Annotated in this window: 46 protein-coding genes (1 of these 46 running past the window's edge); 13 read left to right on the top strand and 33 right to left on the bottom strand. The window is 64.0% G+C overall.

Annotated elements, in window-relative coordinates:
- Positions 1-714 carry the 3' portion of a 6-phosphogluconolactonase gene (gene pgl, locus QMG25_RS18100; RefSeq protein ID WP_283462460.1) on the top strand. 90 nt of this gene lie to the left of the window's left edge, so 714 of the gene's 804 nt are visible here — the last part of the coding sequence; the start codon falls outside the window, past its left edge; it ends in the stop codon at positions 712-714.
- A gap of 94 nt (positions 715-808) precedes the next feature.
- On the opposite strand, the gene secG is transcribed toward pgl, so the two are convergent.
- The 17 genes from secG to QMG25_RS18015 form a co-directional block, all read right to left on the bottom strand.
- The gene (gene secG, locus QMG25_RS18095; RefSeq protein WP_283462459.1) at positions 809-1,060 is read right to left on the bottom strand and encodes a preprotein translocase subunit SecG; all 252 of its coding nucleotides are present in this window, start codon (positions 1,058-1,060) and stop codon (positions 809-811) included.
- A gap of 120 nt (positions 1,061-1,180) precedes the next feature.
- Complete coding sequence (tpiA, locus tag QMG25_RS18090) at positions 1,181-1,996, bottom strand: triose-phosphate isomerase (RefSeq protein WP_283462458.1); 816 nt, start codon at positions 1,994-1,996, stop codon at positions 1,181-1,183.
- Positions 1,997-2,117: 121 nt separating this feature from the next.
- Positions 2,118-3,356, bottom strand: a complete 1,239-nt coding sequence (locus QMG25_RS18085) for a phosphoglycerate kinase (protein ID WP_283462457.1) — start codon at positions 3,354-3,356, stop codon at positions 2,118-2,120.
- Positions 3,353-4,372, bottom strand: a complete 1,020-nt coding sequence (gene gap, locus QMG25_RS18080) for a type I glyceraldehyde-3-phosphate dehydrogenase (protein ID WP_283462456.1) — start codon at positions 4,370-4,372, stop codon at positions 3,353-3,355. Before gap ends, QMG25_RS18085 begins: the two co-directional genes overlap by 4 nt.
- A 228-nt stretch (positions 4,373-4,600) precedes the next feature.
- On the bottom strand, positions 4,601-5,224 hold the full coding sequence (locus tag QMG25_RS18075) for a superoxide dismutase (protein ID WP_283462455.1): 624 nt from the start codon (positions 5,222-5,224) through the stop codon (positions 4,601-4,603).
- Between the two features lie 108 nt (positions 5,225-5,332).
- On the bottom strand, positions 5,333-6,313 hold the full coding sequence (gene whiA / locus QMG25_RS18070; RefSeq protein WP_283462454.1) for a DNA-binding protein WhiA: 981 nt from the start codon (positions 6,311-6,313) through the stop codon (positions 5,333-5,335).
- Positions 6,314-6,341: 28 nt separating this feature from the next.
- A complete protein-coding gene (locus QMG25_RS18065; protein WP_502866442.1) occupies positions 6,342-7,337 on the bottom strand; it encodes a gluconeogenesis factor YvcK family protein in 996 nt (331 codons plus the stop codon).
- A 2-nt stretch (positions 7,338-7,339) separates the two neighbouring features.
- Entirely contained in the window at positions 7,340-8,260 is a 921-nt protein-coding gene (gene rapZ, locus QMG25_RS18060) for an RNase adapter RapZ (RefSeq protein ID WP_283462453.1), read from the bottom strand.
- Positions 8,261-8,326: 66 nt separating this feature from the next.
- A complete protein-coding gene (uvrC, locus tag QMG25_RS18055; protein WP_283462452.1) occupies positions 8,327-10,369 on the bottom strand; it encodes an excinuclease ABC subunit UvrC in 2,043 nt (680 codons plus the stop codon).
- A gap of 3 nt (positions 10,370-10,372) precedes the next feature.
- Positions 10,373-11,041 carry a lysophospholipid acyltransferase family protein gene (locus QMG25_RS18050; protein ID WP_283462451.1) on the bottom strand — a complete coding sequence of 223 codons (669 nt, stop codon included), beginning with the start codon at positions 11,039-11,041 and terminating at the stop codon, positions 10,373-10,375.
- The gene (locus tag QMG25_RS18045; protein WP_283462450.1) at positions 11,028-11,771 is read right to left on the bottom strand and encodes an HAD hydrolase-like protein; all 744 of its coding nucleotides are present in this window, start codon (positions 11,769-11,771) and stop codon (positions 11,028-11,030) included. Before QMG25_RS18045 ends, QMG25_RS18050 begins: the two co-directional genes overlap by 14 nt.
- Before the next feature lie 197 nt (positions 11,772-11,968).
- Complete coding sequence (gene uvrA / locus QMG25_RS18040; RefSeq protein ID WP_283462449.1) at positions 11,969-14,857, bottom strand: excinuclease ABC subunit UvrA; 2,889 nt, start codon at positions 14,855-14,857, stop codon at positions 11,969-11,971.
- Between the two features lie 142 nt (positions 14,858-14,999).
- A complete protein-coding gene (locus tag QMG25_RS18035) occupies positions 15,000-15,383 on the bottom strand; it encodes a GntR family transcriptional regulator (protein WP_283462448.1) in 384 nt (127 codons plus the stop codon).
- Complete coding sequence (locus QMG25_RS18030) at positions 15,380-17,314, bottom strand: ABC transporter ATP-binding protein (RefSeq protein ID WP_283462447.1); 1,935 nt, start codon at positions 17,312-17,314, stop codon at positions 15,380-15,382. Before QMG25_RS18030 ends, QMG25_RS18035 begins: the two co-directional genes overlap by 4 nt.
- Positions 17,311-19,095, bottom strand: coding sequence for an ABC transporter ATP-binding protein (locus tag QMG25_RS18025; RefSeq protein WP_283462446.1), 1,785 nt, complete (start codon positions 19,093-19,095; stop codon positions 17,311-17,313). The genes QMG25_RS18030 and QMG25_RS18025 overlap by 4 nt, the downstream gene beginning before the upstream one ends.
- A gap of 162 nt (positions 19,096-19,257) precedes the next feature.
- Positions 19,258-19,956 (bottom strand): PIG-L deacetylase family protein, encoded by a 699-nt coding sequence (locus QMG25_RS18020; protein WP_283462445.1) that lies wholly within the window; start codon positions 19,954-19,956, stop codon positions 19,258-19,260.
- Positions 19,953-20,786 (bottom strand): trans-aconitate 2-methyltransferase, encoded by an 834-nt coding sequence (locus tag QMG25_RS18015; protein WP_283462444.1) that lies wholly within the window; start codon positions 20,784-20,786, stop codon positions 19,953-19,955. Before QMG25_RS18015 ends, QMG25_RS18020 begins: the two co-directional genes overlap by 4 nt.
- 44 nt (positions 20,787-20,830) lie before the next feature.
- Between QMG25_RS18015 and QMG25_RS18010 the strand changes: the two genes are divergently transcribed.
- Genes QMG25_RS18010 through QMG25_RS18000 form a run of 3 tightly spaced genes read left to right on the top strand, consistent with a single transcriptional unit; the run spans position 20,831 to position 25,240 of the window.
- Positions 20,831-23,368 (top strand): DEAD/DEAH box helicase, encoded by a 2,538-nt coding sequence (locus QMG25_RS18010; RefSeq protein ID WP_283462443.1) that lies wholly within the window; start codon positions 20,831-20,833, stop codon positions 23,366-23,368.
- Positions 23,369-23,408: 40 nt separating this feature from the next.
- Positions 23,409-23,915, top strand: coding sequence for a GNAT family N-acetyltransferase (locus tag QMG25_RS18005; protein ID WP_283462442.1), 507 nt, complete (start codon positions 23,409-23,411; stop codon positions 23,913-23,915).
- A complete protein-coding gene (locus QMG25_RS18000; RefSeq protein WP_283462441.1) occupies positions 23,912-25,240 on the top strand; it encodes an alpha/beta fold hydrolase in 1,329 nt (442 codons plus the stop codon). Before QMG25_RS18005 ends, QMG25_RS18000 begins: the two co-directional genes overlap by 4 nt.
- Positions 25,241-25,493: 253 nt before the next feature.
- Here the strand turns inward: QMG25_RS18000 and uvrB are convergent, their stop codons facing one another.
- A complete protein-coding gene (gene uvrB, locus QMG25_RS17995; RefSeq protein ID WP_283462440.1) occupies positions 25,494-27,575 on the bottom strand; it encodes an excinuclease ABC subunit UvrB in 2,082 nt (693 codons plus the stop codon).
- Positions 27,576-27,780: 205 nt separating this feature from the next.
- Between uvrB and QMG25_RS17990 the strand changes: the two genes are divergently transcribed.
- On the top strand, positions 27,781-28,158 hold the full coding sequence (locus QMG25_RS17990) for a DUF4190 domain-containing protein (RefSeq protein ID WP_283462439.1): 378 nt from the start codon (positions 27,781-27,783) through the stop codon (positions 28,156-28,158).
- A gap of 88 nt (positions 28,159-28,246) precedes the next feature.
- Here the strand turns inward: QMG25_RS17990 and coaE are convergent, their stop codons facing one another.
- The 3 genes from coaE to QMG25_RS17975 form a co-directional block, all read right to left on the bottom strand.
- Positions 28,247-29,449 (bottom strand): dephospho-CoA kinase, encoded by a 1,203-nt coding sequence (gene coaE, locus QMG25_RS17985; protein ID WP_283462438.1) that lies wholly within the window; start codon positions 29,447-29,449, stop codon positions 28,247-28,249.
- A 79-nt stretch (positions 29,450-29,528) separates the two neighbouring features.
- On the bottom strand, positions 29,529-30,944 hold the full coding sequence (locus QMG25_RS17980; protein ID WP_283462437.1) for an FAD-binding oxidoreductase: 1,416 nt from the start codon (positions 30,942-30,944) through the stop codon (positions 29,529-29,531).
- A gap of 52 nt (positions 30,945-30,996) precedes the next feature.
- Positions 30,997-34,161: an ATP-binding protein gene (locus QMG25_RS17975; RefSeq protein WP_283462436.1), complete on the bottom strand. Its 3,165-nt coding sequence runs from the start codon at positions 34,159-34,161 to the stop codon at positions 30,997-30,999.
- A gap of 109 nt (positions 34,162-34,270) precedes the next feature.
- On the opposite strand from QMG25_RS17975, the gene QMG25_RS17970 reads away from it, so the two are divergent.
- Positions 34,271-35,002, top strand: coding sequence for an IMPACT family protein (locus QMG25_RS17970; RefSeq protein WP_283462435.1), 732 nt, complete (start codon positions 34,271-34,273; stop codon positions 35,000-35,002).
- Here QMG25_RS17970 and QMG25_RS17965 read toward each other — a convergent pair whose 3' ends face one another.
- The gene (locus tag QMG25_RS17965; protein ID WP_283462434.1) at positions 35,003-35,497 is read right to left on the bottom strand and encodes a DUF805 domain-containing protein; all 495 of its coding nucleotides are present in this window, start codon (positions 35,495-35,497) and stop codon (positions 35,003-35,005) included.
- A gap of 421 nt (positions 35,498-35,918) precedes the next feature.
- Positions 35,919-37,397 (bottom strand): 30S ribosomal protein S1, encoded by a 1,479-nt coding sequence (gene rpsA / locus QMG25_RS17960; protein WP_283462433.1) that lies wholly within the window; start codon positions 37,395-37,397, stop codon positions 35,919-35,921.
- Between the two features lie 246 nt (positions 37,398-37,643).
- Here rpsA and QMG25_RS17955 point away from each other — a divergent pair, with 246 nt between their 5' ends.
- Positions 37,644-38,393 carry an ABC transporter permease gene (locus QMG25_RS17955; protein ID WP_283462432.1) on the top strand — a complete coding sequence of 250 codons (750 nt, stop codon included), beginning with the start codon at positions 37,644-37,646 and terminating at the stop codon, positions 38,391-38,393.
- Positions 38,394-38,471: 78 nt separating this feature from the next.
- Here the strand turns inward: QMG25_RS17955 and QMG25_RS17950 are convergent, their stop codons facing one another.
- The 3 genes from QMG25_RS17950 to polA form a co-directional block, all read right to left on the bottom strand.
- Positions 38,472-39,464: a hypothetical protein gene (locus QMG25_RS17950; RefSeq protein ID WP_283462431.1), complete on the bottom strand. Its 993-nt coding sequence runs from the start codon at positions 39,462-39,464 to the stop codon at positions 38,472-38,474.
- Positions 39,465-39,756: 292 nt separating this feature from the next.
- Positions 39,757-41,103 carry a GNAT family N-acetyltransferase gene (locus QMG25_RS17945; protein ID WP_283462430.1) on the bottom strand — a complete coding sequence of 449 codons (1,347 nt, stop codon included), beginning with the start codon at positions 41,101-41,103 and terminating at the stop codon, positions 39,757-39,759.
- Between the two features lie 30 nt (positions 41,104-41,133).
- On the bottom strand, positions 41,134-43,920 hold the full coding sequence (gene polA, locus QMG25_RS17940) for a DNA polymerase I (protein ID WP_502866443.1): 2,787 nt from the start codon (positions 43,918-43,920) through the stop codon (positions 41,134-41,136).
- A gap of 1 nt (position 43,921) precedes the next feature.
- Here polA and QMG25_RS17935 point away from each other — a divergent pair, with 1 nt between their 5' ends.
- On the top strand, positions 43,922-44,380 hold the full coding sequence (locus QMG25_RS17935) for a hotdog fold thioesterase (protein ID WP_283462429.1): 459 nt from the start codon (positions 43,922-43,924) through the stop codon (positions 44,378-44,380).
- A gap of 137 nt (positions 44,381-44,517) precedes the next feature.
- Here the strand turns inward: QMG25_RS17935 and QMG25_RS17930 are convergent, their stop codons facing one another.
- The 4 genes from QMG25_RS17930 to QMG25_RS17915 form a co-directional block, all read right to left on the bottom strand.
- Positions 44,518-44,772: a hypothetical protein gene (locus QMG25_RS17930; RefSeq protein WP_283462428.1), complete on the bottom strand. Its 255-nt coding sequence runs from the start codon at positions 44,770-44,772 to the stop codon at positions 44,518-44,520.
- Complete coding sequence (locus QMG25_RS17925; protein ID WP_283462427.1) at positions 44,769-46,283, bottom strand: inorganic phosphate transporter; 1,515 nt, start codon at positions 46,281-46,283, stop codon at positions 44,769-44,771. The genes QMG25_RS17930 and QMG25_RS17925 overlap by 4 nt, the downstream gene beginning before the upstream one ends.
- A 386-nt stretch (positions 46,284-46,669) precedes the next feature.
- Positions 46,670-47,923 (bottom strand): pyridoxal phosphate-dependent aminotransferase, encoded by a 1,254-nt coding sequence (locus tag QMG25_RS17920; protein WP_283462426.1) that lies wholly within the window; start codon positions 47,921-47,923, stop codon positions 46,670-46,672.
- 75 nt (positions 47,924-47,998) lie between these two features.
- Positions 47,999-49,717 carry a long-chain-fatty-acid--CoA ligase gene (locus tag QMG25_RS17915; RefSeq protein WP_283462425.1) on the bottom strand — a complete coding sequence of 573 codons (1,719 nt, stop codon included), beginning with the start codon at positions 49,715-49,717 and terminating at the stop codon, positions 47,999-48,001.
- A gap of 256 nt (positions 49,718-49,973) precedes the next feature.
- Here QMG25_RS17915 and QMG25_RS17910 point away from each other — a divergent pair, with 256 nt between their 5' ends.
- Positions 49,974-50,609 carry a uracil-DNA glycosylase family protein gene (locus QMG25_RS17910; RefSeq protein ID WP_283462424.1) on the top strand — a complete coding sequence of 212 codons (636 nt, stop codon included), beginning with the start codon at positions 49,974-49,976 and terminating at the stop codon, positions 50,607-50,609.
- 151 nt (positions 50,610-50,760) lie between these two features.
- Entirely contained in the window at positions 50,761-51,897 is a 1,137-nt protein-coding gene (locus QMG25_RS17905) for a PQQ-dependent sugar dehydrogenase (RefSeq protein ID WP_283462423.1), read from the top strand.
- A gap of 37 nt (positions 51,898-51,934) precedes the next feature.
- Here QMG25_RS17905 and QMG25_RS17900 read toward each other — a convergent pair whose 3' ends face one another.
- From QMG25_RS17900 to QMG25_RS17890, 3 genes are read right to left on the bottom strand one after another with little or no spacing between them, the layout of a single operon-like run.
- The gene (locus QMG25_RS17900; protein ID WP_283462422.1) at positions 51,935-52,831 is read right to left on the bottom strand and encodes a sugar phosphate isomerase/epimerase family protein; all 897 of its coding nucleotides are present in this window, start codon (positions 52,829-52,831) and stop codon (positions 51,935-51,937) included.
- Positions 52,828-54,084 carry a dihydrodipicolinate synthase family protein gene (locus QMG25_RS17895; protein ID WP_283462421.1) on the bottom strand — a complete coding sequence of 419 codons (1,257 nt, stop codon included), beginning with the start codon at positions 54,082-54,084 and terminating at the stop codon, positions 52,828-52,830. The genes QMG25_RS17900 and QMG25_RS17895 overlap by 4 nt, the downstream gene beginning before the upstream one ends.
- A 2-nt stretch (positions 54,085-54,086) precedes the next feature.
- On the bottom strand, positions 54,087-55,220 hold the full coding sequence (locus QMG25_RS17890; protein WP_283462462.1) for a Gfo/Idh/MocA family protein: 1,134 nt from the start codon (positions 55,218-55,220) through the stop codon (positions 54,087-54,089).
- A 286-nt stretch (positions 55,221-55,506) separates the two neighbouring features.
- Between QMG25_RS17890 and QMG25_RS17885 the strand changes: the two genes are divergently transcribed.
- The 3 genes from QMG25_RS17885 (at position 55,507) to QMG25_RS20640 (ending at position 57,286) form a co-directional block, all read left to right on the top strand.
- Positions 55,507-56,595: a LacI family DNA-binding transcriptional regulator gene (locus QMG25_RS17885; protein ID WP_283462420.1), complete on the top strand. Its 1,089-nt coding sequence runs from the start codon at positions 55,507-55,509 to the stop codon at positions 56,593-56,595.
- A 100-nt stretch (positions 56,596-56,695) separates the two neighbouring features.
- Entirely contained in the window at positions 56,696-57,118 is a 423-nt protein-coding gene (locus tag QMG25_RS17880; protein ID WP_283462419.1) for a pyridoxamine 5'-phosphate oxidase family protein, read from the top strand.
- A 57-nt stretch (positions 57,119-57,175) separates the two neighbouring features.
- A complete protein-coding gene (locus QMG25_RS20640; protein ID WP_502866441.1) occupies positions 57,176-57,286 on the top strand; it encodes a hypothetical protein in 111 nt (36 codons plus the stop codon).
- Positions 57,287-57,671 lie beyond the last annotated feature (385 nt).

The following is a 57,671-nucleotide window of genomic DNA, read 5'->3' as shown; positions in this document are numbered from 1 at the left end:
GTGCAGAGCGAACGCGGCGAGGCCACGCTCGTGTTGACCGGCGGCAGTGTTGGCATTGCCACGCTGCGCGCGGTGGCCCAATCGCCGGCCCACTTGGCTGTTGACTGGGCCAAGGTGAACTTCTGGTTCGGCGACGACAGGTTTGTGCCAGCCGATTCCCCCGATCGAAATTGCGGCCAAGCCGCAGAGGCGCTGCTGGACCACATTCGGGTGGATCCTGCCCGCGTCCACACCATGGCAGCCTCGGACACGGTCGACCGGCTTGACGAGGCCGTTGCACAGTATGCCGCCGAGCTGGCAAGCGCCGCCCGGGCGGAGTGGGAGAACGACGACGCGTCCCCGGCCGAGGCGCCCCCCTTCCCCCGCTTCGACGTGCTGCTGCTGGGCCTTGGCCCCGACGCACACGTCGCCTCGCTCTTCCCGGAGATGGCGGGCATCCGCGCGAAGGGTGTTCCGGTGGTGGGAGTGCAGAACTCACCTAAGCCTCCGCCGTTGCGTGTCTCCCTGACCCTTGAAACCATCAACTCGGCCCAGGAGATTTGGATTGTGGCTGCGGGCGCGGACAAGGCTGCGGCCGTCGGTCTTGGCTTGGCCGGCGCCAATGAAGTCCAGGTGCCGGCTTCCGGTGCACGGGGCAGGAACAAGACCATGTGGCTGTTGGACCAGGCTGCTGCGGCGAAGGTTCCCGCAGCGCTCATGCGCGGCGACAGCTAGCGTTCAAGCTCAACGGGGAACAAGCCCAACAAAAAAGTTCCCGTCCGGCATGTGCCGGACGGGACCTTTTTCGTGGTACGCGTGGATTGTGCCTCTAGTTGAGGTTTCCATAGGACATGACAAGGCCCAGTCCGATGATGACAGCACCCCAGACAATCCCCAAGATCACGGTGAAGCGGTTCAGGTTGCGCTCAGCCACGCCGGAGGAACCGAGGTTTGAGCTCATGCCGCCGCCAAACATGTCCGACAAGCCGCCGCCACGGCCCTTGTGCAGCAGGATCAACAGGGTCAGCAGCAAGCTGGTGACGCCCAGGAGAATCTGCAGGGCAATTTGTAGTGTTTGCACGTGAGGCCTTTCAGCATGTTAACGATTTGTCTAAAGTCTAGCCGTGTCCACCGGCACTTTCCCAATGCACACGCAGCGTGACGGTATGAAAACTGCAATCTTGAAACTGCAGCGTTGGTGCTACTTGGTGACGAGGTGGCTTTCAAAGCGGGCGATGCTGGCGAACTCGCCGGCATCCAAGCTTGCCCCGCCCACCAGGACGCCATCGACGTCGCGCTCGGCCATGATGTCGCCCACGTTGGCTGCCTTGACCGAACCTCCGTACAGCAGCCGCGTCTTGGCCGCCGTCGCTGCGTCGAAGAGTTCGCTCAGTTCGGCGCGAATGGCAGCACACATTTCCTGCGCGTCGCCCGGTCCCGCCACTTCGCCGGTGCCAATGGCCCAGACCGGTTCGTAGGCGACGACGAGTTCCGCGGCCTGCTCGGCGCTCAGGCCGGAGACGCCGCCACGGACCTGGGCCAAAGTGTGCTCCACGTGTGTGCCGGCCTGGCGGATCTCCAAGCCTTCACCGGCACAAAGCACGGGGGTCACTTCGTTGCGGAACGCGGCCTTGACCTTGGCGTTGAGCAGCTCGTCGCCCTCGCCGTGGATGCTGCGACGTTCGCTGTGGCCAACCAGCACATAGGTGCAGCCGAGCTTGTTCAGGAAGGCACCGGAGATGTCGCCGGTGTAGGCGCCGGAGTCCTGCTCGGAAAGGTCCTGACCGCCGTAGGCCAGCTTCAGCTTGTCGCCCTGCACGAGGGTCTGGACGCCACGCAGGTCGGTGAACGGGGGAAAGACGGCAACTTCCACCCGGCCAAAGTCGTGGCGGGCATCGGAGAGGGTCCAGGCCAGTTTCTGCAGCAGGGTGATGCCCTGGACGTGGTCCATGTTCATCTTCCAGTTGCCGGCGATCAGCGGTGTCCGGTCGAAGGAGCCATTGGTTGAAGTTGTCATCGTTTTCTCGTTTCTTGCTTCACTTAAAGTACAACTGTGTCAGTTCTGTGGGGAAGTTCTGTGCCGAAAGCCGGTTCCGGCAACAAGTGGCGGCAGCGAAACCCTGCCGCCACCAGTGGTCCTAGCGGTCCAGCGCGAGCAGGCCCGGAAGTTCCTTGCCTTCAAGGTATTCCAAGCTGGCACCTCCCCCTGTGGAGATATGCCCGAAGGCCTCGTCGGCAAAGCCCAGCGAACGAACTGCCGAAGCAGAGTCGCCGCCACCCACCACGGTGAAGCCGCCGTTGCTGCTGTTCTCGCTCAGCGCCCCTGCAACTGCACGGGTCCCTTCGGCGAAGGCGGGGAATTCGAAAACGCCCATGGGGCCGTTCCAGAACACCGTCTTGGCCTGGCCAATGGCGGCGGCAAATGCGTCACCGGAGTCGGGGCCGATGTCCAAGCCAAGACCGCTTGCACCGAAAGCACTGGCTTCCATGGCGTCCGCTGCAACCACTTCATGGGCTGCATCGGCGGCGAAACCCGCTGCTACAACAACATCCGTGGGAAGCACGAAACTGGTGCCGGCTGCTTCCGCCCGCTCCAGATAATCCTTGACAACGGGGATCTGGTCAACCTCCAACAGCGAGGCGCCCACTTTGTGACCCTGAGCTGCCAGGAACGTGAACAACATGCCTCCGCCGACAAGGATGGAGTCAGCCTTGCCAATGAGGTTGTCGATGACAGCGAGCTTGTCCGAAACCTTGGAGCCGCCCAGAACCACCACGTAGGGCCGTTCCGACTCGGTGGTGAGCTTGCGCAGCACCTGAAGTTCGGTCCGCACCAGGTCGCCCTGGTAGGAAGGCATCGCCTTGGCGATGTCGTACACGCTGGCGTGCTTGCGGTGGACTGCACCAAAGGCGTCATCCACGTACGCACCGTTGGCGCCCGTGAGGGCGGCGAGCTCGGCAGCGAAAGCCGCGCGTTCGCCGTCGTCCTTGGACGTTTCGCGAGCGTCAAAACGCACATTTTCCAGCACCAGCACGGAGCCGTCGGGCAAGGCCGCAGCCGCAGCCTGCGCGGCGGGGCCCGTGGTGTCGCCGGCGAGCGTTGCCTGCAATGCGGGCGCCAATTCGGCCAGCCGCGCGACGGCCGGAGCCAGCGAGTATTTGGCTTCGGGGGCGCCCTTGGGCCGGCCCAGGTGGGCGGCAACCAGCACACGGGCACCGGCGTTGGCCAGTGCCGTGATGACGGGCAGGGACGCCTTGATGCGTCCATCGTCACTGACGATCGAGCCGTCAAGGGGCACGTTCAGATCGCTTCGGACCAGCACGTACCGCCCGCGGACACCTTCATCGATGAGTTCGCCGAGGGTGTGGAGAGTCATGCGTTTCCTTGGAGTTTGGAGGCCACGAGCTCGGTCAGGTCGACCAAGCGGTTGGAGTAGCCCCACTCGTTGTCATACCAGGAGACAACCTTGACCTGGTTGCCGATGACCTTTGTCAGGCCGGAGTCGAAGATGGACGACGCCGGGTCCCCGACGATGTCGGAGGAGACGATCGGGTCTTCGGTGTAGTTCAGGTAGTCGGCAAGCTGGCCTTCAGCAGCGGCAGCCTTGTAGGCGGCGTTGACTTCCTCAACGGTGACCTCGCGGCTGACGGTGGCGGTGAGGTCGGTGGCTGAACCGGTGGGGACGGGCACGCGGATGGCGAAGCCATCGAGCTTGCCCTTGAGCTCCGGCAGGACCAGGCCGATGGCCTTGGCAGCACCAGTGGAGGTGGGGATCATGTTGATGGCTGCTGCCCGTGCACGCCGGAGGTCGTTGTGCGGGCCGTCCTGCAGGTTCTGGTCGGCAGTGTAGGCATGGATGGTGGTCATCAGGCCACGCTCCAGGCCGAAGTTGTCGTTCAGCACCTTCGCCAGCGGGCCGAGGCAGTTGGTGGTGCAGGAGGCGTTGGAGATGATGTGGTGCGTTGCGGGGTCGTACACGTCGTCGTTGACGCCCATCACAATGGTGACGTCTTCGTTCGAGGCGGGAGCAGAGATGAGGACCTTCTTGGCGCCGGCATCGATGTGTTTCCGCGCGTCGGCAGCCTTGGTGAAGAAGCCTGTGGATTCGATGACAATGTCCACATTGAGCTTGCCCCAAGGCAGGTTCGCGGGGTCGCGCTCGGCGAGCACCGTGATGGTCTTGCCGTCAACAACCAGGTGGCCGTCGACAACTTCCACCGAAACGGGCAGGCGCCCTTGGACGGAGTCGTATTTGAGCAGGTGGGCAAGCGTCTCGGGGCTGGTCAAGTCATTGACTGCAACAATTTCAATGTCTGCACCTTGCGCCAAGGCTGCGCGGAAGTAGTTGCGGCCAATGCGGCCGAACCCGTTGATACCAATGCGAGTAGTCACGATAGTTCTCTCCTTGGTGCCCATGCGAGCACGCGTAGTGAGGTTGAAGGTCACCTTCAACCATTGTTTCCCGCACGACGTTGGGCAGAGACTTTCTTGTGTGGCGCATTGCTAAGCACGCGCCGTGATCCATATTACGTTCCAAGGAGCCCGCCCCGGAAATCTTACGGAGCGGGCGTCCATATATTGGTCATCCCAGCTGTCTCCCGACAGCCGAGCGGCACCAGCTTACGGCAGGATCAAGCCGGTGGCGTTCTTGCTGGCAGCGGCAAAGCGCTTGGATACATCCGCCCAGTTGACGATGTTCCAGAAGGCCTTGACGTAGTCGGCCTTCACGTTGACGTAGTCAAGGTAGAAGGCGTGCTCCCACATGTCCAGCATCAGCAGCGGGGTCGTGGCCACAGGTACGTTGCCCTGCTGATCGAACAACTGCTCGATCAGGAGGTTCCCGCCGAGACCTTCGAAGGACAGCAGGGCCCAGCCGGAACCCTGGATGCCCATGGCTGCGGCCGTGAAGTGTGCGCGGAAGGCGTCAAAGGAACCAAACGCGTCGTCAATGGCTGCAGCCAATTCACCCTCTGGCTTGTCGCCGCCCTCGGGGGAAAGGTTGTTCCAGAAGATGGAGTGGTTGGTGTGCCCACCCAAGTTGAACGCCAAATCCTTGGAGTACTTGGCCACGTTGGCGAAGTTGTTGCTTTCACGTGCTTCAGCGAGCTGATCCAGGGCGGTGTTTGCGCCGGCCACGTACGCGGCGTGGTGCTTGCTGTGGTGCAATTCCATGATGCGGGCGGAAATGTTGGGTTCCAGGGCAGCGTAGTCATAGCTGAGTTCCGGAAGTGTGTACTTAGTCACGGTTCCTCCATTGCGATTTTTTCTGTTGGGGTGCCGGGATCAAGCCCCGGCTGCAGAGCCGCCAGTTTCAGGCGGTTCATGTATCTCTACTCTTTCATACTAGGTGCCTTAGCCATCGAGCATGTCAAAAGTGACGTTGGACTCAGTGCCGGGAATGCCCGCATCCTTCGCTTTTTTATCAGCCATGGCCAGCAGCCGGCGGATCCGCCCGGCAATGGCATCCTTCGTCAGCGGCGGGTCGGCGAGCCGGCCCAGCTCGTCAAGGCTTGCCTGCTTGTGGGCCACCCGCAGGGCCCCGGCGTACTTCAGGTGGTCCGGGACGTCGTCGCCCAGGATTTCCAGTGCTCGCTCAACGCGTGCACCGGCGGCGACGGCGGCCTGGGCCGAACGGCGCAAATTGGCGTCGTCAAAGTTGGCCAATCTGTTGGCGGTGGCCCGCACTTCCTTGCGCATGCGCCGCTCCTCCCAAACCAGGAAGGTGTCGTGGGCGCCCATGCGCACCAGCAGGGCCGCAATGGTGTCTCCGTCGCGGATGACAACCCTGTCCACGCCTCGCACATCTCGAGCCTTGGCGGAAATGTCCAGGCGCCGTGCAGCGCCCACCAGGGCCAGCGCCGCCTCGGGCCCTGGACAGGTCACTTCAAGTGCCGAGGAGCGTCCCGGTTCAGTCAGCGACCCATGGGCCAGGAACGCACCGCGCCACACAGCCTCGGCGTCGGCGGTGGAACCATTGACGACGGCGGACGGGAGTCCGCGGACGGGCCGGCCCCTCCCGTCAAGCAAACCGCTTTGCCGGGCCAGTGCTTCACCGTCGCGGACCACGCGGATGACATAGCGGCTCCCGCGGCGCAGGCCGCCGCCGGAGACGACGACGATTTCGCTTTGGTGCCCGTACATTTCGGCAATGGCCGCACGCAGGCGCCGAGCCGTGGCCGCCGTGTCCACTTCGGCTTCAATGACAATGCGTCCGGAGACGATGTGAAGTCCCCCGGCAAAGCGCAGCAGTGCCGACACTTCCGCCTTGCGCACCGAGGACTTCTTGACGTCAAGCCGGGACAATTCCTCTTTTACCGCCGCTGTCAGCGCCATGATGGTTCAGCCTTCACTTTCACGAGCATTAGTGTTCCCCAAAAATATCGCGGTAAGCCGCTGCCAGGCGCAGGGGGTCGTGGACGGCGTTGCCGCCGGAACTTCCCACCTGGCTGAAGGCAACTTCGGCCCCGAGCATGGCAGCCGCTTCCCTGAATTCGGTCAAGTCCCCGATGGACTGCGGATCAGCCAAGACAACATCAACACTGAAGTTGGGGGCGTAGCGGGAGATCACGTGCAAGTGGTCGGCCGCGTTCATGCCGGCCGCCTCTGCATCGTTGACGTCAAGGTTCATGGTGAGCAGGCGCTTGGCCCCGGTGCTGCACAGTGCGTCGCGCATTTGCGGCAGGAGCAGGTGCGGCAGCACCGAGGTGTACCAGGAGCCTGGTCCCAGCACCACCCAGTCGGCATTGTGGATGGCCGCCACGGCTTCTGCACAGGCCGGTGCGTCCTGGGGCATGAGCTGCACATTTTCCACTTCACCGGCCTTCGCCAGCAGCGACTGGCCGCGAATCAACTCCCCCGGAGTGCCATTGCCGCGCACGTGGCCTTCAATGGTCAACGGCACGCTGGCCATGGGCAGCACTTCCCCGCGGGCACCCAGCAGGGCGCCGGCCCACCGCAGTCCGGCCACGGTGTCGCCCAACAATTCCCACAAGGTCACAATGAGCAGGTTGCCGAGGGCGTGGTTGTCAAGTGAACCGGAGACGCCTTCGCGGGAATTGAAGCGGTGCTGCATGACGTCGCGCCAGGTGCGGCCCCAGTCGGTGTCGTCGCACAGGGCCGCCAGGGCCATGCGCAGGTCCCCCGGCGGAAGGACGCCCAACTCTTCACGCAGGCGGCCGGAGGAGCCGCCGTCGTCCGCCACCGTCACCACGGCGGTGATGTTCCCCGTCAGCAGGCGCAGGGCGGACAGGGACGCGGACAGGCCGTGCCCGCCGCCCAAGGCGGCGACGCGCACGCCCGCCTCGGGGCTCGGCAATTTGTTGGCCGCGGGGATGATCGGCAGGATTCCCGTGTACACGCCTACTCCCGGCCCAAGTCGCGGTGCCGGATGCTGGTGGTCACGCGCGGCAGCTGGCTCAGGCGTTTGGCCAGTTCAATGGCCACCGCGACCGAGCGGTGCTTGCCGCCGGTGCAGCCGACGGCAATGGTGGCGTAGTGCTTGTTTTCGCGGCGGTAGCCCTCAAGCACGGGCTCCAGGGCGTGGACGTAGCGGTCCACAAAGTCCGCCGCCCCGTTGTCGTTGAGCACAAAGTTGCTCACGGCCTCGTCCTGGCCCGTCAGCGGGCGCAGCTTCGGGATCCAGTGCGGGTTGGGGATGAAGCGCACGTCGGCCACATAGTTCGCGTCCACGGGCAGGCCGTACTTGAAACCAAAACTCATGACTGTCAGGGTCAACACCACCGGGCCCGATTCGGAAAATAGCTCCGTGACGGCGGTGCCGAGCTGGTGGACATTCATGACGGAGGTGTCAAGGACCATTTCCGCCTGCGACTTCATTTCCGCCAGCAGCACCCGTTCCGCGGCAATCCCGTCAAGGATGCGGCCGTCCTGTTGCAGTGGATGCGGGCGACGGCCCTGCTCGAAACGACGGACCAGGGTTTCGTCGCTGGCATCGAGGAACAACACGCGGTAGGCCACCCCGGCGGCGGAGAGCGCGTTCAAGGACTCGCGAATGTCGGCAAAGAGCGCCTTGCCGCGGACATCGACGACGACGGCCAGCTTGGGCAGCGCCGCCGGCATGCGGGCCACCAGCTCCGACAAGGTGCCGAGCATCTGCGGGGGCAGGTTCTCAATGACGTACCAGCCGTGGTCCTCCAAGGCGTTGGCAGCGGTGCTGCGCCCGGCCCCGGACATGCCGGTGACCACCAGCAGCTCCGATTCAACAGGCTTCACGGACGTCAGTTCCCCGTCGACGGCGGACGTGTCTTGCTGTTCGGTCATTGCTCTTCCCTGTCGGTTGTTTGCCTGCGCGAGGCAGGCGTTGCGGGCCGGTGCCACCCTGCCAGCCTAGTCAAGAATCTCACCGGTGGTCATATTCACTGCGGGAGCGGCTTCGACGCCCGTGCCTGCCGCGGCTCCTGCGGCCGCTCCTGCCGGATTGACGCAATCATGGATGGCCTGGGCCAGGACCGGTCCCACGCCCTTTGCTGCGGCAAGCTCCGCCACCGTGGCAGAGCGTACTTTTTTCAGCGAACCAAAGTGCGCGAGCAGGCTTTTTTGCTTGGCGGCGCCCATGCCGGGAACCGTGTCAAGGATCGACGCCGTCATGGCCTTGCCCCGCTTGGCCCGGTGGAACGTGATGGCAAACCGGTGGGCCTCGTCGCGGATCCGCTGGAGCAGGTAAAGGCCTTCGGAGGATCGCGGCAGGATCACCGGGAAGTCGCTGCCCGGCACCCACACCTCTTCAAGGCGCTTGGCCAGGCCCACCACGGCAACGTCGTCAATGCCCAGCTCCGTGAGGGCCCGGGCGGCCGCATTGACCTGGGGCACGCCGCCGTCGACCACCACCAGGTTGGGCGGATAGGCAAACTTGGAACGCGGCAGTGTGCCGCTCTCCCCCGGCAGGGCCCCATCTGACGGCTGTCCGGCACCAGCCGGCTGTACGGCAGCTATTTCGCCGCTGACCGACACCAGCTGTGCACGCTCGGCTTTTTCGGCCAGATAGTTCTTGAAGCGCCGGGTGATGACGTCGTGCATGGAGGCAGTGTCGTCGATGGCGGCGTCGCCGGTGATGGCGAACTTGCGGTACTCACTTTTCTTGGCCAAACCGTCTTCGACCACCACCATGGACGCGACCACATTGGTGCCCTGGACATGGGAAATGTCGTAGCACTCGATGCGCAACAGGGGCATGGGCAATTCAAGGGCTTCCTGCAATTCCTGCAGGGCCAGGGACCGGCTGGTGAGGTCCCCCGCGCGGCGGGACTTGTGCAGGACCATCGCTTGGCGCGCGTTTGCCTGGACCGTGTCCATGAGGGCCGCCTTGTCACCGCGTTGGGGCACCTTGATGGAGACCTTGCCTTGACGCAGTCCGCCCAGCCAGAGTTCCAGTTCCTCGTGGTTGGAGGGCATTTCCGGCACCAGGATTTGGCGCGGCATCGACTCCGGTTGTGCCGCCTCCACGCCGTAGACCTGCTGCATGAGGTGCTCCCACAGTTCGGCAGCTGTTGCGTCCTCCACCTTTTCCACAACCCAGCCGCGCTGCCCCTTGATCCGGCCGCCGCGGACATAGAACACTTGGACGGCCGCTTCGAGTTCGTCTTGTTCCACGGCGAAAATATCCACATTGGTGTCTTCGGACAGCACCACGGCGTTGCGTTCAAAGACCTTGCGCAGGGCGATGACGTCGTCGCGCAGCCGAGCCGCTTTTTCGTAGTCGAGTTCGGCGACTGCTGCGCGCATTTCCTTTTCGAGGCCAACTATGAACCGTTTGGCCTCTCCGCCCATGAAGTCGCAGAAATCCTGGGCCAGGGCCTTGTGCTCGGCAACGCTGACACGCCCCACGCAGGGGGCTGCACATTTGTCGATGTAGCCCAGCAGGCAGGGCCGTCCGCTGCGTTCGGCCCGGCGCAGCACCCCCGGGCTGCAACTGCGCACGGGGAACACCCGCAGCAACGTGTCCATGGTTTCGCGGATGGCACCGGCAGTGTAGGGGCCAAAGTACTTGGTGCCCTTGCGCCGCTCCCCGCGCATGACCTGCACCCGCGGGAACTTTTCGTCCATGGAAAGAGCCAGGTAGGGATAGCTTTTGTCGTCCCTGAACACCAGGTTGTAGCGGGGGGTGAATTCCTTGATCCACGTGTATTCCAGCTGCAGCGCTTCAAGTTCGCTTCCCACAATGGTCCATTGCACGCTGGTGGCGTGGTGGACCATGGCATGGGTCTTGGGCAGCAGGGTGGCGGGGTTGGCAAAGTACGAGTTCAGGCGCGAGCGGAGGTTTTTGGCCTTGCCCACGTAGATGATGCGCCCGTTCTCGTCCCGGAAGCGGTAGACGCCCGGGTCGGTGGGAATTTCGCCCGGCTTGGGCCGGTAGCTCTCTGGATTTGCCATGGGTTATTCGATGCTCGGGCTTTGGTTGTACTTGGGGCTGCGCTGCTGCCCTGTCAGCTCCGCGATGGCATCCATGATGCTGTCCGTGACGTGGCGGCGGGCCGGCAGGGAATGGTCGGGTCCCGTCTTGTCAAAGTACAGCGGCTTGCCGAAACGCAGGGTGAACTTGGCCGGCCTGAACGTGTTTTTCCCGGCGGGTTGCAGTTTTTCAGTGCCGACAATGCCCACCGGGACCACGGGGGCCCCCGTGGTGAGTGCCAGCCACCCCACGCCTGTCCGGCCGCGGTACAGGATGCCGTCGCGGGAGCGGGTGCCCTCGGGGTAGATGCCCACCCCGTCGCCGTGCCCAAGGATGTCCAGCAGCGTTTTCAGCGCCTGGACGCTGGCGGCCTGTTCGCCGCGTTCCACCGGAATCGAGTGCACGGCCTCAAAGAACGTCTTCATGGCCTTGCCCTTGAGGCCTTTGCCGGTGAAGTATTCGGCCTTGGCAAAGAACGAGACCGGCCTCGGGGTCAGCGCCTGCACAATGACGGAATCAAAAAAGGACAGGTGGTTGGGTGCCACGATGAAGGGCCCGTCGACGGGCACGTTCGCCAGGCCTTCCACGGTGGGCCTGCACAGCGTGGCAATGGTGCCGCGGGTCAACACGCGGGTCATGTCATACAGCGCCATGGTTGCCCTTCCCCGCTCGCAAGGCCAGTTCGCTTGCCAGCTCTTGCGTTGAGTGCACCACCGTGTCAACGCCGGCCGCCGCCAGCTCGCCGTCGGCGGCAAATCCCCAGCCAACGCCAATGCAGGGCAGGCCGTTGCTGCGGGCTCCCTCCGCATCCTGGTGCCTGTCCCCCACCATCACGGCCGGCTGTGATCCGTCGGGACGTTCGGCCAGGGCCTGCAGCGCGGCGGCGATGATCTCGGACTTGCCGGGGCGGTAGCCTTCGTCCCCCGGCATGAGCGACTCGTCGGCATGTGAACCGCGAATCACGAAAAAGAAGTCTGCCAGGCCGTGGTGCGCCAAAAGCTTTTTCGCCAACGGCTCGGGCTTTTGGGTGGCAACGGCCAGGCTCACGCCGTCCTGCGCCAACTGTGCCAGCAATTCCCGCACTCCCGGATACACCAGCGACATGGCCATGCCATGGTCGCGGTACCACTGCCGGTAGACGGCGATGACACCTTCCACGTCCGCTCCGGGCACGCCGGCAAGGCGCACCAGGGCATCGGCCAGTTTGGGACCTATCAGGCTGTTGAGCACGGCATCATCGGGGACCGGCAGCGACATGCTGCGCAGCGCATGTTCAATGCCCCCTGTAATCCCTCCTGCCGGGTCCACAAGGGTGCCGTCGAGGTCAAAAATGACGGCTGTGCGGGCAGCGGAGATGTTGATGGCGGGGGAGGGCGTAGTCACGTCCATAGTTTCTCACGAGACGGCACCGGCAGGCCCCATCCATGCCCGTGATGGCATATTTAGGCCCGCCTGCCCTTCCTCGCAGACCTTGAATGCGCGCTACTTTCGGGACGAAAGATCGCCGAGATGCCACTTGTGGCTACCAAAAACGTGTTTTGGGCACCATAGGTGGCATCTCGTGCATCGTTGCGGGCCCGTCAAGGTGCCAGGACCTCGCGAAGGAACGTCGCCGTGTAGCTGTCGGCGCTTTTCGCCACTTTCTCCGGCGTGCCGGCGGCAACGAGGCGTCCGCCGCCGGTACCGCCGTCGGGGCCCAGGTCCACGACCCAGTCGGCGCTCTTGATCACATCCAGGTTGTGCTCAATGACGATGACAGTGTTGCCCTTGTCCACGAGCCCCTGCAACACGAGCAGCAGCTTGCGAATGTCCTCAAAGTGCAGGCCCGTGGTGGGCTCGTCAAGAACGTAAATGCTGCGGCCGTTGGAGCGTTTTTGCAGTTCCGCAGCCAGCTTCACGCGCTGTGCCTCGCCGCCGGAGAGCGTGGTGGAGGCTTGTCCCAGGCGCACGTAGCCAAGTCCGACGTCGACAAGCGTGCGCAGGTGCCGGGCGATGGGAGTGAACGCGGCAAAGAACTCCGCGCCTTCCTCGATGGGCATGTTCAACACGTCCGCAATCGACTTGCCCTTGTAGTGCACTTCAAGTGTTTCGCGGTTGTAGCGCGCCCCGTGGCAGACCTCGCAGGGGACGTACACGTCCGGCAGGAAGTTCATTTCGATCTTCAGCGTGCCGTCGCCGGTGCACGCTTCGCAGCGTCCGCCCTTGACATTGAAGGAGAATCGGCCGGGCTGGTAGCCGCGCATCTTGGACTCGTTGGTCTCGGCAAACAATTTGCGGATGTTGTCAAAGACGCCCGTGTACGTGGCCGGGTTGGAACGCGGGGTGCGGCCGATGGGGCTTTGGTCCACGTGCACCACCTTGTCGAGGTGCTCCAACCCGTCGACGCGCAGGTGGCGGCCGGGAACTTGTTTGGCACCGTTGAGCTTGGTGGCAAGAACCTTGTACAGGATCTCGTTGACCAGCGTTGACTTGCCCGATCCGCTGACGCCTGTCACTGCCGTCAGGACACCGAGCGGGAATTTCACGTCGATGTTCAGCAGGTTGTTTTCCTTGGCTCCAACCACCGTGAGTTCACGCTTTTTGTCATACTTGCGGCGCTTGGCGGGCAGCGGGATGCTCCTGCGACCGGAGAGGTAGTCGCCGGTGAGCGAGCGGGTGTTCGCCAGCAGTCCCTCCAAGGAGCCGGAGTGCACCACTTCCCCGCCGTGTTCGCCGGCGCCGGGGCCAATGTCAACGATCCAGTCGGCTTCCTTGATGGTGTCCTCGTCGTGCTCGACCACAATGAGGGTGTTGCCCAAGTCGCGCAGGCGGGACAGGGTTTCAATGAGCCTGCGGTTGTCCCGCTGGTGCAGGCCGATCGATGGCTCGTCGAGGACGTAGAGCACCCCGACAAGGCCGGAGCCGATCTGCGTGGCCAGCCGAATGCGCTGGGCCTCCCCGCCCGAGAGCGTGGCGGAGGCACGTTCCAGGTTGAGATATTCCAGGCCGACGTCGAGCAGGAACCTCAACCGGGCCTGGATTTCCTTCAGCACCTGGCTGGCGATTGTGGCTTCGCGTCCGGTCAGCACCAGGTTGGTGAGGAAGTCGTAGCAGTCGTGCATGGACAGCGCGCACACTTCGGCGATCGACTTGCCGTTGATCAGCACCGACAACGATGCCGGGTTCAGCCGTGCGCCCCCGCAGGACGGGCACGGGATCTGGCGCATGTACTCTTCATAGCGGTCGCGGGCCGAATCCGACTCGGTTTCGACGTGCTTGCGCTGGATATATTGCACGGCACCTTCAAAGCCGGTGCTGTACTTGCGTTCGCGGCCGAAACGGTTCTTGTACTGCACCACCACCTTGTGGTCCTTGCCGTACAGGATGGCGGTGCGGGCGGCGTCGTCGAGCTTGTTCCAGGGCGTCTCCAGTGCAAAGCCCAGGTCCGCGGACAGGCCATCCAGCAGCCTGTTCCAGTACTCGGTGGTGGCCGTGCCCAGCGACCACGGGGCGATGGCACCCTCACGCAGCGAGAGGAAGGGGTTGGGGACCACAAGTTCCTCGTCAACTTCAAGCTTGCTGCCAATGCCGCTGCAGGCGGTGCAGGCGCCGAAGGGGTTGTTGAAGGAGAAGGAACGCGGCTCAATTTCGTCGATGGCCAGCGGGTGCTCATTGGGGCAGGCAAGGTTTTCGGAGAAGGAACGCACGCGGGCGGGGTCGGCCTCGTCCAGATCCACCAGATCTGCCAGCACCCGGCCGTCGGCCAGTCCCAACGCCGTTTCCACGGAGTCAGTCAAGCGCTGTTGGATGCCGTCCTTGACCACGAGGCGGTCAACCACCACCTCGATGGTGTGCTTGTACGTCTTCTTCAGCTTGGGCGGATCGTTGAGCTGGATCTGTTCGCCGTCCACCCTGGCACGGGAATAGCCCTTGGCGGTGAGCTCCTTGAACAGGTCCACAAATTCGCCCTTGCGGTCCCGCACCACGGGGGCCAGGATCTGGAAGCGGGTGCCCTCGGGCATTTCGAGCAGCTGGTCCACTATTTGCTGCGGAGTCTGCTTCGCGATCGGTTCCCCGCACACGGGGCAGTGCGGGGTGCCAACCCTGGCCCAGAGCAGGCGCATGTAGTCGTAAATTTCGGTGATGGTGCCCACCGTGGAGCGGGGGTTCTTGCTGGTGGACTTTTGGTCGATCGAGACGGCCGGGGACAGGCCCTCGATGAAGTCGACGTCGGGTTTGTCCACCTGGCCCAGGAACTGCCGGGCGTAGGCGGAGAGGGACTCCACGTAGCGGCGCTGGCCCTCGGCGAAGATCGTGTCAAAAGCCAGCGAGGACTTGCCGGAGCCGGACAGCCCCGTGAACACGATCATGGCGTCGCGGGGCAGGTCGAGGTCGACGTTGCGCAGGTTGTGCTCCCGCGCTCCCTTGACCACCAGACGCGAGAGGTCGGGGCGTTTTTGCACACTTGCAGGGGTTGAAGACTGGGCCATTGTTTCCTTCACATCACTGTCCACGGCGGGGCCGCGGCACGGCCGGCAGTCCGCCGCGCATTGCGTTCATTCGCTGCATTCATTCACGATTGCATTCATCCATTAGTGTAATCGAAAGTTCGTTCGAGGTGGTGCCCGGGGGCTAGTGGTGCTCGAGAGCTGCCGACACGATGCGCAGTGCCTGTGCCTGCGACACTCCCAATTCACGCACGACGCCGGCAAAGGCGTCCGCGGCAGCCGCCACCTGGGCGGCAATCTTGTCCCCGCCGGAGGCAATGGCGGTGCCGCTGCGCCCGGCAGTGACCACAATGCCTGCCTGTTCCAGCTCGCGATAGGCCCTGGCCACGGTGTTCGCCGCCACGCCCAGCTGGGCCGCAAGTGCCCGCACCGATGGCAGCCGGCTGCCCACCGCCAGCCCGCCCGAGGAGGCCAGGTCAAGGATGCGCAACCGGATTTGTTCAAAGGGCGGCACTGTTGACTCCGTGTCAAGGTGCCAACGGCGCACTAGGACATCCATCGAATTCATGCCTGCACCTCTTCTTCCACCATTGGATCACCGAATTGACTCATGTAGAGATCGTAGTAGAAACCCTTGCGGGCCAACAGCTCTTCATGGCTGCCTTGTTCAATGATCTCACCATGGTCCATGACGAGGATGAGATCTGCATCGCGGATTGTGGAGAGCCTGTGGGCAATGACGAAGCTGGTCCGGTTGGCGCGCAACCTGTTCATGGCCTGGCGGATCATGACTTCGGTGCGGGTGTCAACGGAGCTGGTGGCCTCGTCGAGGATCAAGATGCCGGGGTTGGATATCCACGCGCGTGCAATGGTCATGAGCTGGCGCTGCCCCTGGCTGAGCCCGCCGCCGTCGTCGGTGAGGACGGTGTCATAGCCCTCGGGAAGGGAGCGCACAAAGTGGTCCACGTGGGTGGCCTTGGCCGCGGCGAGGATTTCATCCCCGGTGGCGTCCAGCTTGCCGTAGGCCAGGTTGTCCCGAATAGTCCCAATGAACAGCCAGGCGTCCTGCAGGACCATGCCGAACTGGCTGCGCAGATCCTCGCGGGTGAGCTTGGCCGTGTCGACGCCATCAATGCTGATGGTGCCCGAATCAATTTCATAGAACCGCATGAGCAGGTTCACCAGCGTGGTCTTGCCCGCGCCGGTGGGTCCCACAATGGCCACCGTCTCACCCGGCTCGGCGACGAAAGACAAGTCCTTGATCAGCGGCTCCTCGGGCGTGTAACCGAAGTTGACGTGCTCAAACACCACCCGTCCGGCGGGCTCGGCCAGCTCGGCGGCCGGGCTGTGGTCTGGGCGCTGCTCCTGCGCATCAAGCAATTCAAAGACGCGTTCGGCCGATGCCACACCGGATTGGAGCAGGTTGATCATGCTGGCCAGTTGGGACATGGGCTGGCTGAACTGGCGCGAGTACTGGATGAACGCCTGCACGCTGCCGATGGTGAGGACGCCCTGCGCCACCTGGATGCCGCCAAGCACAGCGATCACCACGTAGTTCAGGTTGGCGACGAAGTTGGTGCTGGGCATGATGATTCCGGAAATGAACTGCGCCTTGGAGCTTGATTCAAACAAGTAGTCGTTGGAAACCTTGAACTTCTCGATGGCGGCCTGCTGCTGGCCAAAGGCCTTCACGATCTCATGGCCGGTGAACATCTCCTCCACGTGGCCGTTCAGGTCCCCCGTGCTCTTCCACTGCGCCGCAAACTGCACCTGCGACCGCTTGGCGATCACCACCGTCAGCCCGGCAACAATGGGCAACGTCAGCAAGGAGATGCCTGCCAGCAGCGGGGAGATGGAGAACATCATCCCCAGCACCCCGCAGACCGTGAGCACGGCAATGAGGATCTGGGTCAGGGTCTGGTTGAGGGTTTGGCCGAAGTTGTCGATGTCGTTCGTGACGCGGGAGAGCAGGTCGCCGCGGGACTCCTGCTGAAAGTGCGCCATGGGCAGCCTGTCGAGCTTGTCCTCAATGCCCTGGCGCAGCCTGTACATGGCCCGTTGGACTATGCCTGTTGTCATGTAGCCCTGCGTCCAGTTGAAGAAGAACGCCGCGACATAGAGCCCCAGCACCACAAGCAGCACAGCGCCCAGTGCCCCCAGGTCAAGGCCCTGCCCGGGCACCACGTTCATGGCGGCCAGCATGTCCGCCATTTGCCCTTGCCCACTGGCTCGCAACGCCGCCACTGCCTGGTCCTTCGTGGTGCCGGCCGGGAACTGTTTGAGCATTCGGCCCACCACCCCGTCAAAGATGATGTCCGTCGCGTTGCCCAACACCTTGGGCGCCACCACCGACAAACCCACCGAAATGGAGGCCATGACAAGCACCACGGCGATGCGCACCTTGTCGGGGGCCATCAGCCGCAGAATCCGCTTGAGGCTGGGCCCGAAGTTGAGTGCCTTTTGCTGCGGCGGGGCGCCGCGCCCCCTCATCATGCTCATGCCGGGCTCTGCTGGTCTGCTGCGTCGAACGGAGAGTCTTCCGCATTCAGGGCAGGGTCCTCGGCACTGAGTTGCGAGGTGACAATTTCTTGGTAGGTGGGGCACGAGTCGAGCAGCTCCGCGTGGGTTCCCTGGCCCACAAGGCGCCCTTCGTTGAGCACCAGAATATTGTCGGCATCCTTGATGCTGCCCACACGCTGGGCCACCACCAGCACGGCAGCCTCGCGGGTGACAGGCTTCAGGGCGGCCCGCAGCTTGGCGTCGGTGGCATAGTCAAGGGCGGAGAAACTGTCGTCGAACAAGTAGATCGACGGCGCTGCCATGATGGCCCGGGCAATGCACAGGCGCTGGCGCTGGCCACCGGAGACGTTGGACCCGCCTTGCCCGATGGGGGCCTGTAGTTCCCCTGGCATCCGGTGCACGAAGTCGGCGGCCTGGGCCGTCGCCAGGGCCTCCCACAGCTGGTCGTCGGTGGCATCGGGGTTGCCCATCCGCAGGTTGCTGGCCACGGTGCCGGTGAACAGGTAGGCCTTTTGTGGAACCAGGCCGATTGAAGTGCGCAGTCCCGCCAGGGTGATTGCCCTGATGTTGTGCCCGCCCAGCTCAATGTCCCCCTTCGTGGCATCCAACAGCCGGGGTATGAGATTCAGCAGCGTCGACTTGCCGCTGCCGGTGGAGCCGATGATCGCCGTCGTGGTTCCCGGGCCTGCACTGAAGCTGACGCCGGACAGGACGGGGTCCTTCGCTCCGGGGTAGCGGAAGGCTGCGTCGCGAACCTCCAGGACGCCGTCAAGGCGGCCCACGGAGAGCGCGTCCTCGGCGTCCACCACGCTCGATTCGGTGGTGAGGACTTCGGTGATGCGTTCGGCACACACGGCTGCGCGCGGAATCATCATGAACATGAACATGGCCATCATGACGGCCATGAGAATTTGCATGATGTAGCTCAGGAACGCCGTGAGCGCGCCAATTTGCATGTCTCCGGCGTCGATGCGCTGCCCGCCAAACCACAACACGCCCACACTGGTGACATTGACCACGAAGAAGATGGTGGGGAACATCAGCGCCGTGAGCCGCCCCGCCCGCAGTTGGGATGCTGTGAGCGCGCCGTTGGCCGTGGCGAAACGTTCGGCCTCGTAGTTCCTGCGGCCAAAAGCGCGGATGACGCTGATCCCGGTGATTTGCTCGCGAAGCACGCCGTTGATGTCATCGAGCTGGCGCTGAACCTTCCGGAAAGTGGGGACAAGCACCCGCACAATGAGACCGATGGCCACGATCAACACCGGCAGGATCACCAGGAGCAGTCCGGACAGCGGAACGTCCTGCCCCATGGCCAGAATGACCCCGCCAATGCTCATGATGGGGGCCGTGACCATCAGCGTGAACGACATCAGGGTGAGCATCTGCACCTGTTGGACGTCGTTGGTGGTGCGGGTGATCAGCGACGGTGCACCAATGGTCCCGACTTCCTGGGCAGAGAACGTCTCGACCTTGTTGAAGAGGTCGCGGCGGATCGCCCGCCCCACGCCCATGGCCAGCCGGGCACTGAGGTACGTTGCGGTGATGGCACACACGACCTGCCCTGCCGTGATCACCAGCATCCACCGGCCCAGGCTCCAAATCACGTCGATATTGCCCTTGACCACCCCGTCGTCAATGATGTCGGCGTTGAGCGTGGGCAGGTACAACGTTGCCAGCGTGGAGAGGAATTGCAGCACCACGATGGCAATCAGCGGCACCTTGTGTGGCGCCAGGTTGCGGGCAACAAGCTTGAACAGCACACGTCCTCCTGGGGTGGCACCGAATCATCAGTTCACACTGGCAATAAACACTGGCAATCGTTTATGTTGACAACAATTTACTCCTGGCTGCTGACAATGCCGACGGGCTGCCTTCGCCACTTGCGGTACAGCAGTCAGTGGCCGCATCAGCCATGGGGTTCATCACCCATAGAGTTCAAAGGCAACGGAACCGCCGTCCGTGACCATCTCCACTTGGCGGCGGGCCTGAACTTCCACGGAGTCGTCGCTTAGCGCGCGCAGGTACTCGCTGTGTTCGGCCAGCGAGGCCACGGCCTTCTCGATGCTCCCCGCACCGACGGCTTGTGCGTGTGTTGGCTGGGGGGAGCTCACGGCCACCCAGCGGACCTTGTGCCTGGGGAGTCCTTCCTCCAGCAGTTCGGGGAAGATCCAGTCGTTGTCGGCGTCGGAGACGGCATCCAGGACAGTGCGGCCCACGGCCCTGTGGTCGGCGCTGTTCCAGCGACCCGGGCCCCACTGGTCCCGGTGGTTGAGCGTCAGCACCAGATCCGGCTGCACGCGGCGAATGTGCCGGGCAAAGTCCAGCCGCAGGGCCGGCCCCTCCTGAATCCTGCCGTCGGGGTGGTGGAGCATGGTCAGCTCGGTGACTCCCACCCGTTCGCAGGCCCGGCGTTGTTCAGCGGCCCGCAGCGGCCCGGAAATCTCCGGCTTCATGCCGGCGATGCCCGCCTCGCCATGGGAGGCGAGCAGGTAATGGACTTCGCGCCCCTGCGCAATCCACTCGGCCACGGCGGCAGCCTGCCCATATTCGGGGTCGTCGGGGTGGGCCACGATCACCAGGGCCCGCTGCCAGTCCTGCGGAAATTTCTGAAGTTCACTCATTGTTTTTCTCCCACCATGAAAATGCGCCTAAACGGAAAAATGGTGCCATGCGGCCCCAACGGATATGCCTGCGCAGCAAGCGCCGCATATTCCTTCTCAAACTTTTCGCCCTCTGCGGGTCCCAGCGCTGCCAGCACGGGACGCAGGCCGGTGCCCCGCACCCAATCGAGCACGGGATCACTGCCCTGCAACAGGTGCAGGTACGTGGTTTCCCACACCTCCACCCGTGCACCTGCAGCCAGGAACAGTTCGTGATACTCAGCCGGCTCCCCCACCGCATCATCGTGGCGCAACACGCCGTCGAGCTGTTTGCACCACCGCGCGCCTGCGGCCAGTTCGCGCATGATCACGTGCGAAGGAGCCGTGAAGTTCCCGGGCACCTGCACGCCCAGCCAGGCGCCCGGGTGCAGGGCCGCCAACCAGCCCGTCATCAGGTCACGGTGCCCCGGCACCCATTGCAGCGCAGCATTGGACACGACGACGTCTGGGGCAGTTCGGTCCGGGGCAGTGCCGAACGGGTCCACGCCGGGGACCCAATCGGCAATGTCGGCCACACCGAAATGGAGCCCCGGGCCGCCGGGGCCGTGCGATCCGTGCGTTTCCCGGGCCGCTGCGATCATCTCCGTTGAACTGTCCAGCCCGACTAAGTGGGCGGCAGGCCAGCGCCGGGCCAAGGTGGCGGTGAGATTCCCGGGCCCGCATCCCAGATCCACCACGCGGGCGGGGGTCGCCGCCCCGATGCGGGCCGTCAGGTCAAAGAATGGACGCTCGCGAAAATCATTGAAGTGCAGGTATGTCCCCGGTTCCCAGGGAAAGGCTTGATCACCCATGCCGTTATCCTGCCACAGCCCTTTCCGCCTAAGCTGGGAAGACCATGAATCTTCTTGAACAGCTTTCCACCCTGAACCGCCAAACCTCCTCCGACGACGACGTGTTGGACGCGTTTCTGGAGTGGACCCTCGACCGGGGGCTGGAATTGTATCCTGCTCAGGAGGAAGCCGCGCTTGAGCTTGTCGGCGGGAACAATGTCATCCTGTCCACGCCCACCGGTTCGGGCAAGTCCCTGGTGGCCATCGCCGCACATTTCAACGCCATGGCCAGGGGCGCCGCAAGCTACTACACGGCTCCCATCAAGGCGCTGGTGTCGGAAAAGTTTTTTGCGCTGTGCGAGATCTTTGGGGCTGAAAACGTCGGCATGATCACCGGCGACTCCTCCGTGAACCAGGACGCGCCCATCATTTGCTGCACGGCCGAGATCCTTGCCAACATCGCCCTGCGAGAAGGCGAAGACGCTGATGTGGGCGTTGTCATCATGGATGAGTTCCACTACTACGCCGACCCGCAGCGCGGCTGGGCCTGGCAATTGCCGTTGCTGGAGCTGCCGCAGTCGCAGTTCCTGCTCATGAGCGCCACGCTGGGCGACGTCAGCCGTTTTGAACGCGAGCTGACGGAGCTGACAAACCGGGACACCACCACTGTTTCCTCCAGTGAGCGGCCCATCCCACTGCACTACTACTATGTGCAGACCGGGGTGCATGAGTCGCTTGAGGAGCTGCTCGCCACCAAGCAGGTCCCCGTCTATGTGGTCCACTTCAGCCAGGCCGAGGCCATCGACCGCGCCCAGACCCTCATGAGCATCAATGTGTGCACCCGCGAGGAGAAGGACAAGATTGGCGAACTCATTGCCGGTTTCCGTTTCTCCGCCGGTTTCGGCAAGACCCTGAACCGGCTGGTGCGCCACGGCATTGGCGTTCACCACGCCGGCATGCTGCCCAAGTACCGGCGCCTCGTGGAGCAGCTGGCCCAGGCCGGCCTGCTGAAGGTCATCTGCGGCACGGACACGCTCGGCGTGGGCATCAACGTGCCCATCCGCACCGTCCTCATGACGGCCCTGAGCAAGTACGACGGCGTCAAAACCCGCGTTTTGCAGGTGCGCGAGTTCCAACAGATTGCCGGCCGGGCCGGGCGGGCCGGCTATGACACGGCCGGCACGGTCATTGTGCAGGCCCCGGACCACGTCATAGAAAACACGAAGGCCATGGCGAAAGCCGTGGCAAAGTTCGGCGACGATGCGAAGAAGCTGCGCCAAGTGGTCAAGAAAAAGCCCATCAGCGGCTTTGTCAGCTGGGGCGAACCCACGTTCAAGCGCCTGACCGAATCCGTGCCCGAACCGCTGACGTCCAGCTTCACGGTCACCCACGCCATGCTGTTGAACCTGCTTGAGCGCCCCGGCGACCCGTTCCAGGCGGCGAAGACGCTGTTGACGGAAAACCACGAATCACCGTCGAAGCAGCGCATCCTCATGCGCAAGGCCCTGGGCATGTACCGCGAACTGCTCGGCGCCGGCGTGGTGGAGCGCATTCCCGAGGATGAGCTGGAGTCAGACGGCCGCACGGTGCGCCTGACGGTGCACCTACAGATGAACTTCGCGCTCAACCAGCCGCTTTCCCCCTTCGCGCTGGCCGCCCTTGACCTGTTGGATCCGGAGTCGCCCAGCTACGCCCTGGATGTCATCTCCGTCATTGAATCGACGTTGGAAAAGCCGCGCCAGATCCTGTCCGCCCAGCTCAAGCGTGAACGCACCGAGAAGGTGGCGGCCATGAAGAGCGAGGGCATCGAATACGACGAGCGCATGGCCATCCTCGACGAGGTGACCTACCCCATGCCGTTGGCGGACATGCTCTTTGAGGCGTTCGAGGTGTACCGCAGGGCCTCCCCGTGGATGGGCGACTTTGAGCTCAGCCCCAAGTCGATCATCCGCGACATGTATGAGCGCGCCATGAACTTTGGCGAGTACGTCCAGTACTACTCGCTGGCCCGCTCCGAGGGCATTGTGCTGCGCTACCTCACCGACGCCTACAAGGCGCTGCGCCAGACGGTGCCCCAGGACGCACTGCGCGAAGACCTGGAGGACCTCATCTCCTGGCTGGGCGAGCTGGTACGCCAAGTGGACTCCAGCCTGCTCGACGAGTGGGAAAAGATGACCTCCGGGGACACTGCCGATCTTGTGGAGGAGACGTCGCTCCCCCCGGCCCCGCCCAAGCTCACCGACAACTCCCGGGCGTTTCGGGTCATGGTCCGCAACGAGATGTTCCGTCGCGTGGAGTTGGCAGCCGACGACGACTACGCGGCACTGGGCGCGCTCGACGGCGACCACGGCTGGGATGCCGATCGCTGGGCCGACGCCTTGGACGACTATTGGGACGAGCACGAGTTCATCGAGTCCGGCCCTGCTGCCCGCGGACCGGCGCTGCTGCACATCACTCCCTCGGCCGAGGCGTGGACGGTGCGCCAGACCATCGCCGACCCGGCAGGCAACCACGACTGGTCCATGACGGCCACCGTGGATCTTGAGGCGTCGAACGAGGCGGGTGCCGCCGTCGTGCGCTTCGTGGACTTCAGCTGCATGTAACCGACTTCGGTGGCACAGCGGAGCGCGATAAACTCGGATCATGAGTTTGCTTCGCACCGCCGTGCCCACCGATGTCCCCGCCATTCTTGGCATGATCCACGACCTGGCTGTTTATGAAAAGGAGCCCGACGCCGTCAAGAATACGGTTGAGCTGCTGCACGCCAACCTTTTCGGCCCCAACCCGCAGATTTACGCCCACGTGATGGACTCCTCGGTTGATGGCGAGCCCATTGTGGGTTTCGCGCTGTGGTTCCTGAATTACTCCACGTGGGAGGGCACGCACGGGATCTACCTTGAGGACCTGTACGTGCGGCCCGAATCGCGCGGCGGCGGCCACGGCAAGGCGCTGCTGCGTGAACTGGCCCGTATCGCCGTGGAACGCGGCTATGCGCGGGTGGAGTGGAGCGTTCTTGACTGGAACGAGCCCTCCATCAACTTCTATGGTTCGCTCGGTGCCGGAGCCATGGACGGCTGGCACGTGTTCCGCCTGGACGGGGCGGAGCTGGGCGCCTTTGGCGCGCCGGCGGTCGTGGACGCGCACGCATGAGCGCGCCCGCTCCGCTGACCACAGCCGCGGACACCAGCGCGCCCTACACCGTCCGCGGGCTTCGGGTCCAGGACCACTACTTCCAGGCACCGCTGGACCATGCGAACCCAACGGGGAAGAGCATCACCTTGTTCGCCCGGGAACTCAGCGATGCCCTGCTTGAAGGCACCCAACTGCCTTGGCTGCTGTTCCTGCAGGGAGGACCCGGCGGCAAGGGCAACCGGCCCACTGGGTTGAACGGCTGGCTGGCCGAGGCCGCCAAACACTTCCGCATCCTGATGCTCGACCAGCGGGGAACCGGCCTTTCCACCCCGGCCAACCGGCAGACCCTGCCCCTGCACGGCGATGTAGCCGCCCAAGCCGAGTACCTCTCGCATTTTCGGGCGACAGACATTGTGGCCGACGCAGAACTCATCCGCGCCGAGCTGGGCTCGGGGCCGTGGAGCATTTTCGGCCAAAGCTACGGCGGTTTTTGTGCCCTGACATATCTGTCTTTCGCTCCTGAAGGGGTGCGGGAAGCACTCTTCACCGGTGGCCTGGGCCCCCTCTCCGGACCTGCCGACCAGGTGTACAACGCCACTTTCGTCCGGTTGCGCTCGCGCAACTCCGAGTACTTTTCCAAGTATCCGCAGGATCGGGCAATCCTTGCCCGCGTCCTGGCGCACGTGGCCGACGTGCCCGAGCTGCTGCCCACGGGCGAACGGCTGAGCCCCGAACGGGTGCAAATGCTGGGCAACTTCCTCGGCGGAAACACCCGCTTTGACGCCCTGCACTATGTTCTTGAGGACGCGTTTATTGACACGCCCGACGGCGTACGACTCGCGGATTCCTTCCTGGCTGCCGTTGCGGCGCAGGTCAGCCGGGCTGCCAACCCGCTCTACGCGCTCATGCACGAGTCAATCTATGTTCAGGGAACGGCCAGCAATTGGGCAGCCGAACGGGTCCTGGCCGGGCTTCCCGACTTCCGCCCGGACGCCACCGAGCCGCTCCTCACCGGCGAGATGGTGTACCCGTGGTACTTCGAGCAGGACCCGGCGCTTGTGCCCTTGCGGGAGCTGGCCGATGTGCTGGCCGCGCGCACGGCGGGCTGGGGCGCGCTCTACGACGCGGGGCAGCTGGGCCGCAACCAGGTGCCGGCGGCTGCCGCCGTCTACACGAACGACATTTACGTGGACAGGGACATTTCGCTGGCCACGGCGGCCGCCGTCAATGGCCTTCAAGTATGGGAGACAGCCGGCTTCCACCACGACGGCATTGCCGACGACGGCGAAAGCATCTTTGCACGCCTGCTACAGATGGTGCGCAACCCCGGGCAAGAGGCGTAGCCGGGCCGCAGTCCTTGGCCGCAGCAGGCGTGCGCGGGGCCGGCGGTCCTCTCGCGGGCAGTAAGATTTCCTCGGTCGCTGGGCGACCTTGAAAATCCATCCCCGCTCCGAGAACCGCAGGCCCCTGCCCTCTCAGGCGCGGACCGGTGATCCCGTAGGCGGCGTCAGGGAGGCCGAGGCCGCCCGCGGCCGATCGGCCGGAAAGCCGCCGAGGGAATGCCGGCCCGCGCCAGCCCAGCACACCGGACGTGCGTCAGGCGTGGCCGGCTTCGCGCATTTGGCGCAGTTCCTTTTTCAGGTCCCCGACTTCATCGCGCAGCCGGGCTGCCAGTTCGAAGTGAAGGTCCGCGGCCGCACCATGCATTTGTGCCGTCAGTTCCTCGATGAGGGCCACCAGCTCCTTGGCCGGCCGCGATTCGACGCCGTTCTTGGCTCCCTTGCCCTTGCCCGGCTTGGTGTCGCGCCTTTGCCGGGCTTCCTCGAGCAGCGCGGCCGTGTCGGCGTCTTCACGAGCCAACTGGTCGGTGATGTCGGCAATGCGTTTGCGCAGCGGCTGCGGGTCGACGCCGTGCTCCAAGTTGTAGCTGACCTGGATTTCCCGGCGCCGGTTCGTCTCGTCAATGGCGAACTGCATGGACGCGGTGATCCTGTCGGCATACATGTGCACCTGGCCCGAGACGTTGCGGGCGGCGCGTCCGATGGTCTGGATCAGGGACGTTGAGGAGCGCAGAAAACCTTCCTTGTCGGCATCCAGGATGCTCACGAGCGAAACTTCCGGCAAGTCGAGGCCTTCGCGGAGCAGGTTGATACCGACCAGCACGTCGAAGACGCCCATGCGCAGTTCGCGTAGAAGTTCCACACGGCGCAGCGTGTCCACGTCGGAGTGCAGGTATTGGACCTTGATCCCGTGTCCCAGTAGATAGTCGGTCAGGTCCTCCGACATGCGCTTGGTCAAGGTGGTCACCAGGACACGTTCATTCTTTGCCGTGCGCAGGCGGATTTCACCCAGCAGGTCGTTGATCTGATCTTGCGAGGGCTTGACAATGATTTCCGGGTCGATGAGCCCCGTGGGCCGGATGATCTGTTGGACATACCCGTCGGAAACGCCCAGCTCGTACTTGCCCGGCGTGGCGGAGAGGTAGACGGTCTGGCCCACCCGCTCGAGGAACTCATCCCATTTCAGCGGCCGGTTGTCCATGGCCGAGGGCAGGCGGAAGCCGTGGTCCACGAGCGTGCGCTTGCGGGACATGTCGCCCTCGTACATGGCACCGATTTGCGGCACGGTTACGTGGGATTCGTCAATGACAAGCAGGAAGTCGTCGGGAAAGTAGTCAAGGAGGCAGTGCGGTGCACTTCCCTTGTCGCGGCCGTCAATGTGCCGCGAGTAGTTTTCAATGCCGTTGCAGAAACCCATCTGCTCCATCATTTCAAGGTCGTAGGTGGTGCGCATGCGCAACCGCTGGGCCTCCAAGAGCTTGTTTTGGCTTTCCAATTCCTTGGTGCGGGCAGCCAGTTCATCCTCGATCTGCTTCGTCGCACGGTTCATCCGGTCCGGTCCGGCCACGTAGTGCGAGGCAGGGAAGACGTACATCTCAGTTTCTTCCCTGATGATTTCCCCCGTCAGCGGATGCAAGGTGTAAATGCTCTCAACCTCGTCGCCAAAGAATTCAACCCGGATGGCTTGTTCCTCATACATCGGAATGATTTCCACCGTGTCGCCGCGCACGCGAAAGGTGCCCCGGTGGAAGTCAATGTCATTGCGGGCGTACTGCATGCTGACAAACTTGCGCAGCAGGTCGTCCCGGTTCATGGTGTCCCCCCGCTTGAGCGTGACCATCCCGGCCACATACTCCTCGGGCGTGCCCAAGCCGTAGATGCAGGAGACCGTGGCCACCACTATGACGTCGCGGCGGGTCAGCAGTGCGTTGGTGGCCGAGTGGCGCAGGCGCTCCACCTCTTCATTGACGGAGGAGTCCTTCTCAATGAAAGTGTCCGACTGCGGCACATACGCTTCAGGCTGGTAGTAGTCGTAGTAGGAAACGAAGTATTCCACCGCATTGTTGGGCAGCAGTTCCCTGAATTCATTGGCCAGCTGGGCCGCCAGGGTCTTGTTCTGCACAAGAACCAGCGTGGGACGCTGGACTTGTTCAATCAACCACGCCGTGGTGGCAGACTTTCCGGTTCCCGTGGCACCCAGCAGCACCACGTCCTTTTCCCCGTTGTTGATGCGTTCGGTCAATTCCTTGATGGCTGCCGGCTGGTCGCCGGCAGGCTGAAATTCACTGATGACTTCAAAGGGTGCCACTACACGATTGATCTCCTGCGCAAGACTCATGCGCTTAACGCTACCCCTGTTGTGCCCCGGCAGAACACCGGGTTCCCCCGAGCCCCCTCTCCACCGGACCCGAACGTGCCGCGGCCGGCGTCGCGATGGGCAGGACTCCCCATGCCACGTCCAGCGGATTTAGTCCATTGCATGTAAAAATTGAATCAGGACAGCGTCACCAACAACACGATCATCGTCCATATGAGAGGCAACAATGACACAGAACCCCGAAAATCCATACGAACAGCCCAAGCAGAACCCGGAGAACACCTACGGACAGCCCGCGCAGTACCAGGGCCAGCAGCCCCAGGGCTATGCGCAGCCCGGATACGGCATGCAGGCCGAGGACCCGGGCAAGACCTTGGGCATCATTGGCCTTGTGCTGTGCTTTGTCTTCTCCTTGGCCGGCCTCATTGTGTCGATCATTGCCAAGAAGAAGTCTGCGGCTGCAGGCTTCACCGACAACACCCCCGCCAACGTGGGCGTGATCCTGGGCTGGATCTTCACCATCCTCGGATTTCTTGCCTTTGTCTTCTACATCATTTTCATCATCGTCATCATCAACAGTGGCGAGATGACCAGCACGTACTAGGACACCGCACTGCGCCGATCCTCGCAGGACAACGCAGCACGAAGAGGCCCCTTCCCACCGTGGGAAGGGGCCTCTTCGTGTTTCCGCGCTACCGGCCTGTCCGCTCCACCCAGGCAGCGAGTTCCCGATTCGCCGCCGCAAACCACGGCTCCTTGGCTTCAGCGTAGGCGCGGCCGGACTCGTCTGCGGCGTGCTTGGCAGCCAGCTCCCACTTGAACACTTCATACCGACTCCGCGCAACAGGCTCCGCGCGCAGCCAATCCCGAAACGCCACGGAAAACAGGGCCCCCGGCGAGCCGTCGACCCGCACATGCAGGTTGACGCGGCGTCCGGGATCCGCCGACACATGGAACCGCTTTTCCCACTGCTCCCCCGCCCGGCCACCCGCAAAGTCGTGGCCAGTGTCCCACCACGGTCCATCCAGTGCCGGAAAGCCGACGTCGGCAAGCGAGCCGGCCAGCGCGTCTGCCGCCGCCAGGTCCTGCACACGAATTTGCAGGTCCAGGACATCCTTGGCCGCCAAACCCGGCACGGCTGTTGAGCCGATGTGGTCAATGCCGATGGCCTGATCCCCTGCCGCCGCGGCCAGCCGCGCCATGATCCGAGCAGCTTGGGCCGGCCAGCAGGGGTCCGCGTCCACCAGGGCGGCCGGGTGGTCGTGCCGGGCCGGGACGCCTGCGGCAAGGTTGGCGGCAAAGGGCAGCAGCCGCTCGTGCCACAACACATCGAGTCGGGCAAGAACCTCTGCCGGGTCGCCCGCATTGACAAGCACAATGTCGGCTGCCGCCTCCCGCTGTGTGTCGTTGGCCTGCGCCGCCATGCGGGCCAAGGCATCCTCGGTGCTCATGCCGCGCCGCTGCACCATCCGCTCAAGGCGCACCTCCGCGGGGGCGGACACCACAACCACCAAGTGGAAATTCGCGCTTTGGCCTGTCTCCACCAACAGGGGAATGTCCTGGACCACCACGGTGCCGGGGCCGGCGTCGTGCTTGAGCATTTCGGCGGCGGCCCGCACCAGCGGATGCACGATCCCGTTCAACACAGCAAGCTCGTCCGTGTCCGTGTCCGCGAACACGCGGGCACCCAGGGCCGGCCGGTTGAGGGAGCCGTCGGCAAGCAGCACTCCTGCGCCAAAATGATGCACGACGGCGGCCAGTCCGGCCGTCCCCGGGGCCACCGCCTCGCGGGCCAGCTGGTCTGCGTCGATGACCACGGCACCCAGCTGGCGGAAGCGGTGCGAAAGGAGCGATTTCCCGGCGGCAATGCCGCCGGAGAGTCCAAGTGAAAGCATCCACCCATCCTATCCAGCGCCTCCCGTCCGGCACTTCATGTCCGGAACCTCATTTCCAGGACCGGGGCCGGGCCCTGTGTCAGCTGGCCGGGGGAATGTTCTGGTTGATGTGGAACACGTTGAGCGGGTCGTACTGGGCCTTGATCTGCGCGAGCCGCCCGTAGTTGTCCCCGTAGGCGCCGCGCGCCCTGTCCCTGTCCTCCAAGCCGAGGAAGTTCACATAGACGCCGCCGGCCGAGGTGGGGTGCAACTCGTTCCAGTAGCTCCGGGCCCATTCGACAATGACCGGTGCGTTCACCGGGTCCGGGTCAACGCCGACGATGACGCCTGCCCATCCTCCCTCGCGGTGGGGGAACGCGGTGGCCCCGGCGTCGACACGGGCCGCGGCCCCGTCGATGGGGTACAGGTGCATTGCTGAGTGCCCCGTGGGCAGCCGGGCGGCGAATTTGGCATGAGTGTCGATGGCGGCGTCGCTGATTTCGGTGAACATGTCCGCCTTCCAGTACCACTGGAGGCCGGATGAGTAGAGCCCGTCGAATGCGGACTGCAACGCTGAGAACGGCATGGGCGCCAGGCCTATCACCAGAGGCGAGCCGAACTCGCGGATGGGCGCCGTCGCGGCGTCTGCGGCAGCGGCCGGACCTGTGTAGCACCAGACGATCGCGCAGGATTTGACGCCCCACAGTTCCTCCGGGAAGTGCGGGGACGGCGGGATCGTGATCACCCCGAGCCATCCGCTGAGTTCCTCGGGCAACGATGGCAACAGTTCCCGGTACCAGCGCATGACCTCCGGCGCGTCTTCCAGGGCGTAGAGGACCGGCCCGCCCACCACTGTCCCGTGCTCACCGACGTCGTGGCAGGCAAAGGTGAACGAGACGACCACGCCAAAGTTGCCACCACCACCGCGCAGCGCCCAGAAAAGGTCCGGATGCCGGTGCGCGTCCGCCGTGACGAGGCTCCCGTCGGCCAGCACCACATCGGCGCCGAGCAGGCTGTCCACTGTCAGTCCGTAGCGCCGTGAGAGGTATCCCACCCCACCGCCCAGTGCTAGCCCGCCAACACCTGTGGAGGCCAGAAAGCCCGACGGCGTCGCCATGCCGAAAGGGACGGTGGCAGCATCCACGTCCGCCCACGTGCACCCTCCGTCGACCCGGACCCGGTGGGCTGCAGGATCCACCGTGGTGCTGCGCATGGCGGAAAGGTCCACCACCAATGCACCGTCCCATACACCGAGCCCGCCCGCATTGTGCCCGCCGCCGCGGATGACCAGTTCGAGCCCGTTGTCCACGCCACAACGGACGCACGCCACGACGTCGGCCGTGTTGGCGCAGCGGGCGATCGCCAGGGGACGCTTGTCGATCATGGCGTTGTACACGGCCCGGGCGCCGTCGTATTCTTCGTCGGCCGCCGTGATGAGGTCCCCGCGCAGCGTCGCCGCCAAATCAGCCAACGCCCTGCCTGCCGTCAGTGTGTCCTGTTCCTGTAGCTCAGTCATGGTCTTGCTCCTTGCCAAGTGGCGGGCTGGGTGCCGCCGTCATGCCCCCATGCTAGGACGGCCCCGTTCGCCCGGCGTTCGCAGCCTGACGGGTTGCGCGAACGCTGTTGGAGAGCGTGGGGTTGTGCTGTTCGTCGGCCAGTTTCTCCGCCCGGCCCAAGAGGAGTTGTGCGGCGGCTGGTTCCGCCAAAAGCGCCCGTTGGCGCAAGACCTCGGGCAGCCACCACACATCGAAATTCTGGTGGGCAAACGACTCTGCCGCCGCCAGCACGGCCCCTGCCTCCCGGGTCTTCCCGCACTCCTGCTGGGTCTGGGCCAGCAAGCACTGCCAATAGGGCATCCTGGCAAGTGCCTGCGCGGCCCGCAGTTCCCTGATGGCCGTGCCGATGATCGCGCTGCCTTTTTCCGATCCCGTGAGCCACCCGCGCAGGATGGCGCCCCACTGGCCGTAGTAGGCAAATTTGTAGCGGGTGCACAGTGTTTCCAGCTCGGCGGCGACTGAGGCCAGTTCGTCCCGCCCGCCACCGTTTGCATCGCCGCCCAGGCGCCACTGGAGCAGGACTCCGCGATAGGCCAGCGCCACAGCCAGGCTGTACGGATGGCTGGCGAAGGTGGCCCGTTCGACGGCCTCGGCGGACAGGGCCAGTGCGCCGTCGTTGTCGCCCGAAAGCCAGTGGGCGTGCGACGACCAAGCCCGCGCGTGCACCCCGACGCGGGTACCCAGAATGTGGGAGTGGGTGGTGGAGGCCAGCACGCACGCCCTGTCGAAGTGGGCAATGGCCTCGGGGGAACGGCCCAAGCTGGTTTCAGCACCGCCCACGGCAAAGCTGGCCTGCCCCAGGAGCTCAGGCAGGTCGCGTGCCAAGTTCAGCGCCCGCGACGCGAGGGCGTGGGACTGCACGGTTTTACCCTGCACAAAAGTTGCCGCAAAGAGGCCTATCAGGGCCGAAGCCTGGGCCTGCGCACTGCCCAGATCCCCGGCCAGGGCGAGTATCCGCTCCAGGGTGGCTTGAAGCTGTGCCGAGGAGTAGCCGTGCAGCGCAGTCAACGACGGAGGCATCCGCAGCAGGATCGCCAGCTCGGACTTCTTCGTGTCGCCGCGTCCCGGGCAATCAGCCAGCAGGTCCAGGCCCTGCTGGTAGTCAGCCAGGGCTTGGGCACTGGCGAAGATGCGCGTCGCCGCGTCGCCGGCCTGCACAAAGTAGCCCATGGCCCGGCCCGGCTCCCCGGCCTGGCGGTATTGTTCGGCAAGGTCGGCGGCAACAATCCCGCCAACGCCGTGGTGTTCGGCTTCCATGGCTTGGGCAAGGCGCCTGTGAAGCAGCCATCGCTGCGGCGGGGTGGAAAGCTCGTAGGCGCATTGCCGGAGCAGGTCATGCGTAAAATCGTAGCCGCCCCTCTGTTCACGCAGAATACGACGGCGCCACAACTCATCCACCGCCTGGACGAGGGACGCCTCGTCTCCCGTCCAGGCCCGCGCCAGCAAACCCAGGCTGAACTCCCTCCCCACAGCAGCAGCCAGCGTGGCGACATCCCGCGCTTGCGACGAGCACTGTTCAAAACGGCGGCGTAGGACACCTCGGCCATCGCCGGAATCCCGCAGCACCTCCGTCAGCGCAAGCTGCCCGCCGGCGCAGCGCCGCATGGCGCGGGCAGCTTCCACAATGTGCAGGGGAAAGCCGCCGCTTGCCGCATGAAGCAACACTGCATCGTCATCGGAGAGCTCCTTCCCCAACTCCGCCGCGGCCAATGCTGCGCTACTGGCCGCGTCCAACGGTGCCAGGTCCAGCTCCTGGATCCATCGTCCCGTGCGCAGGGCCTGCAGGGCCTCGAGAATGTGGATGTTTGCGGCCAGTTCATTGGTACGGGCCGTGGCGGCAATCAGCAAGGGGCTCGACGGTGCCGTGGAAAGGAGCACAGCCAGGAATTCCAGGGTTTCGGCATCGCACCATTGCAAGTCGTCAAGAATCAGCAGAACGGGCCGGGCAGGTGCCAGCACCAAACCGGCCAGGCGTTCGTAATAGGCCCTCCGCTGCCAGGCATCCACCAAGGCGGCGCCGGGGCCATGCCAGGGTGCCAATGCCTCCGGCAGCAGGCGTGCGGCTTCATTGTTCGCCCGGTTGCCCCCTTCCCCGGCACCTGGCCTGTCCGTTTCCCGTTCACCGGCGTGAAAATCCTTGCTGGCCAGCCATTGCGCCACTGGCGCCAGTGCTGTCCGGCCACCTCCGGAGAAACAGCGGCCATAGGCGGTCAGTGCCCCTGTCTTGCTGATCCGGCCCAGCAGGGAGACCAGCAAGCGGGTCTTGCCGATTCCGGCGTCGCCCTTGAGCACGAGCAGCCCGGGGTTTCCCGCAATGGCCCTGTTCCAGCGCTCTTGCAGGAGTACTTCCTCCGGTTCCCTCCCCACGGGACGCCCGGCCGCGGGACCGGGGCCGAGCAGCATGACGGAGCGGCCTCCCGAGATGCGGAGCGAGGGTGTGGAGCCCAAGAGCTCGCTCGCCAATTCCCGGGTCCGCGGACCCGTCTCGAGACCGAGTTCGCTTTCCAGCACGGCAGCACACCGGTGGTAGCTGCGGACGGCGGCGGCAGTGTCGCCGGCCGCCACTTGAAGTTCCATCAGCCTCTGGTAGCCGGCCTCCTCCAACGGAGCCAGTTGAAGGCGTCGCTGCGCGGCGGCCATCGCCAGGTCGGGCTGGCCACTCGATGCTGATGCTGATGCTGCCACCTTGTCGCAGACTTCGATGCAGTGCCGGTGGAGAATTTCGCGTTCGGCCAGCACCCATTCGCCATACAGGCCGGGCAGGAGATCACCGGCATAGGCGTCGATCGCAGCCTGGCCAAACTGCACAAGTCCCGTCTCGTTTCCGGTATCCGACAACCGGAGCACTTCCCTGCAGTTTCGTTGGAAGGTGCCCACATCCGAGGCCGTGCCGGGTCCGTCCTGCCAAAGAAGTGCCGTTCCCGATGATTCGATGTGTCTGTACAAGTCCGGGAGTTGGCGCAGGCCGTGGAGTTCGCGGCGCAGGTTGGTGCGCGACTGTTGGCCGGTCGACTCCGGCCACAACAGTCCGGCCAGCCGCTCGCGTTCTTGCGGCACTCCTGCGTTGACCACCAAATATGCCAAAAGTTCCAAGGCGCGTCCCACCACCAGCGACTTTGATTCCGCCGCTCCGTGCTCAATGACACGCTGCTCCCCCAAAAAGCAGAGCCGCAACATGGTGACCGTCCTCACGACGGACGTTGATGATCCGTCAATTCCCCCATCATCCCACCAATGCCTGCCCCAAGGAATGAGACGCATCCGCTGTCTTCGATAGGCTTCAGAGATGACCTCTTCAAGTGCGACGCCAGGCCCCAACAGTTACACGACGCTGGCACCCGGAGCTGATTTTCGGCACGAGCTTGCCATCAAGCGGTCACGCTTCATCACTGTGCTGCGCCGCGTTGAGGACGAATCACAAGCCCGGGCGCTGGTGTCGGAGCTGCGCCGGGAATTCCATGACGCGCGGCACCACTGCTCGGCCTTTGTCATTGGCGCGGACCGTTCCCTGCAACGCTCCAACGACGACGGGGAACCATCGGGAACCGCAGGCATCCCCATGCTTGACGCCCTCGTGAAACGGGAGACCCGAGCTGCGTCGGCCACAGGTGGGAACAAGAGCGCAGTCGCCGACCTCAGTGACGTGTGCGCCGTCGTCGTCCGCTATTTTGGCGGGATTCTCCTGGGAGCCGGCGGACTGGTGCGCGCCTACTCCGAATCCGTCAGTGCTGCCCTGGAGCAGGCACCGCTGGTGCGGCGGGAGCGGCTGGGACTGTTTGAAGTCCAGGTGCCGCATGCCGAGGCAGGGAGGCTGGAAAACGAACTGCGCAGCGCCGGCTATGCCATGACGGGCAATGACTACGACGCCGTCAACACCCATGTGGGGATGGCCCTTGCCGATGATTCCTTGGTCATCGCAATGGCCAGGGAACGCCTGGCATCATTCACCTCGGGCCGGGGCGCCCTGAAAGCAGTGGGCACCGATTGGGTTGACCGTCCGCTGGGGCTTGCCCGCTAGCTAACTGCCGTGGTGGTTGCGATGTTGCTGCTGGAGTTCATGCTGGTGGAAGCCTTGCCGGTAAGTGGGACGCGCGAAGCCGGGCCTCCTGTCGAAGCGGGAGCCTTGCGTACTGCTTGGCAGCAGCAGCAAAATGAAGATGATGAGCCCGCCCACCGAGGGAATAAGCACCAGTGCAAGGAAGCCGGCGCTGAGATTGGCGTCGTGCAACCGGCGAACTGTCAAGGCCAAGCAAGGAATCAACACGCCCGCAAGGAAGAAGAAATAGCCCACGCCCACCAGCACACTCAAGGCGGAGACAGCACTTTGCGACGATGTGATCGCAACGAACGCAACCACAGCCACTGACACCAACAGCATGAACAGCTGCACCCACCAAAACTCGCTGCGGCTGGAGCGCCCGCTGAACGTGCCGTATTCGCTGAAGAAACGCCGTGTGGAAGCCACAAACCCCGCTGAATGGCGCAGCGGGGCCACCGGTCTCTGCCGGGGCAATCGCCCACTGTTCCCGGGAGAAACCGGAACTGGCCGGACGGGGACTGATGGTGCCTGGACTGGTGGTGCAGGGGCAGGCTGGGTGACCGGCCGGTACGGCTTTGGCACATCCGGCGAGGGCGGCGGGGACGGAGGGCTGAAGTAACCGGCGGGGACAAAGTCTTCCGACGGAGCGGTGTAGGGGGTGGGACCGTTTTCGGATCCGCCCGCTTTCTTGACTGACATCCAGTGATTCCCCCGTAAGTATCCGGTCCAGTACCTTGACTCCTGCTTCGAGCATAGCCACCCCGACTGACAAAGTCGCCATGCAACAGGTATCCAAACAACAGCTCGTTAAGCAAGTGCGGGCCCCTGCCATTGGCAGGGGCCCGCACTTGTTCAATGGTGCTGCATTTTCATGCACCTGCTTGAAAAGCCGAAATTAGTTTCCGGTCAGCTTTTCGCGCAGGGCAGCAAGTGCCTCGTCGGATGCCAGCGTGCCGGCACCCGTGTCGGTTGCCACAGGCTCGGAGGAGTAGCTGGCCCCTGCGGACTCGCCACCTTCACCGGCGCCAACGGCAGCTGCATCTTCTGCGGCGTGCTCGGCAACCTGCTTCTTGTGTGCTTCCCAGCGAGTCTGGGCGTCAGCGTACTGCTGCTCCCAAACGGCGCGCTGGGACTCGTAGCCTTCAAGCCACTCGTTGGACTCGGAATCGAAGCCCTCCGGGTACTTGTAGTTGCCTTCTTCGTCGTACTCGGCAACCATGCCGTAGAGGGCGGGATCGAACTCGGTGGAGTCCACGTCCACGCCTTCGTTGGCCTGCTTGAGGGACAGCGAGATGCGGCGGCGTTCCAGGTCGATGTCGATGACCTTGACGAACAGCTCGTCGCCCACGGAGACAACCTGCTCGGCCAGCTCAACGTGGCGCACTGCGAGCTCAGAGATGTGGACGAGGCCTTCGATGCCGTCTTCAACGCGAACGAACGCGCCGAACGGAACCAGCTTGGTGACCTTACCCGGTACAACCTGCCCGAGGGCGTGCGTGCGGGCGAAGGTCTGCCACGGGTCTTCCTGCGTAGCCTTGAGCGAGAGCGATACACGCTCGCGGTCCAGATCCACTTCCAGAACCTCGACGGTGACTTCCTGGCCAACTTCGACAACCTCGGACGGGTGGTCGATGTGCTTCCAGGACAGCTCGGAAACGTGGACGAGGCCGTCTACGCCGCCAAGGTCCACGAAGGCACCGAAGTTGACGATGGAGGAAACAACGCCGGGACGAACCTGGCCCTTTTCCAGCTTGTTGAGGAACGTGGAGCGAACCTCGGACTGGGTCTGCTCGAGCCAGGCACGGCGGGACAGCACAACGTTGTTGCGGTTCTTGTCCAGCTCGATGATTTTGGCTTCGATCTGCTGACCGATGTAGGGAGCCAGGTCGCGCACACGGCGCATCTCGACGAGCGATGCGGGCAGGAAGCCACGCAGGCCGATGTCGAGGATAAGACCACCCTTGACCACCTCGATGACGGTACCGGTAACGACGCCGTCTTCTTCCTTGACCTTCTCGATGTCGCCCCAGGCACGCTCGTACTGCGCGCGCTTCTTGGAGAGGATCAGGCGGCCTTCTTTGTCTTCCTTCGTGAGGACCAAGGCTTCGACCTGATCGCCAACGGCGACAACGTCACCGGGATCAACGTCGTGTTTGATGGACAGCTCGCGGGAGGGGATGACACCTTCGGTCTTGTAACCGATGTCGAGCAGAACTTCGTCGCGGTCAACCTTGACAACTACACCTTCGACGAGATCGCCGTCGTTGAAGTACTTGATGGTTGCGTCCACTGCGGCGAGGAATTCTTCAGCAGTACCAATGTCGTTGATTGCGACAACAGGGGTACTCGTCTTCTCGGGGGTCGTGATGGTCATGTAGTAGGGGCTCCGATGTGGATAGTTGGTTTCGCCAGACCCGGGCAAGGGACGCGAAAAGCCGCGTCTTAGCCGAAATCGGGTCCGGAATTATTAGGGTTGCAGGGGTTCCTGCGGGTCGTGCATGAATGTCCTGGGCAGCCAACGGCTGGAAGTACCAGTCGAAACGACCCATGACATGCCCATTTAGTCTAGTTGTTTGGTCCATGGAGCGCAAAACCGCCTTCGACGGCGATAATGGCGTTTGTGGACAATTCAACACTCTTGGTCTTGGGCCCGCCTGCTTGGGTGCTTTTGGCTGTCTTCTTGGTTTTGGCCGCCGTAATTTGGCGCATCGCCTTGGACCGTTCCACGTGGCAGATGCTGGTGGCGGGCCTGCGCGCTTTGGTCCAGCTCGCCGCCGTCGCGTTTGTCATTGCGCTGCTCTCAAATAGTGGAGTCTGGGCGTTTGCCTTCGTCGCGGTGATGTTCCTGGTCGCTGTGTGGACCTGCGGGCATCGCGTGGCCCCGCAGGGACGTTGGTGGGTGGCTGCCCTCCCACTGGCTGCCGGCGTCATTCCCCCTGCAGCGTTGTTGTTTGCCGTGGGTGTGCTGCCCTTCCAAGCGCTGGCCATCATCGCTATTTTGGGCCAGCAAATTGGCGGCGCCATGTCCACTGTGACGCTCAGTGGACGGCGCGTGCGCGACGAACTGGAATGGCGCAGGGGCGAAGTGGAGGCGGCCGTTGCGCTGGGTTTCGAATGGCCGGCGGCCCGCACGCTGGTGGGCCGTCCCGTGGCGGGCGAGGCCGTGCTCCCGTCCATCGACCAAACCCGGACGGCCGGGCTCGTCACACTGCCCGGCGCGTTTGTCGGCATGATTCTCGGCGGGGCTGCACCGCTGGATGCCGGGCTGATTCAGCTGCTGGTGCTCATTTCCCTCCTGCTGGTCAACTCCAGCACAGCGACCACCACACTGTGGCTGTGCTGCCGCGGGGCCTGGTCGCGCCCGGTATGACCGCACCCTTCCCGCATGAACGCACCTTGCCCGCTGTTCGGGGGGGCTCCGCACCGCTTTTATGCAGAGTAGGTGCGTTTATGCGCAAATCCGGGTTCTTGACACCGGCAGCACCGCTCCGGCCCGCACCAGTGCTGCCCGGATGCGCGACTCGAGCGTGACCGGGTCCTTGAAATCCGCCCAGCCGATGCGGATGAACTGCCACCCCAGCTCCATGAGGTCCTTTTCCCGCTGCCGCTCATTGGCCAGGACCTCTGGGGTTGGCCGGTAATTGAAGTATTTTCCCCAGCCGTCAAATTCGAGGATCAGCTTGTACTGTCGCCAGGCAAAGTCAACCCGATAGTCGCCGTGGCGGGTGGAAATCGTCACTTGCAGTTCCGCAAGGGGCAGGCCGGTGCCTGCCAAGAACACCCTGGTGCGCGACTCCCCTGCCGATTCGCTGTTCGGATCGAAGAAGTCGAGGGCCTTCCGGGCCCTTGCAGCGCCTCGTTTTATCGGGCTGCCGGCCAGTTGTCCCTTCAGTGCCTGCACGGACGCGCCGCTGCGGAGCCCGTGGTCGCCGATAATGACTGATTGCTCGAGGGTGAAATGGCGGGAACAATCCACAATGGTCCGTTCCAAGGAAGTGACGGGAACCCGCAGCGGGCCGATCCGCATCAACGCAACGTCTTCCGGGGCGAGAGATTGCCTGTGGGCAACGACGTTGGAACCCCGGCCGGAGCTGCCCGGGGAATAGTTGAAGCTCACATGCACTGCCGCCCCGCACCCCCACGTGCCCAACCCGTGGATCCTGGCGGCACTGGAGTGTGAATACACGCCTTGGCAGTGCGACGCCAGCACATGGGCGATCAGCATGAGGTAGTCCTTGTGCCAGGGCGCAGCGGCATTCCAGTCGGCAGCCCGGATGTAGGCACCGCGCTGCAGCCGCTGCACCAAGCCCTGGGCAGCGGCGGCGCCGACGCACCTCCCACCGAGCCCTCGCGCCGCCAGCATGGCACTTGTGGCGACGCCGCCCACGGATTCGGGGGGCCACTGGCTTGACACCATTGCCTGAAGTTTGCTCTTGTCCATGTCCCATGGTGGCCCCGAACAGCAGTGTGCGGGGCGCACACGTGGCAGCCTGTGGACACCACCGCGCCGAACCACAGCTGTGCAGGAACCACCGCCGTCGTGCTTCGGGACAAAACCCAGGCTCCACGGAGCACGAACGCACCTCTCCCGCTTATGCGGAGGTGACATCCACCCCATAAGCGGGAAAGCTGCGCATGTGCGGGGAACCCGCGTTTATGCGCGTGCCGGAGGGGAGACGTGCTGCCAACCTGAAGCATTTCGGCTACGACTGTTGGACCGGACGCCTTGCCGGCTAGAAGTCAGTCATGCAGTGCGGCGCTTCGGCCGCGGCGAACATGGCGTCAAACCGTGCCACGGCCCGAGGGCTGTCCTCGCGGATCCGGCCTGCCTTTTGCAGGGTCCGGGCGCTGACACCGCCCAGGTAGAGGCTGGAGAGTTCGCTGACGCCCATGCTGAGTTCGGATTCCACGGAGCCGTCTTCCGGGCAGCGCGTGACAGTGGCCTTGCCGTGCACCACCGCAATCTTGAAGATGCCCGACGCGTGCCCGAGGGGATCGCCGACATGGATGGTGAGGGTGCCGTCCGCCGGGTATTCGCGGGCGGCCAAGGCCCCTGGGGTGTCAAGGATGCGCAGCCACAGGTGGTCCTCGGTGACTGTGCGCTTGTAGAGCCGCTTGGCCGCCATGGCCCACTCGAGCGGATCCACCACGGGAGCCGAGTCCCAGATGATCACATCGATCAAATCCAGCGAGCCAAGATAGTTCCACAGCGCAAGGTACGCTGCATCGTTGACGGCCAGGAAGTCGACAATATCCACGGTGGAGCGTGCCTTTTCCTGGCGCGGCCGGTACGTGACGTAGCCGTCCACGGCTCCGGAGGCGTCATAGTGCAGCGCCGCCCGGATGTTCTTCATGGGTTCGGACCGGCCGTAGGTGGGCTCCCCCGACGCCGAAAGCCTGTACATGTCCTGCCGGCCAATGGACCCGTACGTGGTGGCGTGGACGCGCGCAAAGATCTCATTGTGAAGGTCGCGCACCACCCCGACGTCGGCGATTTCCACCACACCCTGCGAGGCGGCCGCCGACACGATGAATTCCAGTCCGCCCTTGACCGTGACTTCGATGTTGCTGCTGTCGGTCGCCACGCCAAAACCAAAGCGGCCGTAAATGGTCGCTTCCGACGCCGTCAGTGCGGCAATGGGGATTCCGGCGGCTTTGGCCTGGGCCAGGTCGGAGCCCATCATGGCCCTCAACAAGCCACGACGGCGGTGGCTTGGACGCACTGTCACCGCGGTGATCTGGTGGACGGGAAGCAGTGTCCCTGCTCCGACGTTCAGGTTCTTGCGGTGGTAGGCGTAGGTGGCGACGGGATAGTCGGGGCCCCAGGCTCCCTCCGGGGCAGTGGCGTCGATGAGGTACGCACCCGTGGCCATCTGCCCGTCAACCTCAGTGGAGGCAGCGTACTTGCTTATCTCCGCATCGCCAAGCGTATCGCCATGGAAACCCAGGGCAACGGCCTGCATCCACTTCGCCAGTTCCGCACTGGCCTTGCCATCCTCCAGGCGCGACGCGAAGGTCCGCAGCTCGTAGGGGAACGGACGAGACTGGCGGTTGATGCCCGGTTCGTAGCTTTGCGGCATGGGATGCCTTTCTAAAGTCGGTGGGGTGAGTCAGTGGCCGGCGTCGTTCCAGCTGGCGCCCAAGCCCAGCTGGACTTCCAACGGCACCTTGAGTTCGGCCGCAGCACCCATCTGCTCCACCACAAGTTCCTTCACGGCGTCCAGCTCGCCCGGCCACACTTCAAGGATCAATTCATCATGAACCTGCAGCAGCATCCGCGATTTCAGGCCCTTGTCCTTCAGCTCGCCGGCCACCCCAAGCATGGCGTGCTTGATGATGTCCGCCGCGGAACCCTGAATGGGTGAGTTCAGGGCCACTCGCTCGGCCAGTTCACGCAACTGCCGGTCGGCACTTGAGAGATCGGGCAGGTAGCGCCGACGCCCTTCAATCGTGGAGGTGTAGCCGTCGATGCGAGCTTGTTCGACCACGCCGCGCAGGTAGTCGCGGACCCCGCCAAAGCGGTCAAAGTAGTCCTTGACGAGCGTCCTGGCCTCGTCAACGGAGATTTCCAGTTGCTTGGACAAGCCAAAGCTTGTCAGCCCGTAGGCCAGCCCGTAAGACATGGCCTTGACCTTCGAGCGCATGGCCGAGGTGACTTCTTCCGGCGCCACGCCAAAGACGTGGGAGCCGACGTACCTGTGCAGGTCCTCCCCCTCGGCATAGGCCTGGATGAGTCCGGCATCTCCGGAGAGGTGGGCCATGATGCGCATTTCAATTTGCGAGTAGTCGGCGGCCAGCAGGCATTCGTAGCCTTCACTGACCACGAAAATGTCCCTGACGCGGCGCCCCTCCTCCGAACGGATCGGGATGTTTTGCAGGTTCGGGTTGTTCGAGGACAAGCGCCCGGTGGCCGCCACGTTCTGTGCGTAGGTCGTGTGGATTCGCCCATCCTCCGCCACGGACTTCTTCAGCGTCTCCACCATTTGCTTGAGCTTGGAGGCTTCGCGGTGGGCCATCAGCTGGGCGAGGAACTCGTGTCCGGTCTTTTCCAGCAGGGCTTTCAGGGACGCGGCGTCGGTGGTGTAGCCGGTCTTGATCTTCTTTGTTTTGGGCAGCCCGAGCTCTTCAAACAAGACCTCCTGCAACTGTTTGGGCGAACCAAGGTTCACTTCGTGGCCAATCGCCGCGAACGCTGCCTGCTGGGCGGCGTTCATGGCGGCGGTGAAATCGGCCAGCAGGCTGGTCAGGCGGTCCTGTGAGATGGCAATGCCCGTTAGTTCCATCCGGGCCAGCACGGCCGCCAGCGGCAGCTCCATGTCACGCAGCAGCGTGGACGCGCCGCGTTCTTCCAACAGCGGGGCAAAGTGTTCGCTGAGCAGCAGGGCAACATAGCCGCGCTGCACTGCCTCGGCGTGGGAGGCATCCTCGTCCAGCCCCAACTCCAGCTGTCCCGTCGACTCCGAAGCGCCAGTGTCGAAACCGACCTTCAGGTGGACCTGGCTCAGTTCGGCCAGTTCGTAGCTGCGGCGGTCCGGTTGAATGAGATAGCCGGACAGCGAAGTGTCATCCTGCACCCCTTCCAGCCAGAGCCCGCGCACGGCCAACGCCTTCAGCGCCTCCTTGTACTCGTGCACCACCTTGGGCGCCGCGGACACCAGCCAAGCCGCCAGGGTGGATTCCACTTCGGCGTCGGCACTTCGCAGGTCAACGACGACGGCGGAATCGCCGCGGACCAGGGCCACGGCAGTCGCCTCGCGGGCCAGGCCAACCGGCTCGCTCTGTACGTCGACGGCAACAACGGTGCTGCCTTCCACTCCGTCTGCGCCGTCCACGCCGTCCGCGGCCACCCAGTCCCGCAGCTCGGACGCCGCAGCCACCACGCGATGGGCGGGCACCTGGTGGGACTCGCCGGCGTCGGCCGCTTCTTCCTCCGCGCCAAACAGGTCAAAGAGACGCTTGCGCAGCGTGTTGAACTGCAGCGAGTCGAACAGTTCCTCGACGGCCTCGCGGTCCGGCGCCTGCAGAACAGTGTCCTCAATGGCCACCGGCAGGTCCATGTCGCGCAGCAGGTGGTTGAGGCGCCGGTTGCGCTTGACGTCGTCGACATGCGCCCGCAGGGACTCGCCCACCTTGCCGCCGATGGCGTCGAGGTTCTCCAGAACGCCCTCCAGGCCGCCGTACTGGTTGATCCACTTGGCCGCCGTCTTGGGGCCGACGCCGGGCACGCCGGGGAGGTTGTCCGCGGTCTCCCCCACCAGTGCGGCCAGATCCGAATAGCGGTTCGGAGGCACCAGGTACTTCGCTTCGACGGCTGCTGCATCCATGGGCGGGATGTCGGAGATGCCCTTCTTCGGGTACAGCACCGAAACCTTGTCGGTGATCAGCTGGAACGCGTCACGGTCGCCGGAGACCACCAGCACGTCCCAGCCTGCCGCCTCGCCCTGCGTGGAGAGAGTGGCGATGATGTCGTCCGCTTCAAAGCCGTCCACCGAGATGGTGGGAATGCGCATGGCGGCCATGACCTTGATGATGAGGTCGATCTGGCCGTAGAACTCCTCGGGCGTCTTGTTGCGCCCGCCCTTGTATTCAGTGTACTCCAGCGAACGGAAGGTGGGGGTGTCCAGGTCGAAGGCGACCACCACGTGGGTGGGTTTTTGCTGCCGGATCATGGTCAGCAGCATGGCCGTGAAACCGTGGACTGCGTTGGTGTACTGGCCGGAATCCGTCACGAACTTGTCCGCAGGCATCGCATAGAAGGCGCGGAAGGCCATGGAGTGCCCGTCGAGCACCAGCAGTCGCGGGGATTGCCCGTCGGGCACCCCGGTGCCTGGGGTGGTTGCAGCAGTGGTCTGGGGGGCCGTCTTGGCAGATTCGCTCACAAGTGCCAGCCTAGTCATCATGGACGACAATTACACACCGCATCCCCTTTCCAACGAGCTCCTGGCAGCAGGGGTCCCCACCGAGTACCACGGCCTGTTGGGTCGACACGGAGTGGGTTCCCTCGTGGCTAAGATGGGCATCGTTTTCACCCGGATGACCACGGAGTCCATGGTTGCCACCATGCCGGTTGAGGGAAACACCCAAGTGACAGGCCTGCTGCACGGCGGCGCGCACGTGGTGCTGGCGGAAACACTGGGCTCCTTTGCCGCCTACTTCCATGCCGGGCCGGACTTCCGCGTGGCCGGGATAGAGATCAACGCCACACACCACCGGGGCATCACCGACGGACTCGTGACAGGCACGGCCACCCCCGTCCACCTGGGGCGCACACTGGCCACCCATGAAGTGGTCATGACCGACGCGGAGGGCCGGCGCCTGTCCACCTGCCGCATCACCAACATGATCATGGCGCGCTGACCGCCCAAGCCCCGTGGTTCGCCCGCTTCGTTAAAAAACGACGCCGGGCACTTCCCCTGCCGCAGTGGCGGAAGGGGAAGTGCCCGGCATCGTGCGTTGACCCCCGTGCGTTGACACAAGATTTAGGCAGCCTGTGCCTAGAACAAGGAGCCCACGATCTGCCCCGCGGCCGAGCTGAAGGCCGGGACGATCAAGACAATGGCGCTGGCCACGGCTAGGATGCAGAAGCCGAAGCACACAATGGATCCCCACTTGGCGGCGTGGTTGACGCGGCCGTCGTCGTCGCCACTGACGGCCGTCAAACGGACTCCCAACGAGTACATTGTCACCACAAAACCGGCACCCACAAGCGTGGTGATCGCCACGATGACAAATCCAAACCAGTCAATCATTTCTCCCCCTTGTTGAAGCCCGCTTCGGCGTCGGCTTTGTAACCGGCGTCGGCATTCGGCACTTCCGCGTCCGCAGGGACGGATCCGGGCATCGCTTCGGTTTCCGGCACGGACTTGGGTTGGGGCACGGACTTGGGCTTCGACTTCGGCTTGGACTTGGACTTCGGCGCTCGCGCATCAGTGGCAGCCTTGGTCATGGCTTTGAGCACCGCGGTGTCTGCCCGGTCAAGCGCCGTCTGCGCCACGGCACGGGCGACGGCTGTGTCTGCGGCACGCTTGGCAGCCTTTGCGGCCAGTTTTTCGGCGGCACGGGCCTTGGCGGCCAGCTTGTCGCGTTCCTTCTTACTGGGAATGTGCATGGCCTCGCCCACGGCATCGACGTCGCTGATGGCGTTGTTGTGGTCAACAGTTTCACGCTGGGAGAGGACGAACATGACGATGATGGCGCTCAAGCCAAGCCCGGCAACAATGACAAAGCCGATGGTGCCGGTACGGATCAGCAGTGCGGCGAGGCCACCGACGAGGCCGGCGGCTGGAAGCGTGAACAACCAGGCCAGGCTGATCTTGCCGATCTGCCCCCAGCGGACGGTGGAACCCTTGCGGCCCAGGCCCGAACCCACCACCGAGCCCGAGGCCACGTGGGTGGTGGAGAGCGCAAAGCCCAGGTGGCTGGAGGCCAGAATGGCTGCGGCCGTGCTGGTTTCCGCGGCGAAGCCCTGGGCGGGCTTGACGTCGGTCAGGCCCGAGCCGAGGGTGCGGATGATGCGCCAGCCACCCGCGTAGGTGCCGCCGGCAATGGCCAGGGCGCACGCAGTGATGACCCAAATGTGCGGACCGGTGCCTGCTTGTTGCAGGCCCGAGGCAACAAGCACCAAGGTGATGACACCCATGGTTTTCTGTGCGTCGTTGGTGCCGTGCGCGAGTGCCACAAGCGAGGAGCTAAAGACCTGGCCGCGACGGAAGCCGCCACGTTTCTGGGTGCGCTTGTCTCCGGAATCCGGGTCCGAACGGCGGGTGATGCTGTACGCCAGTTTGGTGCACAGGTACGCAACGAGTCCTGCGATGGCCGGGGCGAGGAGGGCAGGGAGCAGCACCTTGGAGACAACCACCATGAAGTTCACCGCACCGAAGGACCAGGTGCCGACAACCGCTGCACCGATCAGGCCGCCAAAGAGGGCGTGCGAGGAGCTGGATGGCAAGCCCAGCAGCCACGTGAACAAGTTCCACAGCACTGCGCCCATCAACCCGGCAAAGATCATCTGCGGCGTGATGGCCACCCCGTTGGGTCCGCCCTCGTTGATGATGCCGCCGGAGATGGTCTTGGCCACCTCGGTGGAAAGGAACGCTCCCACCAAGTTCAGGATCGCGGCCAAGGCAACAGCTGTTTTGGGTTTGATGGCGCCTGTGGCAATGGGTGTTGCCATGGCATTGGCTGTGTCGTGAAAGCCATTCGTAAAGTCGAAGAAGAGGGCCAGCGCTATAACCAGCACGACCATGAAGGTGAGATCCACCCGCGATCCAATCTAGAGGGGGCAAAAGCGAAGCTTCGAAAAAGTCTAGTCGGATACGCGCGCAGATGGCGCACCTAGCGCCCATGGCACCGGTGCAGTGAAGTTCATGGAGCGGTGGCGAAATCCTACCTCCACGATCTTACGACCATTTTTAGTCTCCTGCTTGCCCCCAGCCCAAAAATCGCCCCGTTCCGACAGTGCCGGGAACCCGCAGTGGCTTGTGCAAGAGGGGCTGGCGTGGCTCGAGCGCAGCATCCCGCCTCCTTGCAACCCTGCTCCCAACCGCAGAAAGGAGTGGAGTGTGAAAAGGAACTCATTAATGATCTCCGTTCCAAGCATGCATTGGAACACCAGCGGCTGCCGGAGATTGCGTGGCCGGCGAAAACCTAGTGGTTGACAGAACTCCAGTGGCTGACGAGGGCGGCCTTGCGGCGGTAGACGGCAAGGAAGGAGGAAATGCGGCGCACCGCTTCCTCAATGTCGTCCGTGGACGGCAGAATCACGAACCTGAAGTGGTCGGGGGTGGGCCAGTGGAAGGCCGTCCCATGCGAGACAAGGATTTTTTGGTCCTGGAGCAGGTCGATGACAAACTTCTCGTCGGATTCGATGGGGTACAGCTCCTGGTCGAGCTTGACGAACAAGTACATGGCGCCGGCCGCCGGCACGCACGACACCCCGGGCAGCGCATTGAGCAGTTCCGAGGCCCTGTCGCGCTGCTCCCGCAGCCGCCCGCCCGGCCCTGTCAGGTCGTTGATGCTCTGGTATCCGCCAAGCGAGGTTTGAATGGCGTGCTGGGCCGGCACGTTGGAACACAGGCGCAATGAGGCAATCAGCTCCAATGCTTCCTTGAACCCGGCCATCGCAGATCGCGGCCCCGACAGTGCAACCCACCCTGCACGGTAGCCTGGCATGCGGTAGGCCTTGGACAGGCCGCTGAACATCAGCATGCAGACGTCGTCGGCCAAGGAGGCCAGGTGGATGTGGGAGCGGCCGTCGTAGATGATCTTTTCGTAGATCTCATCCGCGAAGAGCACCAGGTCGTGCCTGCGGGCCAGTTCCACAAACTGCTCCAGGATGGCGCGGGGGTAGACGGCACCTGTGGGGTTGTTGGGGTTGATAATGACGATGGCACGCGTTTTCGGCGTGATTTTTGCTTCCACGTCCGCCATGTCCGGCCACCACTGGTTGTCTTCGTCGCACAGGTAGTGGACGGGGACTCCGCCGGTCAGGGTCACCGTCGCTGTCCACAACGGGTAGTCGGGGGCCGGGATGAGGACTTCGTCGCCGTTCTCCAAAAAGGCCTGCAACGTCATGGAGATCAGTTCGCTGACACCGTTGCCAACAAAAATGTCGTCCACGCCAATTTTGCGCAGGCCCTTGGTTTGGTAGTACTGGGAAATGGCGGTTCTGGCGGAGAAGATGCCTTTGGAGTCGCTGTAGCCTTGCGCCCCGCGGAGGTGGTGGATCATGTCCACCACGATGGACTCCGGCGCCTCCAAGCCAAACGGTGCGGTGTCGCCCAAGTTCATCCGCAAAATGCGGTGGCCCTCGGCCTCCATCTTTTGGGCCGCATGCAGTATGGGACCGCGAAGTTCGTATCGTACATTGGCTAGCTTGCTGGAGTGTTGCATAGGGCGCATACATTCCATTTTCACATAGGTCCCGGCGCAATTGGCCGAGCCCTCCACTTCGCGCCGAAAAAATCCCCTGCACGTCTACAGCGTGGGGAGGAGTTCCTCCTTGACCTGCTTGCGCAGGATTTTGCCGAGCATGGAACGGGGCATGTCTTGAACTTGAACAATCCGGGCCGGCACTTTGTAGCCTGTCATGCGTTCCCGGCACCAGGCCCGCAACGCCGCTTCGTCAAGATCCGTCCCGGCTTCGAGGACGACGGCGGCAACCACCTTTTCCCCGCCCCGCTCCAAGGCCTTGCCAAAGACCGCAACGTCGGCCACGCCGTCGTGCGTTCCCAGAATGGCCTCCACTTCCGAGGGCGACACATTGAAGCCTCCGGTGATGACAAGTTCCTTCAGCCTGTCCACGATGGTGGTGAAGCCGTCGGGGTCCACCGTGACGATGTCGCCGGTGCGCAGCCAACCGTCCTCCGTCAAGGCCTTGCCGGTTTCTTCCGGGTTGTTCCAATAGCCCTGGAAGATCTGCGGACCCTTCAACAGCAACTCGCCCGGCTCCCCCGGTGCCACTTCCGTCCCGGAACCCTCCAGCCCGGAGTCTTCAAGTCCCACCACTTTCATCAGGGTGGAAGGGAACGGCACTCCGATGGTGCCGTTGCGCCGGCCCGGATTGAAAGGATTGCCGAGCGCCACGGGCGAGGATTCCGTCATGCCGTAGCCCTCCACCAGCAAGCCGCCGGAGACCGATTCCCACAGTTCCACCACGTGGTCGGGGAGGTTCATGGCCCCGGAAATGCAGTATTTGCAGGACCGCAGCGAGACTCCCTTTTCCTTCGCGGCAAGGGCCGTGCGTTCGTAGATGGGAGGCACGGCGCAATACACCGTGGCAGGTGACTTCTTCATGGCAGCCAACACCAAATCGGTGTCGAACTTGGGAAAGAGCACCAGGAGGCCCTGCTTGCGGATGCCAAAAGTCAGGTACAAGGTCATGCCGAAGGCGTGGAACATGGGCAGGATGGCGTAGAGAATCTCCTTGCGTTCCTGGGCCCCGTGCATCCACGCCTCTCCTTGGAGTGCGTTGGAATACAGGTTGAAGTGGGTCAGCATGGCGCCTTTGGGCTGGCCGGTGGTGCCGGAGGTGTAGCCAATCACGGCAAGGTCGTGAACTCCGGGGCGCGGGTGCGCGGCATCGATCCGGCCCCCTGCCAACAGCTGCTTCCACGGCATGGCGTCCGGCGCTGGCCCGGTCAGCGCAGTCCGGGTCTCGCGCATCTTCCGCAGCGGCAACCCGAGCGCCAGGCGCTTCACGGCGGGGAACGCCTCAAGCAGGTTTACGGCCACCAGATGAACGGGGCGCTCCTCGGCGGGAAATTTCTGCAGTGCCGCCACGGATTTGTCCCAGGCGATGGCCACCCGGGCTCCATGGTCCAGGAATTGGTGCCGAAGCTCGCCTGTTGTGTAGAGCGGGTTGTGTTCAACCACCACGGCGCCCAGCCGCAGCACGGCGTAAAAAGCCACCACGTGCTGGGGGCAGTTGGGCAGGATGAGGGCCACCCTGTCCCCTGCCTTGACACCCAGGTGGCGCAGTCCTTCGGCAGCCTGCGCCACCTGTTCACCCAATTCGCGATAGCTCGTGCGTCGGCCAAAGAACTCCAAGGCAGGGTGCCCGCCCGCTTCCGCCACCGAACGCTCAAACATTTCCACCAGCGATTCACCGGGCAACTCAATCTCGGCGGGGACGCCTGGCTGGTAGTTCTTTGCCCACGGCTGTGGTGCGGACTGAAAATGTGCTGGAGTGGCCATGCCAACCATCTTGCCGCCGGGGCCGTTGGGTGTCGAGCCGGGTCCTGCGGTGTTGAATGGACAGGACGAACCGAGAGCGAACTTTTGCGCCGTGTGCTGTTGGATTTCTCACAAACACGGCGTTCGCCGCTCCCATAGCACAGGCCCGGCAGGCACGGGGACGGACGGAAATTGATAAGCTGAACAGTCGGGCCTTCCGCCAAAGCGGAAACGTCCCGCACACACTCCCATCCCCCCAAAGGAGAACTGCGCCTCAATGACATCCGTGGCCACTGAATCACTGCGTGAACAGCTGTGGAATCGCCGTTACGACGAGAACATTGCCCCCATCACCGAGCTGTGCGACACCTTGGCGGAAGCCAAGCCCGCACAGGAGGTGGCCTACGTGGATCCGGTTCACGATGTTGATGAGTGCAAGATCATCAGCCTGTTCTCCAATGTTGGTGAAATGGACCCTTCCGGTTTCATTACGGCAGGCGACGAGCAGGCAGCCACCCGCCTGCTCGGCATCCACTGGCAGCTGGGCCTGCGTCCCAGCTACGTCATGCCGTGGAACGTCCATCCCTGGTTTACCCCGGGCGAACCCAACGGACGCCTCAGTGCACCGCAGATCGAAGCGGGCCTGCGTCCGCTGGTCAAGTTCCTCACCATGGTCCCGCGCGCCTCCGCCCTTGTAGCCCACGGCACCGAGGCGCACCGCCTGGCCGACCAGCTCCTCAAGGCCCAAGGGCCCATGCTGTACAAGCGCGGCTTCGGCATCTACAAGGTCCGTTCGCTGTCCGGGCGCAGCTTTGCCGGATCCGCCGAGCGTCAGGAGCAGTGGCTCAATGAATCGACCAAGGCCTACGCGGAGTCCATGACCCGCAACGGCATTCTGGTCAAGGGCCGCTAGCCTTTTCCAAAGCCCCCCCATAATCTATGACGCACTTGTTGGACCGAAAACGCCGAAAATGGGTGCAATCGGTCCAACAAGTGCGTCATAGATCTTTAAGGACGACGGCGGCCCCGTGCCATCCGCTGTTTCGTCCAGCTACGCTGGTGCCATGGGTGGGACAGGGACCTTGAAGCCGCACCGGCAGCACCCCGGCCGGATCCGGACCATCCCTGCCTTGCTCTTGGTCCCGCTCGTGCTCCTGGTCTTGGTCTTGACGGCATGCCGGGCGCCAAACCCTGCACCACCCGATCAGAGCTCCAGTGCCACAAGCGACTTCGTCACGGGCCTTGCCGCGCCATGGTCCATGGTTGCCCTGGCCGACAACAGCTTGCTTGTCAGCGAACGGGATTCGGGGCAGGTGCTGGAGGTTTCCCCGGCGGGCACCAAGCGAGTTGTTGGCACGGTGCCCGGGGTGCTCCACCAGGGCGAGGGCGGGTTGCTGGGTCTGGCTGTCCGGCTGGATGGTTGCCAAGGCAACCCCGCACCCGACACCGGCTGCATCACCGTCTACGCGTACCTGACCACTGCGTCAGACAACCGGATACTGCGCATGCCGCTGCGGGGCATTTCCGGGGCACGGTCGCTGGGCGCGGCCACCGTCGTCCTGGATGGAATCCCCAAGGCCGCCAACCACAATGGCGGCCGCCTCGCCTTTGGGCCCGACGGCATGCTCTATGCCACCACCGGCGATGCCGGAAAACGGAACGCCGCACAGGACCCCAAATCGCTCTCCGGCAAGATCCTGCGCCTGCAACCCGACGGTGGGATCCCGGCGGACAACCCGTTTCCAGGCAGTCCCGTGTGGACGCTGGGGCACCGCAACGCGCAGGGCCTTGCCTGGGACGACACAGGGCGCATGTGGGCCTCGGAGTTTGGCCAAAACACGTGGGACGAGCTCAATGAGATCGTCGCAGGCGCGAACTACGGTTGGCCGGTCGTTGAAGGAATCGGCAAGGATTCACGCTTCCGCAACCCTGTCCTGACGTGGTCCACGGCCGAGGCCAGCCCCAGCGGCATCGCCATTGACGGGACCACCCTGTACATGGCGGCCCTGCGCGGGGAACGCCTCTGGGTGGTTGATCTGGAGGAGGCGCCCAGCGCCCGCGCAATCCTGGTCGGTGAGTTGGGCCGACTCCGAGATGTCATGTTGACGCACGACGGCCGCCTGCAGGTCCTGACGAACAATACAGACGGCCGTGGCGACCCCATGCCCGGCGACGACAAGGTCATCGACGTCGCCCGATAGTCCCGGCTCCGCCACCTCGGGCTCCGCTACCCGTGTGTCAGCCCAGGTGCGGTGCCACCAGCTCGGCGTAACGCTCCTTGACGGTGTCCACCACGTCGGCGTAGGGCAGGGCCCAGATGTCTTCGTTGAAGATCTCCACTTCGACGACGCCGTTGTAGCCCGCCTCGGCGACCCAGCTTCCGATGGTGGCGAAGTCGATGACGCCGTCGCCCATGAAACCGCGGGACAGCAGCGCATCACTGGCGATGGGAAGGTTGAAGTCGCACACCTGGTAGGAGGCGATGCGACCTTCGGCACCAGCGCGGGCGATCTGTTCGTGCAGGGACGGATCCCACCAGACGTGGAACGTGTCCACCACGACGCCGACAGCTTCAGCCGGGTGCGGGGCGGCCAAATCCAGTGCCTGGCCCAGGGTTGAGAGCACGGCGCGGTCGGCTGCGTACATCGGGTGCAGCGGCTCAAGCACCAGGCGGACGCCGTGCTCGAGGGCAAACGGCGCCAACTCGGCAAGGCGATCTGCCACGCGTTGGCGGGCAAGGACAAGGTCCTTGCCGCCTGCCACGGCCGTGGCTTGGCCGCCGCCGTCCACAGCCCCCGGTGAAACACTGAAGTCCGGAAGTCCGCCCACCACCATGATGATCTCGGTGGTGCCCAGCGCCTTGGCTTCAAGGATGGCCGCCTGGTTGTCAGCAAGGGCCGCAGCCTGGCCGGGGCCGTCGGCCGCGGTCAGGAATCCGCCGCGGCACAGGCTCGAGACGCTCAACCCGGAGGCCCGGACCATCTCGACTGCCGTGTCCAGGCCAACCTCGGCCACTTTGTCGCGCCACAAGCCAATGTGTTGCAGGCCGGCGGCAACGCTGAGCTCAAGGGCTTCGGCAAGCGACGCCTTTTTGATGGTGGCGGTATTGATGGAGAGCTTGTCGAACGTGCTCACGCATTCGCTCCTTCCGTGACGGTGACAGCCGAGTCGACGCCGGCAGCGTTCAGGAAACACGCCATCCGCTCTGCAGCAAGTGCCGGATCCAGCAGCAGTCCGGCCGTGTTGGCCAGACGGAACAGCTTCACCAAGTGGTTGAGGTCGCGGCCCGCATGCAGACCGCCGACCATTTGGAATCCCGCCTGGTAGCCGTTGAGCCAGGCGAGGAACGCAATGCCCGTCTTGTAGTAGTACGTCGGCGCCTCGAAGATGTGCAGGCCCAGGTCCCGGGTGGAGTCCAGGATGGCCCGCGCCTCGGCGGGGCGCCCGGCGTCGTACTCCTGCAGTGCCGTGCTGGCGGCCGGGGCGATCGCTGCAAAGATGCCCAGCAGCGCGTCCGAGTAGCGTTCGCCGTCGCCGTCGATCAGTTCCGGGTAGTTGAAGTCGTCGCCCGTATAGAGCCGCACGCCCTCCGGGAGGTTCGCCCGCAGCGCCACTTCGTGTGCGGCGTCGAGAAGTGAAACTTTCACGCCGTCGACCTTCCCGGCGTGGGATTCGATGAGTTGGCTGAATGTGGCGGTGGCCGCTTCCACGTCGTCGCTGCCCCAATAGCCTGCCAGGGCGGGGTCGAACATGGTGCCCAGCCAGTGCAGGACAACGGGCTCCTTGACCTCGGACAGCAACGTGCCGTAGATGGACAGGTAGTCCTCGGGGCCGGAGGCAACCTTGGCCAAGGCGCGCGAGGCCATGAGGATCACCTTTGCCCCTGACGCCTCGACCACGGCGAGCTGCTCGCGGTAGGCGGCCAGCACGGCCTGGAGCCCGGCGGCACCGGGTTCGACGTCGGCCGGATTCAGTTGGTCCGTTCCGGCTCCGCAGGCCAGCAGGTCGCGCACCGTGCGCTCCGTGGTCGCGATAAGCGCGGCCTCGGCAGCACTGCGGTTGATCAGTTCCTGCGTGGCGGCCCAGTCCAGCCCCATGCCGCGCTGTGCAGTATCCATGGCGTCGGCAATGCCCACACCCCAGCTCCACAGTTCACGGCGGAACGCCAGGGTCGCGTCCCAGTCGATGTCGGCTGGGGCGCCGGGGACGTTGTTTCCCAGCACCTTGGGAGTGACGTGTGCTGCCGCGTACACCTTCCGGGAGCGAATCAACTCGGTCGGTTTGCGCCACGGACCGGTTGCGTTCAAGGTGAGCGCTTCAAGCTCCCCAGTGGGCAGCGGAAGCGTCAGCGTGACCGACGTGTTGGTGTTGGCCGATGTGTTCGCCATGGCTACAGCTCGATTTCCGGGATGTCCAGGGTGCGGCGCTCGTCGGAGGACTGCAGGCCCAGCTCGGCCAGCTGCACGCCGCGGGCTGCAGAGAGCAGGCCAAAGCGGTGTTCGCGGCCGGCGACCACGTCGCGCAGGAATTCTTCCCACTGCAACTTGAAACCGTTGTCCAAATCGGCGTTGGCGGGCACTTCCTGCCACTGTGCGCGGAAGGATTCGGTGACGGGCAGATCCGGGTTCCAGACGGGCTTGGGCGTGTGGGCGCGCTGCTGGGCAACGCACTTGTTCAGTCCGGCAACGGCTGAACCGTGGGTGCCGTCGATCTGGAATTCCACCAGCTCGTCGCGGTAGACGCGCACGGCCCAGGAGGAGTTGATCTGGGCGATGACGTCGTCGCCTCCCGGAGTTTCAAGTTCGAAGATGCCGTAAGCGGCGTCGTCGGCCGTGGCCTTGTATTCCTTGCCAGCCTCGTCCCAGCGGGCGGGGATGTGCGTGGCGGTCTTGGCGTTGACGGTCTTGACCTTGCCAATGATGCCTTCGAGGACGTAGTTCCAGTGGCAGAACATGTCGGTGGTCATGCCGCCGCCGTCTTCCTTGCGGTAGTTCCAGGAGGGACGCTGTGCTGCTTGGTGGTCGCCCTCGAACACCCAGTAGCCGAATTCGCCGCGGATGGAGAGGATGCGGCCAAAGAAGCCTTCATCCACCAAGCGGCGCAGCTTCACCAGGCCGGGCAGGTAGAGCTTGTCGTGCACAACGCCTGCCGTGATGCCGGCTTCTTGGCCGATGCGGGCCAGTTCAATGGCTTCCTCAAGGGTTTCGGCCGTGGGCTTTTCGGTGAAGATGTGCTTGCCGTTGGCCATGGCCTTCTTCAAGGTTGCGGCGCGCAGGCTGGTCATGGAGGCGTCAAAAACGACGTCGACCGTGGGGTCTGCGATGATCGCGTCCAGGTCGGTGGTCCAGTGCTCAACGTTGTGCAGCTCGGCAAGCTCGCGCACCTTGGCCTCGTTGCGGCCAACCAGGATCGGTTCGATGGCCACCTTGGTGCCATCTTCCAGGGTCAGCCCGCTGTCGCGCAGCGGGAGGATGGAACGCAGCAGGTGCTGGCGGTAGCCCATGCGGCCGGTGATGCCGTTCATGGCGATGCGGATGACCTTCTTGCCGCCGGCGGCGTTGCCGGTAGTTGCGGCTTGTGCCGCCGTTCCTTCGTTGGAAGCTGTAAGAGTCACTGTTTTCTCCTGGAAGTGGTGGTCGTCAGGTACCGGAATCCCGGCGTGGCCTAAACTTTGGAAAGCGCTTTCCAATATATGCTGAAGTCATTCGCGGGTCAAGGGCCCTTCCTGATCCAGGCAACATTCTTTCGGCAATTCTTCCTACAGCTCTCCAGACAGTTTTCTGGATAGTTACCCAGGCCAGGAGGCTTCAGTGTCCGTCAAGCTCACCGAGGTGGCACGCCTCGCCGGCGTGTCGCTGGCAACCGCGTCACGAGTCCTCAACGGCTCCAACAGGACCCCGGCGCCCATCATTGCCGAGCGTGTCAGGGCCGCCGCGGAGGAACTGGGCTATGTGCCCAACGCCCAGGCGCAGGCGCTGGCCCGCTCCACCACGGGCTTGGTGGGGCTGGTGGTCCACGACATTGCCGACCCTTATTTTTCCGCCATTGCCCACGGCGTGCAGCAAGCCGCACTCGGCTCCGGCCACCAAGTGCTTTTGGCGGGAACGGACATCGAAGGTGACGCGGGCTCCCCCGGCGGGGCTGAACTTGCCGCTGTCAATGCCTTCATTTCCTATCGCACCGATGCCATCATTTTGGCTGCTTCGCGGCTCCTGCACGAGGATCCCCGGCTGATTAAGGCCTTGGCGCAATACACCACGCACGGCGGCCGGGTGGTGACCCTCGGTGTTTCATCCATCCTGGATGCCCAAGTTGTCAGGGTAGGCAATTACGAAGGTGCGGTGGCACTGGTTGCGGCTCTTTTGCAACGAGGCATCCGCCGCTTCGTTGTTCTTGCCGGACCCCACGAGCGGAATACGGCAAGAATCCGCGTCCAAGGCTTCACCGAGACCCTCGCATCGGCTGGACTTGAGCCGCTGGCTGTTGTGCAGGGCGTCTTTACCAGCCAAGGCGGTTATGACTCGACGCTTGAGTTTCTGGATTCCTTGGGGGGCTCGGACTCCATGGGTGGCGGGACAGGCCCGGCGTCCGCGCTGGGGCCCGAGGATGGCGCCCCGCTCTGCATACTGGCCGCCAACGACGTCATGGCGCTGGGTTCCATGGCAGCGTTGCGGTCCCGAGGCCTACGAATTCCGCAGGACGTGCAGGTGGCGGGCTTCGATGACATTCCCACCCTGCGCGACCACTTTCCCGGTTTGACCACATACCGGCTTCCACTTGAAGAAATTGGTCGGTTGGCGGCGAAGATGGCTCTGTCTCCATTGGTCAAGCTGCCTGCCAGCGTGACGGGTTCCGTAGTGCTGCGCGAGAGTGCCGGCGGCGTCGCGCAACACGATTAGCCTGCGCGGATTCCATCCATCCAGACCCGAATGGAGGCCGTCAGCACAGCCAGTGGCAATGCATGGGCAACGCAGGAGAATTCTGGGGCATAATCACAGCATGACTACTGAAGAGCACCCTGGTGAAAACATGTCCGTCGACGATGCATGGCGATTTCTGGAACATACCCGTTTCGGACGATTGGCGCTGAGCGTTGGCAACAAACCGGACATCTTCCCCATCAACTTCCTTGCCCATGACCGCAAGTTGTTGATGCGCACGAACCCAGGGACAAAGCTGGCCGAACTGACCATCAACGATTCTGTGGCTTTTGAGATCGACGGACTGGAAGAAGACGAGGCCTGGAGTGTGGTCGTCAAGGGAGCGGCCAGAGTCCTGGAATCACAGTCGGAAATCGATGCGGTGAGCGAGCTTCCCCTCTCCCCTTGGTTGCAAACGCTCAAATATACTTTTGTGGAGATTGTTCCCACGAGCGTTCGAGGCATCCGCTTCCAGCTGGGCACTGAGCCCGAGCGCTACTAGAGAATCAGCGGTCGCTACTTGGGGAGGCCGAGGGTGGGGTTTTCGAGTCCTCGTTGGATGAGGTTGTCCCAGTGCATGGTGTTGAATTCCGGGTCGTCTGGGAAGGTGCCTGGGGGTGGTTCAGGGAGTTGCTGTGCGGTGTGGGTTCCTTCGCAGTCGCATCCGTAGTCGCAGTCGTATCTGCAGTCGTCTTCGAAGTCACAGTCTTGGCCGTGTTCTTCGGTGAAGGCGGCGCGTGCCGGGTTGTGCTGGGTGTTCTGCTGGTGCTGGGGGTTTTGTGGGTCGGGGCGTGCTGGGTTGAGGTTTTCAGTGAGGCGTTTTTTGAGCCATTTGGGGTAGGCCGGGGCGTGGATTTCGGCTGTTTCGGGCGGGTAGTAGCGTCCGCGGGGCGAGGTCCAGGCCACGCCGTTCTGTGCTGTCATTGAGGGGGTCCAGCCGCGCAGGCGTACTGCGGCTCGTTCCGGGCTCTGATCCAGGCGGCAGTCCCCGGTGCGGGTTCTGTCGTCCTTGAAGTGCTTCAGGAGGTGATGGGCGCGGCACAGGATTTCCAGGT

The sequence above is a fragment of the Arthrobacter sp. H35-D1 genome, assembly GCF_030063185.1.
Lineage (GTDB): Bacteria > Actinomycetota > Actinomycetes > Actinomycetales > Micrococcaceae > Specibacter.
The sequence above is the reverse complement of the archived record's forward strand: the minus strand, read 5'-3'. Positions and strand labels throughout refer to the sequence as shown.

What these genes read in the sequence shown, in the direction of transcription:
- tpiA (WP_283462458.1), bottom strand. Translation starts at nt 1,996, where the DNA reads ATGACAACTTCAACCAATGGCTCCTTCGACCGGACACCGCTGATCGCC.
- QMG25_RS18085 (WP_283462457.1), bottom strand. Translation starts at nt 3,356, where the DNA reads ATGACTCTCCACACCCTCGGCGAACTCATCGATGAAGGTGTCCGCGGG.
- whiA (WP_283462454.1), bottom strand. Translation starts at nt 6,313, where the DNA reads ATGGCGCTGACAGCGGCGGTAAAAGAGGAATTGTCCCGGCTTGACGTC.
- rapZ (WP_283462453.1), bottom strand. Translation starts at nt 8,260, where the DNA reads ATGACCGAACAGCAAGACACGTCCGCCGTCGACGGGGAACTGACGTCC.
- uvrC (WP_283462452.1), bottom strand. Translation starts at nt 10,369, where the DNA reads ATGGCAAATCCAGAGAGCTACCGGCCCAAGCCGGGCGAAATTCCCACC.
- QMG25_RS18050 (WP_283462451.1), bottom strand. Translation starts at nt 11,041, where the DNA reads ATGGCGCTGTATGACATGACCCGCGTGTTGACCCGCGGCACCATTGCC.
- uvrA (WP_283462449.1), bottom strand. Translation starts at nt 14,857, where the DNA reads ATGGCCCAGTCTTCAACCCCTGCAAGTGTGCAAAAACGCCCCGACCTC.
- QMG25_RS18035 (WP_283462448.1), bottom strand. Translation starts at nt 15,383, where the DNA reads ATGAATTCGATGGATGTCCTAGTGCGCCGTTGGCACCTTGACACGGAG.
- QMG25_RS18030 (WP_283462447.1), bottom strand. Translation starts at nt 17,314, where the DNA reads ATGAGCATGATGAGGGGGCGCGGCGCCCCGCCGCAGCAAAAGGCACTC.
- QMG25_RS18020 (WP_283462445.1), bottom strand. Translation starts at nt 19,956, where the DNA reads ATGAGTGAACTTCAGAAATTTCCGCAGGACTGGCAGCGGGCCCTGGTG.
- QMG25_RS18015 (WP_283462444.1), bottom strand. Translation starts at nt 20,786, where the DNA reads ATGGGTGATCAAGCCTTTCCCTGGGAACCGGGGACATACCTGCACTTC.
- QMG25_RS18010 (WP_283462443.1), top strand. Translation starts at nt 20,831, where the DNA reads ATGAATCTTCTTGAACAGCTTTCCACCCTGAACCGCCAAACCTCCTCC.
- QMG25_RS18005 (WP_283462442.1), top strand. Translation starts at nt 23,409, where the DNA reads ATGAGTTTGCTTCGCACCGCCGTGCCCACCGATGTCCCCGCCATTCTT.
- QMG25_RS18000 (WP_283462441.1), top strand. Translation starts at nt 23,912, where the DNA reads ATGAGCGCGCCCGCTCCGCTGACCACAGCCGCGGACACCAGCGCGCCC.
- uvrB (WP_283462440.1), bottom strand. Translation starts at nt 27,575, where the DNA reads ATGAGTCTTGCGCAGGAGATCAATCGTGTAGTGGCACCCTTTGAAGTC.
- QMG25_RS17990 (WP_283462439.1), top strand. Translation starts at nt 27,781, where the DNA reads ATGACACAGAACCCCGAAAATCCATACGAACAGCCCAAGCAGAACCCG.
- coaE (WP_283462438.1), bottom strand. Translation starts at nt 29,449, where the DNA reads ATGCTTTCACTTGGACTCTCCGGCGGCATTGCCGCCGGGAAATCGCTC.
- QMG25_RS17980 (WP_283462437.1), bottom strand. Translation starts at nt 30,944, where the DNA reads ATGACTGAGCTACAGGAACAGGACACACTGACGGCAGGCAGGGCGTTG.
- QMG25_RS17975 (WP_283462436.1), bottom strand. Translation starts at nt 34,161, where the DNA reads ATGTTGCGGCTCTGCTTTTTGGGGGAGCAGCGTGTCATTGAGCACGGA.
- QMG25_RS17970 (WP_283462435.1), top strand. Translation starts at nt 34,271, where the DNA reads ATGACCTCTTCAAGTGCGACGCCAGGCCCCAACAGTTACACGACGCTG.
- rpsA (WP_283462433.1), bottom strand. Translation starts at nt 37,397, where the DNA reads ATGACCATCACGACCCCCGAGAAGACGAGTACCCCTGTTGTCGCAATC.
- QMG25_RS17950 (WP_283462431.1), bottom strand. Translation starts at nt 39,464, where the DNA reads ATGGACAAGAGCAAACTTCAGGCAATGGTGTCAAGCCAGTGGCCCCCC.
- QMG25_RS17945 (WP_283462430.1), bottom strand. Translation starts at nt 41,103, where the DNA reads ATGCCGCAAAGCTACGAACCGGGCATCAACCGCCAGTCTCGTCCGTTC.
- polA (WP_502866443.1), bottom strand. Translation starts at nt 43,920, where the DNA reads ATGACTAGGCTGGCACTTGTGAGCGAATCTGCCAAGACGGCCCCCCAG.
- QMG25_RS17935 (WP_283462429.1), top strand. Translation starts at nt 43,922, where the DNA reads ATGGACGACAATTACACACCGCATCCCCTTTCCAACGAGCTCCTGGCA.
- QMG25_RS17930 (WP_283462428.1), bottom strand. Translation starts at nt 44,772, where the DNA reads ATGATTGACTGGTTTGGATTTGTCATCGTGGCGATCACCACGCTTGTG.
- QMG25_RS17920 (WP_283462426.1), bottom strand. Translation starts at nt 47,923, where the DNA reads ATGCGCCCTATGCAACACTCCAGCAAGCTAGCCAATGTACGATACGAA.
- QMG25_RS17915 (WP_283462425.1), bottom strand. Translation starts at nt 49,717, where the DNA reads ATGGCCACTCCAGCACATTTTCAGTCCGCACCACAGCCGTGGGCAAAG.
- QMG25_RS17910 (WP_283462424.1), top strand. Translation starts at nt 49,974, where the DNA reads ATGACATCCGTGGCCACTGAATCACTGCGTGAACAGCTGTGGAATCGC.
- QMG25_RS17905 (WP_283462423.1), top strand. Translation starts at nt 50,761, where the DNA reads ATGGGTGGGACAGGGACCTTGAAGCCGCACCGGCAGCACCCCGGCCGG.
- QMG25_RS17895 (WP_283462421.1), bottom strand. Translation starts at nt 54,084, where the DNA reads ATGGCGAACACATCGGCCAACACCAACACGTCGGTCACGCTGACGCTT.
- QMG25_RS17890 (WP_283462462.1), bottom strand. Translation starts at nt 55,220, where the DNA reads ATGAACGGCATCACCGGCCGCATGGGCTACCGCCAGCACCTGCTGCGT.
- QMG25_RS17880 (WP_283462419.1), top strand. Translation starts at nt 56,696, where the DNA reads ATGACTACTGAAGAGCACCCTGGTGAAAACATGTCCGTCGACGATGCA.
- QMG25_RS20640 (WP_502866441.1), top strand. Translation starts at nt 57,176, where the DNA reads ATGAGGTTGTCCCAGTGCATGGTGTTGAATTCCGGGTCGTCTGGGAAG.